The organism is Neobacillus niacini NBRC 15566 (assembly GCF_001591505.1).
In the GTDB taxonomy this organism is placed as follows: domain Bacteria; phylum Bacillota; class Bacilli; order Bacillales; family Cytobacillaceae; genus Neobacillus; species Neobacillus niacini.
This window is the reverse complement of record NZ_BCVA01000030.1, coordinates 1-57,671: the sequence shown is the minus strand read 5'-3', so window position 1 is coordinate 57,671 and position 57,671 is coordinate 1. Positions and strand designations below refer to the sequence as shown.

Here is a 57,671-nt window from a genome sequence, read left to right as displayed (position 1 = left end):
CAAAGATATCCGGGTGTTCGACCACTTTGACTGCAGGTAAACGCATAATTTCACGTACGAGCTGCCAATGTCGTTCACTAGCACGTTTGGTTGAAACAATTCCATCAAGAATAAATAAATTATTCTCGTTGTATTCATCTTGAATCAGCTGGTTCCGTATTGTTTGTTTTAGAAGAGTGGAGGATACGAACAGCCATCGCTTGTTAGCACATACGCTCGCAGCCACTACTGACTCTGTTTTACCTACCCTTGGCATTCCGCGGATACCTATCAGTTTGTGTCCTTCCTGCTTAAATAACTCTGCCATAAAATCAACCAATACACCAAGTTCACTCCGAACAAACCGGAATGTTTTTTTATCATCCGCATCACGTTGTATGTATCGGCCATGGCGGACAGCCAGGCGGTCACGCAGTTTTGGTTCTCTAATCTTTATTACTTTTATTGTGTCCATTGTATTTAAAATTGACTCTAACCGTTTAATTTGGTTATCATCTTTTGCTAAGATTAATAAACCGCGTCGCCCTTCATCTACACCGTTAATGGTTACAATATTAATTGATAGCATTCCGAGCAATGATGAAATGTCGCCCAATAAACCAGGACGGTTTTTTTGAATCTCATATTCTAAATACCACTCTTTCTTTTCCATAAAAACCTCCTTAGGCGTATACGACAAATTTTTCATTTCCTCATCTATCCAATATAATATATGATTTTGATACAAGATGAAAGCAAAAACAAGTTCAATCTTTAATTAAGTATGTAATACTCATAAAAAGCAAAAAAAGAGAGGTTGCCCTCTCTCTTAACGACTTCCGTTATTTTGAACTAATTTTACCATAATGTTTGCAATGGCTTGCTGCTCTTCTTTATCGGCAACAGACCATAGGTCAGCAAGAATTCTTTCTTGCTCGTTTTTCGGTTCTACCTGCTCAGCTAGGTAATCACCAATTTGTAATGCAAGCGCACTTATTGCACCCTCGCTCATCCCTTCATTTTGTGCCTGGTGAAGGCGGTCAGCAAGAAAATCCTCCCATTGCTTCCAGTTATCTAAAACAGACATATTAAACCCTCCTTTATAGTTGTACATTGTTATTTTGCAATGATAGGGAGGAATTTATTCATCAAAAAAAATATGTATAATTTATGTATACCAACCGCCATTTATCGATAGAACTTGTCCTGTAATATAGGAAGATTCATCAGATAGTAAAAATTTAACACCATTGGCAATTTCCTCTGGAACACCTAACCTGCCCATAGGAATTTCGTATTGAAGATGTTGTTTATCCTCTAGAGAGAACTGGCTCATCATTGGTGTTTCAACTGCTCCAGGAGCAATGGCATTCACCCGCACCCCATTTAAGGCTACTTCTTTACTTAATGCTTTTACAAACGAAATTTGTGCTCCCTTCGCAGTCGAATAAACGACCTCGCATGCAGCACCAGTTTGACCCCAGATGGAGGAAATAAGAATGACATTTCCTGACCTTTTTTGAATTAGTTTCGGCAGCAGTTCTTTCGTAATCATTAAAGGATTCATTACATGAACTCTCATTAAAGACTCCATGTCTTCCTGTTTTACATCCACAAGGAGACCATAATGAGTATTGCCGCTGCAATGAACAATGGCGTCGAGGGAGAAGATTTGTGAACATATCTTTTTATAGCCATTCGGCTCTTCTAAGTTGGCTTGAATGGCAGTATATTCACCGCCAAATGGTTCGAGTTGATGGAGTAAATCCCTTATTGATGTTTCATTTTGATTAAAGTGCAGATACAGATTATAGCCAAGAGAAGCTAATTTTAATGCCACCGCTTGTCCTATCCCGCCGCTTGCTCCTGTAATTAGTGCATGCTTGTCCACGTGCTTCACTCTTTCTATTTTTAGCTGACTTAATTTTAATCGAAAAGAGAAGCGCCGGCAGCGGCGCTTCTTGTTATTTCTTAGGTATCACTTGGCAGACTGAGAAACGTTCTTCTGAAATAACTTCTGAGGCCATTGTTTTAATATCATCCATCGTTATTTTCTCTAATGTCGGAACGACATCGAATAAATTCATGTCATTGAAGGCATATCTTGTGAATTGGTTTGCAATATACTCTGGTGAGTTTACTGCACGTAAAAATGCACCGATTTTTTTCTTTTTAGCCCTTTCTAATTGCTCTTCAGTAAATGTTGTACCATTCTTAGCTTGAAAAAGCATATTTTTTAGCTGATCCGCAAGTTTATCAGGGTTTTCTGTATCTCCGCCAACCATCGCAAAACCGAAGCCTTGTTCTTGTGTATAATCATAAGAGAAGGTTTCATCAATCAGACCTTCATTATAAAGTTGATTATAATTTTCTGAGCTTTTTCCAAACAATAAATCCAAGAGGACATTCATGGTTAATTCATTCTTTAATAACTCTGGTCCCGTTTGATCTACATGAAGTGCTTTCATCCCAATTAGGCATTTAGAGGTTTGCACATTCATTTCAAGCACTTGTTTTGGCTGGGCTGTTTGAACTGGCTCATCTTCAAATTTTCGTTGAATCTCTGGCATTTCTTTGTATTGCTTTTTCGCTTGGTTTTCCCGCACTTGATCCATGAATTTATTTGGGTCAACTGGCCCTACAATAAACAATAGCATATTGCTCGGATGATAGAAGGTATTGTAGCACTCATACAGCAAGTCTTTTGTAATATGGGAAATCGATTCAATCGTACCGGCGATATCAATTTTTACTGGATGGTTTTGATACAAATTTTGAATCAGCCCAAAATACAGACGCCAATCAGGATTATCATCATACATAGTTATTTCTTGACCAATAATCCCTTTTTCCTTTTCAACCGTTTTTTCCGAAAAGTACGGATCCTGTACGAAATCAACTAAAGTTTCTAAGTTTTTTTCTACATCTGAAGTACTTGAGAACAAATATGCTGTACGAGTAAAAGAAGTAAAGGCATTGGCTGAAGCCCCTTGTTTACTAAACTGTTGAAAAACGTCACCGTCTTCCTTTTCAAAAAGCTTATGCTCAAGAAAATGCGCAATACCATCAGGAACCTTTACATATTCCTCTTTTCCTAATGGTACAAAATGATTATCAATCGATCCATACTTTGTTGTAAAGGTAGCAAACGTTTTGTTAAAACCTTTTTTTGGCAGAATATAGACATTTAATCCATTGGGTAACTTTTCATGATAAAGTTCTTCTTGGAGCTGGTCAAAATTAATCTTTTCCATTATTTTACCGCCTCCGATCCAGTTAAGAAGTAGATGGTATCAAGTTCAATTTTATTCGCAACCGCTACAATTTCTTCCTTTGTTGTCTTTTCCATATCATTAATCCATTGTTCAAGTTTTATATCCTTACTAGCGACAACATTATGATAAAGAATCTCTGTTAATCCTCGGGATGTATCTATGGTTTCAAGAATTTGATTTCGAATCACTGCTTTAGTTTGGATTAATTCTTGATCAGAAAAGTCACCTTTTTTCATCGCTTCCAACTGATCGCGAATAATTCCCACTGCCTGGTCATAGTTCTTTAAATCAATCCCTGACATGACCATCATCAGTCCCTTATGGCTCTCTAGCCGGCTGGAGACATAATAGGCTAAGCTTGCCTTTTCACGGACATTGATAAACAACTTCGAATGTGAAAATCCTCCAAAAATGCCATTGAACAATTGAAGGGCAAAATAATCGGAGTCTCCATAGACAATATTGGTACGGTAACCGATATTTAACTTTCCTTGTTTCACATCCTGTTGTTCTTTTACTTCATTTTCCTTTTCCTTTTTCGGTGTCTCAGTGGAAACTGCTTTTTGTGGTGTACGGTCATCAAATTTCAGTAGGCTTTCTGCAATACTTTTTACTTCGTCTTCATTTACATCACCAATGACATAAAGGTCCATTTCATCTTCAGAAAATGCCTTTTTAAAGTATTCATATAAATTTTCTGGAGTAATGGAGTCAACATCCTCAGCTTCACCATTTACTTGTAGAGCATAGGGTTCACCCTTACACATTTCTTGCAGCAATCGTACATTGGAATAACGCATTTTATCATCATAAACCGATTGTATTCGCTGTTTTAATGTTCTCTTTTCTTTGTTCACTGTCTCTTGATCAAATGCATTGCCTGTAACATTTGGTTTTGTCAAAACCTCTGAAAGAAGCTCGAACCCTTTTTTCAATAGAGGGGTACGATCACTTAAGAAATTCTCATTTGCAATCTCAAGTGTGAAACTGATAATATGATATTCACCTTTTTTCGCTAAATCAATGAATAAGGTGGCACCATATAATTCATCTAAATAAGACCGTAATGCAGTTGTTGTCGGATACTTTGCGGAGCTGCTTTGTAAAACCTGAGGAAGCAGTGCTCTTTTCGTTACATCTTCCTTTGTTAACGGTGCTTTCATTTTCCATACAAATGTATTCGTTTTGTATTTATCTGTTTCAATGACATGGAGTTTGTAGCCCTGCATATTGGTGATTTTTTCAGCAGTTGAATCCATCTCAAAACCTCCTTGGGATTTCAAAATCCTTCTTATTATATATGTAAACATTTAGCCGGTTATTTTACATCTTTTCCATTGTTTTAAACGCTTATTCTTACTATAATTTGCCAGGCTTGGTTTTTACAAGTTAAAACCACTGAATAGTCTACAAAACTAAACAGGGCTGACAAATGTCAGCCCTGTTTACCTTACAATTATCGTTTTCCTGGATCGAATGGTTCTCCGGCTGCTTTAGGTGCTTGTGAAGATTTAGAGAAGATCACTAAAGCAATTAATGTAACCACGTATGGGAAAATTTTAAGAATGATTGGCGGAATAACTGCCAATTCAGGAATAACTTGAGATACGTTAGCGATTGTACTGGCAAATCCGAAGAATAAGGTTGCTCCTAAGATTCCGAGCGGTCTCCACTGACCAAAAATTAAGGAAGCTAGTGCTAAGAAGCCTAGACCTGATACGGAACCAGTAAATTCGCCTGCGTATGTTAAAATAATGATTGCTCCACCTAAGCCTGATAATGCACCAGAAATCATTACACCGATATAACGGATTCTTACAACATTAATCCCTGCTGCTTGAGCCGCCTGTGGAAACTCACCACAAGATTTTAAACGTAAACCGAATTTGGTTTTGTTTAGAATAAACGCACTAACTAGAAGCACGACTAAAATAAACCAAGTTGTTGCATACGTTTTTGTAAACAACAAATCACCAATAATTGGTATTTGAGATAAAATTGGTACATCAAATGGTGTAAAACCGTTGGTGATACGAATATTACCACTACCAGTAATATTTCTAGCTAGGAAAACTGTTAAAGCCATGGCAATCATGTTAATAGCTGTACCACTGATTACTTGGTCTGCACTTAAGTTAATGCTGGCAAACGCGTGTAATAAGGAGAACAACATCCCTACTATGACTGCAACTAATAACCCAATCCATAATACCGCGGATCCAGACATACTATCTTGCAAAAAGTTAACCGTTAGTGCACTCGCAAATGCTCCAGAAATCATTAAACCTTCTAATCCGATATTTACGATACCGCTTCTTTCACTAAAAAGACCACCTAATGCAGTGATAAGAAGAGGAATGGTAAATACAATTGCGTAAGGGAATATTTGTTCAATTATGGTCCACATATTATGCTTCTCCCTTCTTGCCAACAGGTCCATCTACATCATTTGCATTTGAACGAGTCTTACGGAATTTATTTAATAGACGGTGAATCATAACGCTAGTAGCAGCAAAGTAAATAATAATCGCAATGATGGTATTGGCAAGTTCTGGTGGAATCTCAATCATCGCATTCATAAAGCCTGTCCCTGAATAAAGAATACCGAAAAGGAGTGCTGCAAAGAATACGCCAACTGGAGAGTTAGCTCCAAGTAAGGCTACCGCAATGCCATCATAGCCCTGTGATGGTAAAATACCGATTTGCATGCTTGAGGCATTACCAGTGTATAATGCTACTCCGCCAAGACCAGCGAGCGCGCCTGAAATTAACATAGATAAGATAATATTGCGATTAACTTTCATACCTGCATATTCCGCTGCGTGTCGATTGAAACCTACAGCCTTTAATTCAAATCCTAAAGTAGTTTTATTAATGATAAAGGCAATGATGATTACAGCAATAACTGCGAAAAACAAGCCTAAGTTGATATAAGAACCCTGAAACATTTCTGTCAGCCAAGGCGTTCTCAAAGTAGAACCTTCAGCAAGTTTGCGTGATTCAGTTTCTAAGAATTCACCCTTAAAATAACCTGGAACAACATAGTAAACGGTCCAATATGCAATCCAGTTCATCATGATGGTTGATACTACCTCATGTACATTGAATCTTGCTTTAAAATATCCCGGAATAAATGCCCACAAACCTCCGCCAACAATACCTGCTAGTAACATTACAAGAATTAAGATCGGTCTTGCTAAATCAAAAGTTAAACCGACTGCAGTAGCGGCAAGTCCACCAATTAACATCTGACCGGCAGCACCGATATTAAATAGACCTGTACGGAAAGCAAAAGCTACAGCTAGTCCAGTAAAAATCAGTGGTGTTGCAGTTGCAAGAGTATCACCGATACGTGATATATTTTTTAAAGCACCTTGAAATAAATACGTGTATCCTTCAATAGGGCTAGCCCCTATGAAGAGCATTAGCAGACCACCTGCTATTAGTCCTAATATAATTGATATTAGCGATACAATGGTGTTTCTCATACGCTTCCCTCCTTACTCACTCCTGCCATCATCAGACCTACCTCATTCTCGTTTGTCTCAGAAGCATTAACGGTACCAATTAACTCTCCATTATTTACGATGGCAATACGGTCTGATAGCTGTAATACCTCATCCAGCTCTAAGGATACTAGAAGAACAGCCTTTCCTTTATCTCGATGCTCAATTAGTCTTTTGTGAATATATTCAATTGATCCTACATCCAATCCACGTGTAGGCTGTACGGCAATGAGTAAATCAGGATCTAATTCCATTTCACGACCGATAATTGCTTTCTGCTGATTTCCTCCGGATAGAGTCCTTGCAATAGACGCTCCGCCTTCACCGGAACGAACGTCAAAGTTTTCTAAAATACCTTTAGCATATTTCTTAATTGCCGCGCCATTAAGTAATCCTGCCTTTGCAAAAGGGGGTTTATTATAAACTTCTAAAACCATGTTATTTTCTAGTGTGTAATCAAGAACAAGTCCCCGTCTATGTCTATCTTCAGGGATATGGCCAATTCCGCTTTCAATTCTTTGGCGAATTGGAATATTTGTTATTTCTTTACCTTTTAATAAAATTTTGCCTGATTCAACTTTTCTTAGTCCGGTAATCGCTTCAACGATTTCTGATTGTCCATTTCCTTCAACCCCTGCGATACCGACAATTTCTCCTCTTCTTACTTCAACCGAGAAGTTTTTAAGGCCTAATACTTTTCTATTATTTTTTACAGAAAGAGAATCTATTTGAAGTACAACCTCACCAGGTGTACTAGCTTTCTTATCCACTTTAAAGTTAACTTGGCGTCCAACCATCATTTCTGCCATTTGTGCCGTACTTGTTTCTTTTACGTTAACCGTTCCGATTCCTTTTCCACGACGAATAACCGTACAACGGTCTGCAACCGCTTTAATTTCTTTTAACTTATGTGTAATAATGATAATTGATTTACCTTCATTAATAAGATTACGCATAATTTTCATTAACTCTTCAATTTCATGTGGAGTTAATACCGCTGTTGGTTCATCAAAAATAAGCACTTCTGCTTCACGGTAGAGCATTTTCATGATTTCTACTCTTTGCTGCATTCCTACTGAGATATCCTCAATTTTTGAATGTGGATCCACGTTTAATCCGTAGTGTTTTGATAATTCCGCAATTCTTTTAGCTGCCTTATCAATATCTAAAACCATACCTTTTAATGGTTCACTGCCTAAAATAATATTCTCAGTTACAGTAAAATTTTCTACTAATTTGAAATGCTGATGGACCATTCCAATACCAAGTTGATTGGCTACATTAGGATTAGTAATTTTCACTTCTTTTTCCCGAATTTTAATGATTCCTTTTTCAGGTTGATACATACCAAATAATACACCCATTAGTGTTGATTTACCGGCACCGTTTTCCCCTAATAATGCATGGATTTCACCTTTTTTTAATGTTAGGGTAATGTTATCATTTGCTACAATACCAGGGAATTCCTTCCTAATATTCAGCATTTCAACCACATAACTCATAGTAGCACTCACCTTTTATTTAGACTCTGTTTTCTTTGAAAATAGGGAGCCCCTATTACAAAATCAAAAACTGAAGGATATTTAAACAGTTATATATGATTACTCTTGTAATATGCATCCTTGACAATCACTCATGCATAAAGGACATAAAAGAGACGGAAAGGAACCGTCTCTTTATGATTTTTTTACTTGAATAAGCTTCCTTGTTCAGAAGCAACTTTGATTTCGCCAGACTTAATTTTTTCAAATACTTCTTTTACTTTAGTAGTAGTATCATCGCTTAAGTTTGGATTTTTTTCTGGTAAGCCAATACCATCATTTTTAGCATCGAATACTAATGTTTCGCCGCCAGGGAAATCACCATTTAACTCACGCTTAATGATATCAAGTGTAACATTATCTAATTTCTTCATAGCTGAAGTCAGGATAATGGATTTGTCTCCATCATACTTACCATCTTCGTATTGGTCAGAGTCAACACCGACGATCCATACTTTTTCGCCAGCTTTTCCACGTGTTTTCGCTTCGTTGATTGCACCTACACCAACACCGCCTGCAGCTGTGAAAATTACATCTACACCACGGTCATACATTTGTGCAGCAATTTGTCCACCAGCAGCTACGTTATCAAATGAACCTTGATATACTACGTTTTCAGCTTTAAGTGTTAGGTTAGTTCCTAAGTTTTCATTTGCATATTTAACACCTTGCTGGTAGCCCCAGTTAAACTTTTGAACAGCAGGAATTTCCATACCGCCGATAAATCCAGTTTCGCCTTCTTTTAATTCTAATGCAGCAGCAACACCAGCTAGGAAGCCTGACTCTTGCTCAGCAAAGAAAACAGCAACTGTATTGTCTTTAACAACTGGTTTAAAATCACCAGAATGTGGGTTACCATCAAGAATTACAAACTTTGCGTCTTTATATTTATCTTGTGCATGGAAAACGGCAGTTTCAAATTTAAATCCAGGCGTTACGATAAACTTATAACCCGCATCGTATAAATTACCCATTTCTTTTAAATATTCTGCTTCAGTTGTTCCAGCAGGCTTAAGGTATTTTGATTGGATTCCAAGTTCTTTCTCAGCTAGTTTAATACCTTCCCAAGTATTTTGGTTAAAGGATTTGTCATCAATCGTACCTGCGTCAGTAACCATCCCGATTTTTACAGCTTCTTTGCCTTTATCTTCACCAGTACCCTTGTCATCACCGCCGCCACATGCTGCTAACATTGTGCCTGCAGCTAAAATCATTGACATAGCTAAGCCAAATTTACGTTTCGTCAAAGCAATTGACCCCCTATATTTTTGTTTGATTTAGTAGGAACTTTCAGAAAGCAGCTTGATTGCGTTTTCATAACCCGCAAAAAATTAAAATCTTTTTCGCAAAACTTGAAAACTAAATTTATCTGCTTTAAAGTAGTTTACCGAGAAAAGGACTGGTTCATCCATTTCGTCGAAATGCATTTGCTTTAATACAAGCAATGCCGTTTCTGGTTCACATTCTAAAATAGGTGAAATTTTCTCATGATAGCCGATTGGTTCAATTTGGGCAACCGCGTATGTAATCTTTCGGTTGGCCTCTTCTTCCAAAATGGAAAATATGGATTCTTCACCATGAGAAAACGTCTCTGGCAAGATTTTTTCAGGTACTTTGTCGATACAGTAAACGACAGGTTCCCCATTCGCGGTTCTAACCCGCTCCATGACGACAATTCCCTCATTAGGAGAACATGAGAAACGACGAATATCCTCTTCAGTGGCTCCAATAGTTGATGAACTTAAGAAAATGGTGCCTGGTTTCATCCCAGCTTGAAGGATCATGTCCGTTACACTATTCAGTTGTTCAATCCCTGAGGTAAACAAAGGTTTCGCGTTAACAAACGTACCGACACCATGGCGGCGAATGATAACATTCTCCTCTTCAAGTATCCGCAGTGCTTCACGAAGTGTAGCTCTACTTACACCCAGTTGTTTGGCAAGATCGAATTCAGAAGGTAATTTTTCTTTTTCCTTATAAACTCCTAGTTCGATATCTTGTTTCAACCGATCGATAACTTGTAAGTATAAATGTCGGTTATCTAGCTTAATAGACATGCGGGTTCCTCCAACTCTTTCCTAAGACATCAGACATCTGATGTATAATCATTCCTACTAATCGAAAATAATATACCATTTTTTTTAGCTTATGGAAATAGAATTTATAATTTTTGTCGAAAAAAGCGAAATTGTCGAAAGATGTCAAATTTAACAGGACTTTTTTCCTCAGAATCTGTTATAATTTATAGTTGTCTACAATCAATAGGGTTATTATGTAAAAAAAAAGAGCCAAATGGCTCTTTTTTTAATTCACTTCTTCATTTGGTTTCGATTGTAAAACCGTTCTAGGCTTACTGCCTTCATATGCTCCAACAATTCCACGGGCTTCCATTTCGTCAATTAAACGTGCAGCCCTTGTGTATCCTATTCGAAAGCGTCGTTGCAACATTGACACTGAAGCAGTTTGCATTTCTATGACTAAATCAACTGCGTCGGCATATAAATCATCATCCACTTCGCCAACTGCCTCAGGTGTATCATCTGGTATCATCTCTTCTTGATATTGTGCTTTTTGCTGGCCAATTACGAAATTAACGGTATCTTCAACTTCATTGTCCGATAAAAATGCTCCTTGTACACGAACAGGTTTTGAAGCTCCAACAGGCAGAAATAACATATCCCCTCTACCTAACAGTTTCTCAGCACCGCCCATATCCAAAATCGTTCTCGAATCTGTAGCACTTGAGACAGCAAAAGCAATTCTTGAAGGAATATTAGCTTTAATTACTCCTGTTATGACATCCACAGATGGACGCTGAGTTGCGATGATTAAGTGAATACCCGCAGCACGAGCCATTTGTGCAAGTCTGGTAATAGAATCCTCTACATCTGATGAGGCTACCATCATTAAGTCAGCTAGCTCGTCCACAATAACAACAATATATGGCAATAGAGGCTGTTTATCATTTTCCTCCATGTTATGCCTTTTTACATGGTCATTATACCCTTCAATATTACGCGTTCCTGTATGTGAGAACAGGTCATATCGTCTCTCCATCTCACTTACGACCTTTTTCAACGCTTGGGAGGCTTTTTTGGGCTCTGTAACGACTGGCGCTAATAAATGAGGTACACCATTATAAACATTTAACTCAACCATTTTCGGATCAATCATCATTAACTTGACTTCATGGGGCTTGGCTCTCATCAATATGCTCGTAATGATACCATTAATACAAACACTCTTCCCACTTCCGGTTGAACCGGCTACAAGCAGATGAGGCATTTTATTTAATTCAGCAAGTACTGCTTCCCCCGTAATATCTCTGCCTAAACCAATCAGAAGCTTTGCCTCCGGTTTATTATTTTGGGTTGCTTCTAATACCTCCCTTAGGGAAACCATTGCCACCTCAGAATTTGGCACTTCGATCCCAATTGCAGATTTTCCAGGAATAGGAGCTTCAATTCGGATATCTTTAGCAGCAAGTGCTAATGCCAAGTCATCACTCAAACTAACAATTTTACTAACCTTAACCCCTACATCTGGGTGAACCTCATATTTCGTTACAGCAGGTCCGAGATGCACTTGGGTAACACGTGCTTTTACCCCAAAGCTCTGAAAAGTTCGTTCCAGTTTAGCTGCATTCGCATGGATTAATTCGTATTCACCGCTTTGATCTGTCTTCTTCGGAAGCTTAAGGATTCTCAAAGGTGGTAATTCATAGGCTACATTCTCCACTTCCGTAAAGGTAATAGGCGGAGTCGAATCTTCTTCGTCTATCACCTGGTGATTCCCTTTATTTTCCTCTTTTCTTCGTTTAGGTTTTTGTGGATCCTCATCAGAGTAAGCACGGTCTGCAAAACTTGAGATAAGAGGCTCGGGTGTAACCAATTCCTCTTGTGTATTTTGCAGCGGAGGATTAATTTCAGGTTGAGCAGAAGCCGCTCGGTTTTCCCTTTCACGCTGCTGTTGTATCCGTTTTTCTTCACGTCGCTCTTGTTTTTTCTGCTTCCATTCCTCCATATCTAATTGAAAGGCACTCCATTGCCCCTTGGAAAATTCAATCAGAGTATTCCCTATTTTTGCAACAAATTCACCAAATGATTTACCTGTAAGTAGAATAAATCCAATTAGAATAAAGATAAATGCAATAATCTTGGTACCCGTTTCAGCAAACAAATAATGAAACATAGCAAAAAGAACTGCACCAATCATTCCACCACCAAGGTCGATTGTGCTCGTTTCTCCTTTGATTTCCATCATGAAGATTTCCCATGTATTACTAATGACACTTGGGTTTTTAAAATTTCCATCCTTTGTCAGCAAATGAAAAAGCGTAACATGGCTTAAAAGAAGTATGGAGGAAACAATTAAATAAATGCCCACTAATTTAATATGAAAGATAAACGGTATAGTTCGTTTCCACATAAGATATACACTGAGGAACACGAGTCCAATCAGACTGAGCATATACCATTCACCCATCCAAAATCGGAAAAATAAAACTGTTGCCTCCCCCACAGCGCCCAATTTTGCTATCGATATAATAGCTAAAGCCAATAATGCAAGCGCGGAAAGTTCAAATTGAACGGTTTGTTTTAATTGATTATCTCTCTTTTTTGATCTTCTCTTTTTCTTAGCCATCTAATCACCTGTCTATATAAATGTAATACTATCATAATCATCCTAACGCGTAATCAAACATAACTATCCTTCCAATTAGGAGTAAATTACCCGTAAAAGAAGAAAGCAGCCCGAATGGCTGCTTAAGCTTCTAAACCTGATTATACCATAATATCCTAATTGATTGCCGACAATCCTTCAACGCTCGCACAAGAAATTTTAGCACCAGGACATATACGCTCGTCAAGATAGTGCTGCGGATCACTGCTTAAAATGCGAACTACCTGTACATTTTGTGAGTCCGTTTGTTCTACGATTAGTGATACACCTTGAAAGGTTACAGTTTGTTGTTTAGTAAATGTATCTGTTTCAGGAGGATATATAAATTCCTGCGGCATTGTGGTGTATAAAATCATTGAATCAGCCCCTCGGCAGACGATTTCCTTTGATCTATTAATTCGTTAAGCTTCTTCATCGCTTGGCCTAGTCCGCCAACTTCATCAATTAAACCATATTCCACTGCATCTGGACCCACTACATTTGTACCGATGTCACGAGTTAGATTCCCTTTGGCAAACATTAGGTCTTTAAATTTCTCTTCGGTAATATTCGAATGCTTTGTTACAAAATTAACTACTCTATCCTGCATCTTATCTAAATATTCAAAGGTTGCGGGAACTCCAATTACGAGACCTGTTAATCGAATAGGATGGATCGTCATCGTTGCCGTTTCAGCAATAAAACTGTGATCACATGACACTGCTATTGGCACTCCAATGGAATGGCCTCCGCCTAAGACAATTGAAACAGTTGGTTTTGAGAGAGTAGCCATCATTTCAGAGATGGCCAGTCCTGCCTCCACATCTCCTCCTACTGTATTCAATATGATTAGTACACCTTCTATTTTTGGATTTTGTTCAATCGCTACTAATTGAGGAATCAAATGTTCATACTTAGTAGTTTTATTTTGTGGAGGCAGTGCTAAATGACCCTCAATTTGTCCGATAATCGTTAAACAATGAATTCTAGAATCGGAGGACAGCTGTGGTACATTCGTTTGCCCTAGTTGTTGAATTTTTTCCATTAAAGAAGAAGGCTTATCCTCTTTTTGAGGTTCTTGCCCTTCTTGATTTCCGGATTCGTTTTTTTGTAAATCCTTATCCATCATAAGTCTCCCTTCACGCATGATAACGTTAGTATTGACCTATGATACAATTTCATTCTCAGATAGGAATAATCATTTAAACTTGTCTGTTGATTGCTGCTTCAATCATCCTTTTGCCCATTAAGAAAGGCATTGGTTTAACCCAATGCCTCACCACTATTTATACTTCCATAATAATAGGAAGTATCATCGGACGTCTTTTTGTCTTTTCGAATAGATATCGGTTTAATCCATCTCTTATGTCCTGCTTTAGGCTTGACCATTCAAAAGATTCCTTTGAAATATTTTTTTGGACGATGTCTCGAACTAATTTTGTTGATTCATCCATTAACTTTTCAGATTCGCGAACGTAGACAAAACCACGTGAAATAATTTCAGGTCCAGCAGCTATTTTCTTATCTTGGCGTGTTAATGTAACGACTACTATTAATATACCATCTTGGGATAGCAGGCGCCGATCCCGTAATACGATATTTCCAACATCCCCAACACCAATACCGTCAATTAAGACATTTCCAGATGATACCTTACTGCCTATGTTTAACTTACCATCCTTCCATTCAATGACATCACCGCGGTCGGGAATAATGATATTTTCATCCAATATTCCACAATCTAATGCAAGTTTCCTATGGGCCTTTAACATTCGATATTCTCCATGCACCGGGATAAAAAACTTTGGTTTCATTAGATTAATCATAAATTTTAGTTCTTCTTGACTGCCGTGACTAGATACATGAATCGTTCTTTTACCTGAGATTACATTCGCTCCTGCTCTAAAGAGCATGTCCACTGTTCTGGATATTAACAGCTCACTGCCTCTTAGCGGGGAAGCGGCAATTAATACTGTATCACCCGGCTGAATATTTACATGTTTCGCAGATTGCTTTGCCATTTTTTGAAGTGCTTCAATCGGCTCACCTTGACTGCCTGTCATCAATACTACAATCTCTCTATCCTCGAATTTGTTTATTTCATTCACAGGAATAATGAGATCTTCTCCTACTTCTAAATAACCTAAATCTAGCGCGATATGATAAATTCTTTCAAGGCTCTTTCCCACAACGGCTACTTTACGCCCATTATCCCTTGCTGCATCAAAGATATGCTGAATTCTATTGATGTCAGACGCAAAGCAAGCGGCAATTATTCTGCCTTTAGTATTATAGAACGCTGTAGATAATTCTCGTTCAACGATTGCTTCCGACGTGGTGTATCCTGGTTTCTCTGCATTCGTACTGTCAGAGAGTAAACACAGTACACCTTTTTCTCCAATCGCTGCCATTTTTCCTATATCAGGCTTGTAGAGTTTAGTTGCTGCCTGGTCAAATTTAAAATCACCCGTATAAACGATACTGCCCTCTGATGTTTGGACACAAACACCAACTGAGTCGGGAATACTGTGATTGGTTCGGAAGAAGCTTACTTCCACGGAATCCATATTAATAATCGATTCCGATGTTATTTCAATAAAATTAGTCTTCCCGCTATATTCCTGTTCTTTTAGCTTTGCGTTTGCAAGAGCTAAGGTAAGTTTCGTTCCATAAACAGGTACGTCAATTTGGCGGAGAAGATAAGAAAGAGCACCAATATGATCTTCATGACCGTGTGTTAAGAAGACAGCCTTAACCCTTTCTTTGTTTTCTGTTAAATACGTGATGTCTGGAATAACGATATCAATGCCAAGCATTTCATCCTCGGGGAACATTAGCCCAGCATCAATGATATAGATATCCTTGTCCACTTCAACAAGATACATATTTTTCCCGATTTCTCCAATACCACCAAGCGAAATAACCTTAATGGAACTATTTTTTCTATTTATCAATTTCCGTTTCCTCCTATGTTGATTGTCTAGCTCAAGCACTTTTTCACTAGAGGTCTTCGACATTTCAAAATTGCCCGATCGAAATCAGTTATGATTATTATACTTGATAGTTGAAAACCTTTACAACCAAATTTAGTCGATTTTACCATCTGAGCATTTTCATGTGTAAAAAAAACAAAAGCCAATCGAATAAAATTCGATTGGCTTTTGTATGTTTATAATAATAATTTACTTAATACAGCCCGTTCTTGCTCAGTTAATGGTACAAGTGGCAGCCTTACTGAACCCACATCAAGCCCTTTTATTTGAAGCGCCGTTTTAACAGGTGCTGGACTAGGAGCAGCAAATAGCCCCTGCATAATTGGTAACAGCTTTTGGTGGAGTTTTGCCGCTTTTCCATTATCCCCATCAAAAAAAGCTTTCACCATCTCTTGCATTTCATTCCCTATCACATGGGAAGCAACGGAAACTACCCCTGCCCCGCCAATGGATATTACCGGAATGGCCATCGCATCATCACCACTATACAGATTGAAGTCACGATCGGTATTTGCAATAATGTGTGTCATGGCGTTTAAATCGCCGCTTGCTTCCTTAACAGCTACAATATTCGCTATTTTTGACAGCTTTATAATCGTTTCCGGATGAATATTTACGGATGCCCGTGATGGGATGTTGTATACCATTACCGGTAAACTAGTGGCTTCAGCAATCGTTTTAAAGTGCTGATACAAGCCTTCTTGATTCGGTTTATTATAATAGGGTGCTACTAGCATGATACCATCCACGCCAAGCTGTTCTGCCCTTTTTGTAAGTTCCACTGAAGCATAGGTGTTATTACTTCCTGTACCAGCGATTACAGGTATTCTTTTTGCAACTACCTTTACAACATGATTAAATAGTGCCAGCTTCTCTTCCTTTGACAAGGTTGGAGATTCACCCGTTGTTCCTGCAACCACAAGAGAATCCGTTCCATTATCTATTAGATAATTTATTAATTGAGTGGTCTTGGAAAAATCAATATGACCTTTTTTATCAAAAGGTGTGACCATGGCTGTCGAAACTCGACCAAAATGAACCATTTTACTACTCCTTTCAATTACGAAAATCCCGTTGCGACAATGGCATTTTAGGAAATCTAGACGACATTCGTCGTCTAAATATACTAGATATCCGTAAGCTTTATATCCAGGGTTTCTTCTTCTAGATGAAAGGCGTCATGTAATGCATTAACTGATTTAGCCAAGTCGTCTTGCTTCACAAGAACCCAAATCGTAGTGTGGCTATCAGCAGATTGTAAAATGCGAATTCCATTCTCAGAAAGAGCTGTAACTATTTTAGAAGTAATACCCGGAACACCGGCAATACCGGCTCCAACAACAGAAACCTTTGCACAATGACGTTCTACAACAGGTTCATGTTCTATTTCCTTTAAGACCCTAATTGCTCTATCCGTCATTTCATCCGTAACTGTATAGACAACTGCATTGGGTGAAATATTTATGAAGTCTACACTAATTTTTTCATTTGCCATTGCTTTAAAAACTTCGGCTTGTAAGTAGTATTGGTCTTTTTTAGCAAATACCTTAATTTGAGTTACATTTGAAACATGCGCTATTCCAGTAACGGTTCTCTCTTTAATATCACTGCCTCGAGACTCTTTTGAGATCGATGTTACTAATGTTCCTAAATCATCGGAATAAGTAGAGCGAATTCGAATTGGCACTTTTGCCTGCATAGCTATTTCAACTGCTCTTGGATGAATAACCTTCGCACCCTGATAGGCCATGTTACAGAGCTCGGTATAGGTAACAACTGAAAGACGCCTTGCATTATCAGCAATTCTTGGGTCAGCTGTCATAATCCCTTCTACATCAGTAAATATATCAATCCATTCAGCATTAAGAGCAGCCCCTAACGCTGCTGCCGAAGTGTCACTGCCACCTCGTCCAATAGTGGTCGTGTCACCGTTCTTTGCAGCACCTTGAAAACCAGCTACCACAACAACATCATGATGTTCTAAATCTCTCAGCAATCTGTCACATTTCATTTCTACAATCTTTGCCTGTGAATGATCACTATTCGTTCGGAATCCTGCTTGTGCCCCAGTCAGAGCAATCGCATTGATGCCATTTTCTTTTAGCATATTGGCAAAAACAACGCTTGAAATAATTTCACCACATGATACAAGAAGATCCTGCTCACGTTTACTGATTTTATTTTCATTACCTCCAATTAAAGAGAGGAGTGTATCCGTTGCATAAGGATCACCCTTTCTTCCCATTGCAGATACTACAACAACTACCTTATATCCATCCTCTAATGCATTATTGATGTGTCTATTTGCATGTTGTCGGCTTTCTTCATCCTTGACAGATGTCCCGCCAAATTTTTGCACTATGATTTTCATATAACCTTTAAACCTGCCTTTATAATCAAGACTTTATTTTTTTTCTTTGATTAAACCCAGCTTTATTAAGCTCTCAGCGATTTGAACTGAATTCCAGGCAGCACCTTTGAGTAAATTGTCAGAAACAACCCACATATGGAAACCACGACCTTCGTTAAGGTCATTACGAATTCGACCTACAAATACATCATTACTTCCTACACAATTCGCAGGCATTGGATATAATTGATTCTCTGGGTCATCTTGTAACACCACGCCTGGAGCTGTCTTTAATAACTCTTTTATTTCATTTGCACTTACGCCGTCTGCTTCAATTTCAAAATAAACAGATTCAGAGTGCCCGACTGCTACAGGTAAACGAACACATGTCGCAGCAACATGCAGCTCTGGCATATGCATTATTTTCTTTGTCTCGTTAATCATTTTCATTTCTTCAAATGTATATCCGTTATCTTGGAACTTATCAATTTGTGGTATAGCATTAAACGCGATTTGATAATGGTTCTTGTCACCTTTTACCGGTAAAATTTTGGGTTCTACTGTTTCACCATTCAGAAGAGCTTTTGTCTGATTCTGTAATTCTTCAACCGCAACTGCTCCTGCACCTGAAACTGCTTGATAGGTTGAAACAATAACCTTTTTAAGTCCAAATTTTTGCCTAATTGGTTCTAGCGCTACTACCATTTGGATAGTAGAACAATTTGGGTTAGCAATAATCCCATTATGCTGGTGCAAATCATGTTCATTTACCTCAGGTACAACTAACGGTTTATCTTCATCCATTCTGAAAGCACTTGTATTGTCTACTACAATAGCTCCGTGTTTTACTGCTTCAGGAGCAAGCTCTTTTGATATATTTCCTCCAGCTGAAAATAAAGCAATATCCACACCAGCAAAGCTTTCTGGTTTCGCTTCCTGTACCGTATGCTCAACTCCATCAACCGTCACTTTCTTACCTGCAGACCGTGCGGAAGATAATAGAGTTAGTTGTCTAATTGGGAATTTTTGTTTCACTAACGTTTGGATCATTTGCTGACCCACCGCTCCTGTTGCACCTACTACTGCAACATGGTAACCATTTGTTTGATTCATTTTCTAGTACCCCTTTCAATCTTTCATCTACTATTTATGGTCCATTCTGCTTCACGAAAATGAATCAGAAAAGGTTAATATAAATTCTCATCAGTGAGATAAAAGTATCCCACTGATGATTGAATTAATTATAAATATATTAACATATTCCTCGAAAGAAATAACCATATTTGATGAAAGGAGTATGAATTAGTCTGTATCCTTATATCTTTCCACTAACACAGGTTGAATTTGCCGGCCTTCAATAGCTGCTTCCACTGTTTCCATTAGCATAGGCATTCTCGCAACCATGGAGTTTGGCTTCTTGATTGGATCGTCTTGCCCGTACGGGATAAAAAATATATTTTTTGTTGCCATCAATCTCATTAAGTTTACTCCATTTAATCCCAAAGCATCATTGGTTGAGATTCCTAGGACCACCGGTTTTAAATTTCTCAATGTCGCTTTTGCAGCCATTAAAACTGGGCTATCATTCATTGCGTTTGCAAACTTGCTCATTGATACACCTGTCATTGGTGCTATAACCATACAATCTAAGGGGATTTTTGGACCTAATGGCTCTGCTGCAACGATTGAATCTATCGCTCTGTTTCCTGTTAAATCCTCAATCCTCTGAATCCAGTCCTCACCTTTTCCGAACCGAGTTTCGGTATTTTTTACTGTAGCGGTGACGACCGGTAAAACCTCCGCTCCAGCTTGAACTAATTTTTCAATTTCTGGGAATACAGCGTCATACGTACAGTGGGACCCCGTTAATCCAAAGCCTATTTTTTTTCCTTTTAAACTCATTTTATTTTCCCCTTTCGCTTGCTTAAATCATCTTGAAGCAATTGGGCCAGAACATTAGCTAGTATTTGACCAGCTGTTTTTGGCGCGACAATTCCAGGTAATCCTGGTGCAAGAAGTGCTTTTATACCTCTTTTTTCTGCATATCTAAAGTCTGTTCCACCAGGCTTTGAGGCTAAATCAATAATCAGAGTATGAGCAGGCAATTTTGAAATAACAGAAGCACTTACAATCTGTAACGGTATTGTATTGATTAAAATGTCAGTATCTTTAACCTCTTTTCCTAAGTCGTTTAGATGAAAAGGAGTTAAACCCATCTCTGTAATCCTAGCAAGATGTTCACTCTTCCTTGCACCAACCTTTACCTTCGCTCCTAGTGCATGGAAGGTTCTTGCCACACTCATTCCACATCTTCCCAGCCCTAATACGGCAATATTAGAGCCATGAATTGTGAAATCTGTATGCTGAATTGCCATCATAATTGTTCCTTCTACTGTCGGAATAGAATTGTAAATGGCCACATCGTCCCTTTCAAAAAGCTGCACAAGTTGACGATTTGCTTCCTTCGTAATACCATTTAAATAATTATTACTAATTCCGGAGTAAACGGTACAATGATCAGGTGTTTTCTTAAGCATTTCGGCCGTCAAAATGACCTTTTCATTGGAAAAAATCGTTTCCACATATCCTTCTAAATTTGTACCGGGTACCGGTAAGATCACCGCATCCATATTTGAAAAATCGACTTCATCCAACTTTTCCTTAACAGCGCCTGTGAACGCGTGGTCAAGCTGCTCGAAACCAATTAATGATAATCTGGCATCTAACTCGGTTAACTTCCGGATAATTTCCAGCTGCCTTGCATCTCCACCGATCACTGCTATCTGCATCCCTGTCAGCATGAAATCATTCACCTTCTTTTCAAAAAATCCAATCAGGAAGTTTTTTTACTCTTATCACTTCAACATCTTATGTAAGTATGAATAAATCTGTGAGTTTTCCATCAACAGATATATAAAAAAGCCCAAGCAAAATTTTACATTGCTTGGGCTTTTAAGACATTATTCCTATTTTTCTTGTTTCTCTTCTTGTACATCAATAATAATCATATCGGAGCCTATCTTTTTTATATGCTGCCATGGAACTCTAATTTCTCCGCCTTGTTTTCTAAATCCAAACCATTTTAATGAGGATGGAATCAGCAATGCTTGAATCTGGCCAGTATTTTCATTGATTTCAAGATCTGTTTGACCAAGAACCCCCAATCGCTCTGCTTTTTTGACATCCACTATTTCTTTTCCGCTTAATTCACTTAACCTCATGTGAATGAACTCCTCTCTAAGCACTCTTTACTATATGTTTATCGATGGAAGTCCAAATTTAGACTAAAGAAAAAAACAGTTCTGGTATGAACTGTTTTTTCTTTTATCTTAAACCATTCGGTAATTCGCCGTCCGGACTGATCAAGGAAACGGAATACTTGTTTGTAAAGACCGATGTCGCCATTCCATCTACACTTTGTTTTGTTACTTGGTCAATTTGCTCAATAATTTCATCAAGTGAACGATGGCGCTTCAATAATAACTCGTTTTTCCCATTTCGGCTCATCCTGCTATTTGTACTTTCTAAACTTAACATTAAACTTCCTTTTAATTGCTCTTTACTATTAATTAACTCTTTTTCTGTAATTCCATCTTGTTTTAATTTATCGAGAGTTTCTTGAATGGTTTCAAATAACACATCCAGCTGCTTCGCACCTGTTCCTCCATATACGGTTACCACCCCATTATCCTGGTAAGCGGAATGATAGGAAAATACAGAGTATGCTAGCCCTCGTTGTTCACGAACTTCTTGGAACAATCTGCTGCTCATACTGCCGCCTAAAATGTTATTTAAAATAATTAAGCTGTAGACATCTTCATGACCAATCTTTAACCCTTCGAAACCGATACATAAGTGTGCTTGCTCGGTTTCTTTTTTGCGTGATAATCGATTGGAATGGAACGTAGGAATATTCTCAGTGATGGCACTTTTCCCGCCTTCATACGAACCAAAGTACTTTTCAACTTCCTTGATAAAAGACTCAGATACATTTCCAGCAATTGAAATTACCACGTTTTCAGGTGTGTAATGATTGTGAATATATTCTTTAAGAGTATCTCCAGTGAAGGTATTTAGTGTTTCCTCTGTGCCTAAGATTGGATATCCTAGAGGATGGTCGCCATAAATAGCCCTGCTGAGTAAATCGTGGACAATATCATCTGGAGTATCATCATACATCTTAATTTCTTCTAAAACGACATTTCTTTCTTTATTTAATTCTTCTTCAACAAATGTTGAATTGAAGAACATATCAGCTAAAACATCTAAAGCAAATTGGGCATGTGTATCGAGAACTTTTGCGTAGTAACAAGTGTACTCCTTTGAGGTGAAGGCATTTACTTGCCCTCCAATACTATCAAAGGATTCAGCAATTTCTTTCGCGGATCTTGTTGTGGTTCCTTTGAAAAACATATGTTCTAAAAAGTGTGAGATTCCATTTGTTTGGGGATTTTCATTTCTTGAGCCAGTGCCAATCCATACTCCTATTGCTACGGATCTTACTGTTGGAATATTTTCTAATACAATTCTTACTCCATTTTTGCAAGAATATTTGTTTATCATCAAAATCCTCCTATCGATAGAAAAGCGGAAACATTGGTATCTTTCATTATTATCTGGATTCCTGGTTTTTTTATTTCATAATTCTTTCTTCACTCATTAAATCGCTTACAGTACCTATTTTTAATCCCTTATCCTCGATAAGTGAAATTAAACGATCTAATGATTTGGCAGTCGATGCCGTCGGATGCATAAGCACCATAAAACCATTATCAATTTTAGAAATAACACGATTGATTAGTTGGTCAGGTGTAGGCTTTTGCCAATCGATTGTATCAACTGTCCACATAACGGTCTTCATATTTAATTCAGAAGCTATTTTAACGGTTTCGTCCCTGTAACTGCCGCTGGGAGGAGCAAACCAACTACTTTTATTTCCTGTAGCTGCTTCAATTACTTCATTTGTTTTCACCAATTGCTCTCTTGTCTCGGCAGCGGTAATTCTTTTCATGTCAGGGTGTGTATAGGAATGGTTCCCAACTTCGTGACCTGCACTTACAATCATTTTGGCCAAGTCAGGATTATTTTTTACCCATCTTCCCTCGAGGAAAAAACTTGCCCTAACTTGGTGTTGTTTAAGTACCGCAAGCATTTCAGGTAAATATTCATTTCCCCAAGCTACATTTATAATGAAGCTGACCATTGGTTTATCAGGGTGTCCCCGATAAATCGGAGATGGTGACAAATCCTTAAGATGGACGGATGGTTGAGTTTGTTTATATACTAATTTTTTTTCATCAAAAATACCGCTCTTCTTCATATTTTTATATGACGCTTCAATATCGACAGTTAACCCATTATACCCTGGGATAGCTTTCCACACTCGATCAATCTTAGCATTGGAAGGCGGTATTTCATATGTAGAAGCCTTTTTTATTATACTTTGATATAGCGGATTTTCTTGCTTTACTGCGGTTACGAAGTTCCCTTTAAGTGAAGCTATATATGTATCTACAAGTGGATTGTTAACAGAAAACCACGCTACAAGTAATAAGCAAACAATCAATCTTAACTTCTTCATTTACCTTCCCCCTTCATACAGAATATATGAATAAAGGGGACAAGGTAGAACTAAAAGCGGAGGAGCCTTGAACAGGGGCGACAGGCATAAGACGAGCCGGCATGAAGGTTGCTTTTTAACCTTCTTGCCGGATTGGCTTATGACCCGAGCCCCTAGGCGCCGGAGCTAGATAGAACTAAAAGCGGAGGAGCCGTAGCTAAATAGAACTAATATGGAAAAAGTCAGGGTTCCCCCTGACCTTTCTATACATTCCTAGTGAAGCAGCTTTATTGTTTTTCCGCTGCTTTCTCAGCCTTTTCACGTTGTTCCTTTAATATCGCCTTACGTGATAAGTTTACACGTCCTTGTTTATCGATTTCAGTAACTTTCACTAAAATTTCATCACCGATTGCAACGACGTCTTCAACCTTGCCAACTCGTTCCTCGGCCAATTCAGAAATATGGACCAATCCATCTTTCCCTGCAAAGATTTCAACAAATGCTCCGAATTTTTCAACTCGTTTCACCTTACCAAGGTACATTTGGCCAACTTCAACCTCACGTACAATGTCTTCAATTATTTTCTTTGCCTTTTGGTTCATTGCCTGGTCGGTTGAAGCAATAAATACAGTACCATCTTGTTCTATATCAATCTTAACACCAGTTTCTTCAATGATTTTATTGATTTGCTTACCACTTGGTCCAATAACATCACGAATTTTATCTGGGTTAATTTTCATAGTTAAGATTTTTGGCGCGAATTTTGAAAGTTCACTTCTTGGTTCAGAAATAGTCGCCAGCATAGAATCAAGAATATGCATTCTACCCTTTTTAGCCTGCTGAAGTGCTTCTTCAAGAATTTCACGAGAAAGCCCTTTAATTTTAATATCCATTTGAAGTGCAGTTACACCCTTAGCCGTTCCAGCAACTTTGAAATCCATATCGCCTAAGTGGTCTTCCATACCTTGAATATCAGACAAAACAGTATAATGTTCACCAGATTTAACAAGACCCATCGCAATCCCAGCAACCGGGGCCTTAATTGGTACACCAGCATCCATCATCGCAAGGGTACTTGCACAGATACTCGCCTGAGAGGTAGATCCGTTAGATTCAAGGACTTCAGAAACAAGGCGAATCGTATATGGAAAGTCCTTCTCAGAAGGTACAATTGGTTCCAATGCTCGCTCACCAAGAGCACCATGTCCGATTTCACGACGGCCAGGTCCACGGATTGGTCCAGTTTCTCCAACACTAAATTGAGGGAAATTGTAATGATGCATAAAACGCTTTTCTTCCTCAATGCCTAAACCATCTAGTATTTGCACATCACCCATAGCTCCTAATGTACAGATACTTAATGCTTGAGTTTGTCCACGAGTAAACAACCCTGATCCATGTGTCCTTGGTAAAATACCTATCTGTGAAGATAATGGACGTATTTCATCGATTTTCCGACCATCTGGACGAATCTTTTCAACGGTAATTAAACGACGAACTTCACCTTTGACAATTTTATCTAAGATTTGTTTTACCTGTTTCATGTCATCGTCTGTTGCCTCATTCTCCTCGAACTTAGCAATTACACGATTCTTTACTTCTTTAATGGCATCCTCGCGGGCATGCTTTTCTTGAACCTGAATAGCCGTGACCATATCTGCTTCGCACATTTCTCTCACTTCAGCTTCAAGGTCTTTATCAATTTCGTAAAGAACTATTTCCCTTTTTTCCTTACCAGCCTCAGCCATAATCTTCTCTTGGAATTCAATTAAGCGTTTAATCTCTTCATGTCCATACATGATAGCTTCGAGCATTACTTCCTCTGAAACTTCATCAGCACCAGCTTCAACCATGTTAATTGCGTCTTTTGTCCCTGCAACAGTTAAATGAATGTCGCTTTTTTCAGCTTGTTCTACTGTTGGATTGATGACAAACTCTCCACCCACTCTTCCAACGATAACACCAGCAATTGGTCCCTCAAATGGAATGTCAGATGTACATAGAGCTAATGATGACCCAAACATTGCTGCCATTTCAGACGAGCAATCTTGATCCACACTCATAACAATGCTGATTACTTGTACGTCGTTACGGAAGCCATCTGCAAAAAGTGGACGAATAGGGCGATCAATTAAACGACTAGCTAAAATTGCCTTTTCACTCGGACGGCCTTCACGTTTAATAAATCCTCCAGGTATTTTCCCCACCGCATATAATCGCTCTTCATAGTTACATGTTAAAGGAAAAAAGTCTAAGTTTTTGGGTTCTTTTGAAGCAGTAGCAGTACTTAGAACTGCCGTATCTCCATAACGGACCATTACGGCTCCATTTGCTTGTTTGGCTAGTTGTCCAATTTCAACGGTTAATTTACGACCAGCCCATTCCATGGAATATTCATGTTTCGTTTGTTCCATATTGTTACCCCTCTCTATCTAAATCACTTTAGAGAATAATGCGAAATAATATCGCTCTAATCATCTAATATAAAAAAAGCGTTTAAGCTTATATTATCAATACAAATATACTTATAGTATGCTCAAATTTTTGCGACTTAAAATATGTATATATATATTTATCTTGCACTAGGGATTATCTTTTTTAAACCTAACAAAAAAGCGGGAAAAATCCCGCTTCTTTTGATTATCGACGAAGTCCTAGCTTATTGATTAATTCACGGTAACGTTGAACATCTTTATTACGTAGGTACGTTAAAAGATTACGACGCTTACCAACCATTTTCAACAGACCGCGACGTGAGTGGTGGTCCTTCTTATGAGTACGTAAGTGCTCATTCAAATTGTTGATTGATTCAGTAAGGACAGCGATTTGAACCTCTGCAGATCCAGTGTCGTTATCATGAGTTTTATACTCAGCGATTAGTTCGTTTTTACGTTCTTGTGTGATTGCCATCCTATTCACCTCCTAATTTTACTATCCCCTGTTACTGAGCAAGCGTCGGTGACTCGACTTGCCAAGCAAAGGTTATTTTTAATACGTTAATAAGAATACAACGTTTTACGACAAAATGCAAGTTAATCGCTAAAAAAGCTATTTATTAAAGTATTTTATCGCATTCTGTTTATCCTTTTCAATTTGTGTAACTAGTTCTTGGATTCCTGAGAATTTTTGTTCTTTTCTTAGGTATTGATGCCATTCAATGATTACTTCTGAGTCGTAAATGGTTTCTTCAAAGTTGAAGATATGGACTTCTACAGAGATCCTCAGCGCGTCATTATTAAACGTTGGTTTGTAGCCAACGTTGCATACACCTTCGTACCAGTTTTCATCTATTTCAATTTTTACGGCATAGACACCGGTTGGGGGTAATATATATGCATCCTTCGTATCCACATTTGCGGTTGGAAATCCGATTGTCCTGCCTCTTTTATCTCCGTGGACAACGATGCCGGCTGTTGAATAGAATCTTCCGAGTAATTCCGGAAGCTCGACAGTTCTTCCATTTTTTATATATTGACGGATGCGAGTAGAACTTACTTTTTCATCGCCACTGGTGTATTTTTCAACAATGGTGAAGGTGAATTTTTCTCTCGAATGGAAAGGTAAAATTTCCATGGTTCCTTTCCCCATACGGCCATAAGAGAAATCAAATCCGGCTACGACATGTTTTACATTTAAATCTATAACATACTGATCGATAAATTCTTGCGGAAGAAGGTTTGCAAAATCACCAGTGAAATGGACGATAAAAAGGTAATCGATGCCTAATTCCTCAATTAAAGTAATTTTATCGCTTAACGGTGTTATATACTGAACATGCTTTTCATTCTTGCCTAAAACCACCGATGGATGAGGGTCAAAGGTCATAACTGCGGAACTTAGTCCTCTTTGATCGGCTTGTTTTTTTGCTTCAAGGATCACCTTTTGATGACCAAGATGAACACCGTCAAAATATCCAAGTGCCATTGATAGTGGAGGTATTTCAGTTTTATTTATATTTAATGGAAACTCTAGCTTTATTACTTCCAATGAAACTCACCTTTTCTTGACCGTAACCTTTTTAACCTTGTTCATTACGCAAAACTTTAACAGGTTTAAGAAGCCCTGGCTTGTTCGGGTGTACCGAATAGATGGCTAGAGCTCTTCCTTCTTCTGTTTCAGCGATAATAGGTCCGTTACTGTTTTTTAAGTGTTCTGGTATTGGCAAAAGTGCGCCATTTTTCACTTTCTCTGCTACTTTATCATTTATTATGTATTTCGGCAAATGAGAAAGTGCCATTTCTAATGGCCGTAAAGATGAAGAAATTGTCCCCATCTCCATTAACTTTTCAATTTGCTCAAATGTCAGACAATCATCAATGTTAAATGCAGCTGATTGCACTCTGACTAAATTTGACATATGTGCAGGATAACCAAGACTTTCGCCAATCATAACCGCTAATGTCCTGATATAGGTACCTTTACTGCAGCTTACTCTAAATCGAAATGAGATCGTTTCTCCTGAAAACTCTTCTCGATCATCAAGCAGCTCTATTGAATAAATGTTCACCTTTCTAGTCGGGCGTTCTACTTCAATCCCTTTCCGGGCATATTCATAAAGACGAGTGCCTCCTACTTTTACAGCTGAATACATCGGAGGAGTCTGTTCTATTTCACCTGTTAAAGAATCAAGGACCTGAAGAATTTCTTTTCTGCTAATGGTACCTTCAATTTTCTTTTCCTCCACTTTTTCGCCAGAAGCATCCTCGGTTGTTGTGGAATAACCAATCGATACTTCGCCTTCATAACTTTTTCCTGCGTCAGTTATATATTCTGCAACTTTTGTTGCCCTGCCTATACAAATAGGAAGAACTCCGGTTACATCTGGATCCAGTGTTCCAGTATGACCGACTTTTTTCGTTTTTAATATTTTCCTCAGTCTGAATACACAATCATGCGACGTCAGTCCAGCGGGTTTATATAAAGGTAATATTCCCTCCACCTTTGGTCACTCCATTTCTATTTTGTATCGAAAAAAAAGGATAGACAATTGTCTATCCATTTATTCTTCTTCATTTTTTTCCATGCTTCTTTCTTCATGGTGCAATTGGTGAATGAGAGAATTGATTCGATTTCCATAATCCATTGATTCATCCCATTCAAAAAGGATCTCAGGTGTTTTGCGTAAACGAATACGATGTCCGATTTCAGTTCGGATAAAACCTTTCGCCTTTGCAAGACCTTTAAGAGTGTTTTCCTTTTGCTCTTCATCGCCCAAAACAGAAATATATACTTTTGCTTGTTGTAGATCTCCTGATACTTGAACGTCTGTAACTGTCACAAAGCCGATCCGAGGATCTTTAATTTTTCGACCGATGATGTCACTTAGTTCTTTCTTCATTTGTTCTCCAACACGATTTGCTCTGTGGCTCATCACTTCACCTCTTAACTTAAAGCCATTCTACATCGGTGATTGTTCTTTCTATTTCAGGAAAAGAATCAATAAATTTAAGTGCATTTTGCAGTTCCAGTTCAGTCATTACCCGATTGGATGTTACAGCAGCAATGGCTATTTTCGTCCTTTGCCAAACATCCTGATAGTCAACTTCTGAAACCGATACATTAAATTTTTGTTTTAACCTGGTAAGAATTCGCTGCAAAACCGCACGTTTTTCTTTTAAAGAATGCGCATCGTAAATAATACATTCACAAACAGCGATACCTACAATCATTTACGCTCTATTTCTTCCATTACGTATGCTTCAATAATATCTCCTTCTTTAACATCATTGAAGTTCTTAATGGTAATACCACATTCATAACCTTGTGAAACCTCTTTGGCATCATCTTTAAAACGTTTTAATGCATCGATATTTCCTTCAAAGATGACAACACCATTACGAATTAAACGAATTCCGCTATCACGAGTAATTTTACCGTCAGTCACATAAGAACCAGCAATGGTTCCAACCTTTGAAACTTTAAAGGTTTGACGAATTTCCGCTTGACCAATTACTTTTTCTTTAAATTCAGGATCAAGCATACCTTTCATAGCAGCTTCAATTTCTTCGATTACTTTATAGATAATGCTGTGTAGACGAACATCTACCTTTTCCTGTTCAGCTGCACGCTTTGCATTCACATCAGGACGTACGTTAAATCCAATTACAATCGCGTTTGAAGCTGAGGCTAGTGTAATATCCGACTCATTGATGGCACCTGCACCACTATGAATAATTCTGATATTTACACCTTCAACATCAATTTTTTGCAGGGAAGCAGCAACGGCTTCAGCCGAACCTTGAACATCAGCTTTAAGGATGATATTTAAATCCTTCATCTCGCCTTGCTTTAGTTGTTCAAATAAATTATCTAGGCTGACAATTGATTTTTCACCACGTTGAGCTGCCAGTGCTTGTTGCGCACGTGCTTCTCCAACTTGACGAGCTGTTTTCTCATCGTCAAATACGACAAAACGGTCACCAGCTTGTGGAACATCACTTAAACCTGTGATTTCAACAGGTGTAGAAGGTCCAGCTTCTTTCACCCGGCGTCCTAGGTCATTTACCATTGCACGAACACGACCATATGTGTTTCCTACAACAATCGGATCACCGATCTTCAGTGTACCGTTTTGAACGAGCAAAGTAGCAACGGATCCGCGGCCTTTATCTAATTGTGCTTCAATTACGGTTCCAACTGCTTTACGGTTAGGGTTTGCTTTCCATTCTTCCACTTCACTAACAAGAAGAATCATTTCCAACAGATTATCGATTCCTTCTCCTGTTTTTGCGGAAAGTGGAACAAAGATTGTATCTCCGCCCCATGCTTCAGAAACTAATCCATGCTCAGTAAGTTCCTGCATAACACGGTCAGCGTTGGCAGCCTCTTTATCCATTTTATTAACAGCAACGATAATTGGAACTTCTGCAGCTTTGGCATGGTTAATCGCCTCAACTGTTTGCGGCATAACACCGTCATCAGCAGCTACTACAAGGATTGTGATATCTGTAATTTTCGCACCACGTGCACGCATTGTTGTAAAAGCAGCGTGTCCCGGTGTATCAAGGAATGTTATCTTTTTCCCATTTTCAACAACTTGGTAAGCACCAATATGCTGGGTAATTCCACCTGCTTCACCTTCCGTTACCTTTGTGTTACGAATGGAATCAAGCAAAGTTGTTTTACCATGGTCAACGTGACCCATAATGGTTACAACGGATGGTCTTTCCACTAGGTCTTCTGGTGCGTCTTCAGTGAAATAAACTTCAAGATCTGTCGTATCGATCTTAACTTCTTCCTCGACCTCAACACCATATTCACTTGCAATTAATTCAATCGCGTCTTTATCTAAGACCTGGTTAATTGTTGCCATTACGCCAAGTAAAAAGAGCTTCTTAATGATTTCAGAAGGTTCGCGGTAGATTTTTTTTGCAAGTTCGCCTACAGTTAGAGATTCACTAAAAGTAATTTTAGCTGGAAGCTCCTTGACTTTCTTAACCTGAGGCTGTGCTTGCGGAACCGGTGTATGGTTCTTTTTCCGGTTGTTATTATTATTGCGATTTTGATTATTATTATTAAAAGGTTTTTTATTTCCTTTTCCTGCACTAAAAACTTTATTTTCCTTAGATTGGAATTGTTGACTATGTTTTTTACTGTCAACCGCTTTTGGTGGAGATACTACTTTCACCTTGCTAGGAGTTGTCGTCTTAGAGTCGTCATCCTCAAAGGCTTTTGGGCTTGTTTTACTTTGCACTTGTGGTTTAACTCCCTGCTGATGTGGTTTCTGATTCTGGCGATTTTGCTGTTGCGGTCTCGCTTGCTTTTGTTGTGGTTTGCTATCATTTTTATTATAGGTTGCGTCTAGCTTAACAACTGCCGCATCCTCAATCGTTGCCATATGATTTGAAACCTCTATATTCATTTCTTTCAACTTGGTAATTACATCTTTACTTGAAATATTGTGTTTTTTTGCATACTCATAAACACGTATTTTACTCATATTTTCACCCCCGCTAAAATTAATCGAGCAACGTCATCAATTTTTTTGCAAATCCATCATCCAGTACAGCTACAACAACGCGGGCTTCTTTGCCAATCGCTTGGCCCAGAAGGTGGCGATCTTCCACTAGTTTATATGGAACTTGGTATGACTTACATTTATCTGTAATTTTCTTTGTCGTATTTGCAGATGCATCTGCCGATAAAAGTACGAGCTTTGCTTTTCCGCCTCGTATCTCCTTAACAGAAAGCTCCTCACCCGATATGATTTTCCGTGCTCGATTTGCTAAGCCAAGTAACGACATCCATGGATGTGTATTCATATGGATTGCCTGTTATCCTTTTCTATCAATTCCAAAAGTTCCTCGTATAAGGTTTCACTTATCGAAACTTCTAAATGATTAGAAAGGATGTTTTTCTTCTTGGCTAGTAGGACCGCTTCCTTGTCCTTTGAAAGGTATGCACCTCTGCCCGACTTTTTTCCAGTTAAGTCGATAGATACTTCCCCTTCTTTTGAGCGAACGATGCGAACGAGTTCTTTTTTCGGCTTCATTTCGCCGGTTGCGACACACTTCCGCATAGGAACTTTTTTACGATTGTTCACGATCATTCACCTCACTTCTTATTCCTTTTCATCTTCATCATTAAAGTCTACATCAACTTGATCATCAAAAAGTCGAATCATTTCCTCACGTGGATAGATTCCTAATTCACGTGCTTCGGTTTCTGATTTGATATCTATTTTCCAACCGGTCAACTTTGCAGCCAAACGGGCATTTTGTCCGCGCTTCCCAATTGCCAGTGAAAGTTGATAATCTGGTACAACGACTGTGGTAGCTTTTTCAGATTCATTCACCATGACATCTAATACTTTAGAAGGGCTTAAAGAATTCGCAACAAAGACGACAGGATTATCGGACCATTTAACAATATCGATTTTTTCACCCTTCAATTCATTCACAACAGCTTGAACCCTTGTACCTTTTGGACCTACGCAAGATCCGACTGGATCAACTTCATTGTTATCCGAATGAACAGAAATTTTCGAACGGTCTCCTGCTTCACGAGCTACTGATTTGATCTCAACTGTCCCATCATATATTTCTGGAACTTCTATCTCGAACAATCTTTTAAGTAATCCAGGATGAGTACGTGATACGAAAATTTGTGGACCTTTCGTAGTCTTCTCAACCTTCGTAATAAACACCTTTATACGGTCATGTGGCTTATACCGCTCATTTGGCATTTGTTCATTAACAGGGAGCAAAGCTTCAATTTTTCCAAGACTCACATAAATAAACTTTGAATCAAGTCTTTGAACAATTCCGGTCATAATATCTTCTTCACGGTCAATAAATTCAGAATAAATGATGCCTCTTTCAGCTTCCCTCACTCTTTGGGTAACAACTTGCTTGGCTGTTTGGGCTGCAATTCTTCCAAAGTCCTTAGGAGTTACTTCCATTTCAACTACATCTTCAACAGCATAATTAGGGTTAATGTTTCTGGCATCTGTTAATGATATTTCAAGACGAGGGTCAAAAACTTCATCCACTACTTCTTTTCTGGCAAAAACACGCATGGAGCCTGTTCCCAGATTTAAATCAATTCGAACATTTTGGGCTTGATTAAAATTGCGTCGATATGCCGAGATCAGTGCGGCTTCAATCGCATCGATTAAAACATCTCTAGAAATGCCCTTTTCTCTTTCTAGTATTGTAAGAGCATCTAATAATTCGCTGCTCATTTGATCATATCCCCCTATCTTTCATATATATTATCTTTTATTATGAAAAAATAACTGCTAGCCTTGCACTAGCCACTTTTTCAAAAGGAATCTCGATGACTTTTTTACGGGTTTTGATTTTGATTTCAACCTTTACTGTCTGCCCATCATAATCAAGTAACTTTCCTTCAAATCCTTTTTCACCGTCAATAGGTTCGTATGTTTTAATGAACACATTTTTACCAATTGCCTTTTCGAAGTCCTTCGCCTTTTTCAGGGGTCTTTCTGCACCAGGGGACGAAACCTCAAGAAAATAATTTTGGGTTATCGGGTCAAGCTCATCGAGTTTTTCACTAAGCCGTTCACTGACAATGCCACAGTCCTCAATATCAACACCGTTTTCCTTATCAATATATACGCGAAGAAACCAATTTTTCCCTTCTTTAACAAACTCAATTTCCACCAATTCTAATTCTAATTCTTTCAAGATTGGCTGAGTTAGCTCTTCTACTACTTCCGTTACTTTGCTCATGTTTAACCTCCTTTACCGACATTTTCACCCATATTATACGTATTTCACGGAAAGTTTTATCAATAACTCTGTAAAATTGTCCAATACAAAAACGAAAGAGCGGGTTTCCCCACTCTTTAACACGAGAGTATTTCTTAGTATTTCCAATAAAACTATACCATAACCAAATTTTATATGCAAACCGAAAGGCATTAGATCAAGGTTTTTACTATTTAGAATAAGGATAGCTGATTTTGATCTGGTAAAGATCCTAGACAGCCTTGCTTATCTAAATATTCTAGTATAGTTTTTGACACTTTACCACGTTGCTGTAAGTCCTCTTTAGATAGAAATTCTCCATCTTTTCTTGCCTTTACAATGTTATAAGCGGCATTTGTTCCAAGCCCTGGTATTGAATTAAATGGAGGGATTAATGAATTTTCTTCAATAATAAACTCAGATGCATCGGATTTATATAAATCATAGTTTTGGAAAGAAAAACCCCGTTCCACCATTTCAAGGGCCAACTCGAGAACAGTTAATAGGTTTTTTTCCTTATTTGACGCTTCAAGGCCTTTTGCATTTATTTCCTCTATCTTTGCACGAATCGATTCAGAACCTCTTGTCATTACCTCTAAATCAAAATCTTCTGCACGAACCGTAAAATAGGCAGCGTAATATAAAAGCGGCAAATGAACCTTGAAATAGGCAATTCTAACAGCCATCAATACATAGGCCGCTGCGTGGGCCTTAGGGAACATATATTTTATCTTTTTACAAGAATCAATATACCATTCCGGTACTTCGTTACGACGCATTTCTGCTTCCATTTCTTCTGAGAGTCCTTTCCCTTTACGAACTGACTCCATTATTTTAAAAGCAAATGATGGTTCTAGTCCCTGATAAATAAGGTAGACCATGATATCATCACGACAGCCAATAACTTCACTCAGATTACAGATGTTGTTATGGATTAATTCTTGTGCGTTACCGAGCCATACATCCGTTCCATGTGACAGACCGGAAATTTGGACAAGTTCAGAAAAAGTTGTAGGTTTTGTATCTTCTAACATTTGGCGGACAAATCGTGTACCGAATTCAGGAATCCCAAGGGTACCTGTTTTACACATAATTTGCTGTTCCGTAACACCTAATGATTCAGTTCCACTAAAAATTTTCATTACTTCTGGATCATCTGTTGGAATCGTTTTTGGGTCCATTCCACTGAGGTCTTGCAGCATTCTGATTACGGTTGGATCGTCGTGACCAAGTATATCAAGCTTTAAGACATTATCGTGAATGGAATGGAAATCAAAATGTGTTGTCTTCCATTCAGAGTTTCTATCATCTGCAGGGAACTGTATTGGTGAAAAGTCATAGACATCCATATAATCAGGAATAACGATAATACCACCTGGATGCTGACCAGTTGTTCGTTTTACACCTGTACAACCGGAAGCAAGTCTTTCTATTTCCGCTCCGCGTAATTGTAAATTATTGTCCTGCTGATATGCTTTCACATATCCGAAAGCTGTTTTATCTGCTACTGTTCCAATCGTACCAGCTCGAAATACATTGTCTTCTCCAAAAAGAACCTTCGTGTAGTTATGAGCACGCGGCTGATACTCACCGGAGAAGTTCAAGTCGATATCGGGAACCTTGTCCCCTTTAAAACCAAGGAAGGTTTCAAAGGGAATGTCATGTCCGTCTTTTCGGTATTTACCTCCACATTGCGGACAGTCTTTATCTGGTAAATCAAATCCTGATCCAACAGAACCGTCATTGAAGAATTCCGAATGCTTACAGGTTGGACAGACGTAATGAGGGGGCAATGGATTCACTTCGGTAATTTCCGTCATTGTTGCAACAAAAGAAGAACCTACAGATCCACGTGATCCAACAAGATATCCATCATCCAGGGATTTTTTCACTAGTTTATGGGAAATCAAGTAAATAACAGCGAAACCATGGCCGATGATGCTTTTCAATTCTTTTTCAAGGCGTGCTTCTACGATTTCTGGAAGCGGTTCTCCGTAAATCTTCTTTGCCATCGAATAACTCATTTCGCGCATTTCTTCATCTGCGCCTTCAATCCTTGGCGTGTATAAGTCATCTTTAATCGGCTTAATGACATCAATCATATCTGCTATCTTGTTTGTATTGGTAATAACAATTTCCTTCGCCTTTTCTCCTCCAAGGAAAGAAAACGCTGCAAGCATTTCATTGGTTGTTCTAAAATGGACATCAGGTAATTTGTGACGATTTAACGGGTTTGCTCCACCTTGTGAATTAACTAATATTTTTCGGTAGATCTTATCATTCTCATTTAAATAATGTACATTACCCGTTGCAACGACCGGAATACCTAATTTATCGCCAAGTTTTACTATATTCCCAATGATATCTTCAAGTGCCTTTTCATCACGAACTAGTTCCATTTCAATCAATGGAGCATTTACTTCCTTCGGCATAACTTCAAGGTAATCATAGAATTGCGCCGCCGCTTCCACTTCATCAGGGGATTTTTGCATCATTCCTTCAAAAACTTCCCCTTTATTACAGCCGGAACCAACAATAATCCCTTCTCTGTATTTTTGTAGGACCGACCGTGGCAGTCTTGGTACTCTATAAAAGTATTCAATATGTGAAATGGATACGAGTTTAAATAAGTTCTTTAAACCAACTTCCGTTTGCGCAAGTAACGTACAATGATACGGACGTGCACGTTGATAGGCATTTCCTTTCCCCATGTTATCGTTAAATTGATCGTGGTATTCAATCCCTTTTTCTAATGAGTCCTTAAGCATTTTTAAGAGTAAATACCCGGTAGCTTCTGCGTCGTATATAGCTCTATGGTGCTGTGTTAATTCGATATCAAACTTTTTGGCTAATGTATTTAAACGATGATTTTTCAGTTCTGGATACAGGAATCTACCTAGCTCTAGGGTATCAATAACAGGATTTTTTGCCTTTTCTAGTCCTATATTTTTATACCCAACATTAAGGAAACCCATATCGAAAGAAGCATTATGAGCAACAAGGATTCCGTCTCCTACCCACTCATGAAATCTTTGTATTACTTCTCCGACTTCAGGAGCATTTTGCACCATATCATCAGTAATTCCTGTAAGGTTTATCGTGGTTGCCGATAAACGATGATGCGGATTCGCGAATGATTCAAAGCGATCAATTATTTCCCCGTTTTGAATTTTAACGGCAGCTAATTCAATGATCGTATCGTACACTGCTGATAGACCCGTGGTTTCAACGTCAAAAACAATAAATGTATCTTCTGCTAATAACCGATGGACATCATTATAGGCAATCGGCACACCATCATCCACAAGATTTACTTCTACACCATAAAGAATTTTAATATCATTTTTCTTTCCTGCACCATAAGCTTCAGGGAAGGATTGGGCAACAGCATGGTCAGTAACAGCAATCGCTTTATGTCCCCACTTTTTTGCCTGAGCTATCAGCGTCCCTACAGGAGTAACTGCATCCATTGAACTCATAGGAGTATGAAGATGGAGCTCTACACGTTTTTGATCCTCTGGAGCTGTATCTTTACGACCCTCTGGTTTGATTTCGTTTATATCATTTCCAATCATGACTAAATCACGTACAAAGGTATCATTTTGAATGCTGCCTCGTACCCTTACCCACATACCTTTTTTGACGAGCTGGTAAAGGGCTGCGTCTTCTTTATCCCGTGAAAACATTTTAACCATGAGAGAACTTGTGTAATCCGTAACCTTAAAGGTTAAGAGCGTACGGCCACTTCTTAACTCTCTTGTCTCTGCGTCAAAAATAAACCCTTCTACTGTGACTCTTCTTTCTTCATCCACTATATCAATCATGTTTCGCAGGTCTGAATCATCCTTAATTGTAAGACCAATTGAGAGTGGACCTTCAGAAACTGCCCCTCCTGCATCCTTCTCCGCTTCTTTCTTTTGTAAATCAGCTAAGGCCATGAGTCCGCGTTCTTGATCTTCTTTTTGTTTTGCTAATAAAAATTGTTGGTATTCGTCATTTTTCTCTACATTATTAATGTCCGTTTCAACTGTTAAACTCGGAAATCCGAACGATTGGTAGAGGTCGGTAATCATCGTGCCATATTTCTTCTTTAAGGCCATACCTTCCGTCTCATTGCGTACTGAAATGGTTACCTTATTACCACTAACAGTCGGCACTTGTTCATTCAATAATTTTAGCATTGGCGGAGAGATACCATCGATTTGTTGAATACTATGATTCCAATACTCTAGAAGTAATTCTGGATGAAAGCTTTGATCTTCAACTTTTAAATCATAGGTAATATTAGCTATATTTGAGAATTTTCTTTCAAGTTGAGTAGTAAAACGAAGATACAAACTATAAGGAAGAATTTTTTCTAGTAAAAATTGAAAATGCCATTTTCTTGCCTTCTTTTCTACAATAAATCTCTCAATTTGTGCATTTTGAAATTGTGCTACAACAGCGTCCTCTATTAATTCTAGTTGCTGGAGCAAGAGTAAGAATCGCTCTTTTTTGCCAGAGGCATGTTCGCTCATCATTCCCTCTCCCATCTATATAAATCTTTTAATGTAACTATTATCAAAAAGTAATTATATCATATGATACATAATCATTCGGCGTATTTCGACAGAAAAATAAAACCAAAAAAGTAAATAAAATTTACAGCCATTCCGCTTTCTATTCAAGATGGGCATTCAGGCAAATTCTATTTGACCGAAAGATTTCTTTATTGTCTTTTTGGGCATGGGGCTCCTCTATCCTACCGAACAATCTCTTTTTTACTTTTTCGGGCACCTGGGGCTTCTCTTTCCTACCGAAAAGTCTCCCTATTTCTTTTTCGGGCAATAAAAAAGGGGTTCACTGAGGAACCCCTTTAAAATAGTTATCTTATAAGAAAAACCTCTGAATATCATTCCAGGTAACAACCAGCATAAGGAGCATTAGCAATGCAAATCCAATAAAGTGGACCATGCCTTCCTTGTGACGATCAATCGGCTTTCCTCTTACAGCTTCTACTGCAAAAAACATTAGCCTTCCTCCATCAAGTGCAGGAATAGGCAAGAGGTTCATAATCCCTAGGTTTATGCTTAGAATAGCTGCCCACTTCATGACATAGTAAATACCAGACTGGACAACTGTATCAGTTGAAGCGTATATTCCAACCGGACCTGAGAGCATATCGATGGAGAATTGACCAGTGACTAACTGACCGAGCATCACAAAAATTTGTTTTGTCCAAAAGTATGTCTCAGTAAAACCAGAGGTAATCGCTTTTAAAGGTGATTTCTCAATTGGACTATAAACACCAATTAGACCAATCTTTTCACCCTCGACCGTTTGCTCTTTTGGAGTAACTGTTATTTCTTGTTCTTGCCCATCACGTGTAATCGAAAAATCAAGTTCCTCATTCGGATTTTCCCTGATAATTTCAACAACATCGGACCAGCTTGAAATTTCAGCACCGTTTATACTGTTGACAACGTCACCTTGCAGGAGACCAGCAGCATTTGCAGCACCATCCGTTGTAATTTCCCCTAATTTAGGTTCGTTTGTTGGAACACCTTGTAAGAACGCAATGATAATAAACAAAAAGAAAGCGAGGACAAAATTCATCATCGGGCCAGCAAAAATGGCCATGGTTCTTTGTGGCAGGGTTTTGGACGCAAATTGACGGTTATATGGAGCTAATTGTGTTTCGATTCCATTTTCAATCGTAACTGCAGTCGGGCTTACAGTGAAAGTCTGCAAGCTTTCTTCGTCATCATCCGGATAGCCCTTAATAAATAACTTGTGTTCAATATCTGCATATTCCACTTCAACAATCCGGCAATCAGGATACTTTTCTTTATTGTTTAATATGATTTTATTAACGGTATTATCTTTGTCGAATAAAAGCCCGATTCTATAACCTGGTTTTATTTCGACAACTTCTGGGTCTTCACCTGCCATTCGGACAAAACCACCTATTGGCAGCAACCTAATGGTATACGTTGTTTCCCCTTTTTTATGAGAGAAAACCTTAGGTCCAAATCCAATCGCAAATTCGCGGCATAAAATACCTGCCCGTTTTGCAAAAATTAAATGGCCTAATTCATGGAAAAAGACTAGCGCTCCAAAGATAACAATAAAGGCAATAACTGTACTCAAACTAAAAAACCACCTTTTTTATAGAGGCTCTTTTCTTAAACTATGTTCGTTTTAGAACAAAATTTATTAAGAAAAGAGCCTGCAAAATAAATTCAAAAGCGAAAAATAGTTATTTCAAAGTAAAAATCGGATTTATGATTTTTACAACTATTTTTACGATAACAGCCTTTATAGAAGTGAAGATACATATTGTCTTGTTTCTTTGTCCACCTCATGAATAATGGATAAGTCAGGATTTATAATTATATCATGCTTGGTTAATGCCTTTTCGATCATATCCTCAATTTGTAAGAATGTAATCTTTTCATTTAAAAATGCAGCTACTGCCACTTCATTTGCAGCATTTAAGACAGTTGGAAGTGTCCCGCCTTTTTTCCCTGCCTCATAAGCAAATTTCATACAGCGAAAACGGTCATCGTCCATTTCTTGAAAGTGCAATTTACCTATTTGCGCTAAATTTAATCGTTGAGATGAAGCTAACGGTAAGCGGTTAGGGTATGAAAGCGCATATTGGATCGGTACTCGCATATCAGGTGTTCCCAGCTGTGCGATAATACTGCTGTCATGAAATTCTACCATTGAATGAATAATACTTTCTTTATGAAGAAGGACATCAATTTTTTCATACGGCATATTGTATAGCCAATGTGCTTCAATCACTTCAAGCCCTTTGTTCATCATTGTAGCTGAATCTATGGTTATTTTTGCTCCCATTGACCAATTAGGGTGATTTAAGGCTTCTTTTACTGTAACACCTTCAAGGTCGTTTCGGGTCCGATCACGGAAACTTCCACCGGAGGCAGTCAAAATCAATCTTTCTATGGTCTTATCTTGTTCACCCTGCAGGCATTGAAAAATAGCCGAATGTTCACTATCCACTGGAAGTAATGCTACTCCATTCCTTTCGGCAGCTTCCATGACAAGGTGCCCAGCTGTTACCAATGTCTCTTTATTCGCAATTGCGATGGTCTTGCCACTTTCAATTGCTTGTAAGGTTGGATTTAAGCCAACACTACCAAGAACCGCATTTACGAGGATATCAGCCGAAGGGTAGACAGCAACTTCTACAAGCCCCTCATCGCCAAAGGTAAATTTAGTTTTGGGGAATTCTAGTTTTAATGTATTACAATCATGGTACTCTTGTACAGAAACAAGCTCTGGTTGAAATTCAGCAATCATTTTTCTTGCTAATTCTAGATTCTTCCCTAAAGAGATTGCCACTAATTTAAATTCTGTTGGATGTTCACGCAAAATATCTAAAGTTTGGGTTCCAATTGAGCCCGTAGCACCCAAAATACTAATCCTCTTCAACGATCATTCAACTCCCAAATTCTACCATAAGTGAAAAAAATGTAATAATGGCAGAACGAATAAAAGACTATCAAAACGGTCAAGAATTCCACCATGTCCCGGAAGAATATTTCCCGAATCCTTTACGCCAAAGTGACGCTTAAACGCAGATTGGACTAAGTCCCCTATTTGTCCAAAGATTGAAAGTACAGCGGTTATTACAAGTAAAGATAGTAAGTTTGCATTTATGTCTGTCAATAAAGAAAAGAGGACAGCGACAATTAATGCACAAACTACACCGCCAAGCGAACCTTCCACCGTTTTGTTGGGACTAATTTCTGGCCATAGTTTTGTTCTGCCTGTAGCTTTTCCAACAAAGTAGGCACCTGAATCAGTGGCCCAAATCATAAACAAAGAGTAAAAAATATACACTAGACCGGCATCACGCGTTTCAATAAAGAAATAAAAACCGATGCCAACATAAATGGCCGATAATATCGAAAAACCGACATCTTCAAAGGTAAATCGATTTTTCGTTATGACAGTATAGGCCAATAACAATAGTATAAAGGCAATTCCAAGTTCCGTTTTTGTATAGTAAAAGGAATCTACTATGTCACTGTACTGCTCTGGATATAAAATAACCCAGAGAAATAAAACTGTTAACAGTCCATGAACTGAAAAAATACTAAGTTTTTTCATTTTTAATAATTCAAACAATCCCACTGTTGCTAGGAAGTACGTTAATAATACAAAAGGTAGTCCACCGTAAAAAACAATAGGTAGAAATAAAGCAGCTGCTACGACTCCTGTAATGATTCTTTGCTTCATCTAAGATTTCAACACCTTTATAGGACTTGAGAAAGTACTTAAATACCGCCAAATCGACGTTGACGATTTTGATATGCTTCAATTGCTTCAATTAGATGTTTTTCTCTAAAATCTGGCCATAATACATCCGTAAACCAAAACTCGGTATAGGCTAATTGCCAAAGCATAAAATTGCTTAGACGTATTTCCCCGCTAGTTCGGATCAATAGATCCGGATCTTTATGGTCGGATGTCATTAGATATGAAGAGAATACTTCTTCATTTAATTCGCTCTCTTTCAGTATTCCACTTTTATAATCATTTAAGACTTTTTTGGTCGCATCAATAATTTCAGACCTGCTTCCATAGTTAAGGGCAAAGTTTAATACAAGACCATCATTGTCCTTTGTGTCTTCCATGGCTTTTTCAATTGCATGTAATGTATGTACCGGCAGTTGGTCTTTATAGCCCATCATTTCTACTTTAACATTTTCATCAATTAGCTCAGGCAGGAAGGTCCCTAAAAATTCTTCTGGAAGCTTCATTAAGTAATCTACTTCATTTTTTGGCCGTTTCCAATTTTCCGTTGAAAAAGCATATAACGTCAGCGTTTTTATTCCAAGTGCGTTTGCTAACTTCGTTATTTTCCGCACGACCTTCATACCTTCATGATGACCTGCAATTCGCGGCAACGCTCTTTTCTTTGCCCAACGCCCATTGCCATCCATAATAATCGCTACATGTTCCGGTACCGGCAATTTTTTAACCTCTTCTATATGTTCTCGGAGTGTGGAAGAGTTATTATTTTGATTCTTCCAAAGCCTAATTTTATTAAACATAACATTGCTCCTCCAAATTAAGATAATCATTTCCTCCGATAATAGATCATGCCCACAGAGCCTGTGTTGATATATATGAAGAATGCTGATTTTTGCATGCTTTTATCATACCAAAAAAGTAAAAATATATCTTCTTCTAATTAATTTATGTATTAGTACAAGAAATAAGAATGATGTTTTACTTTCCACTTTAAAAATTATTTTAAGGAGAAAATAGTGAAAAAACCCCCTGAAAAGAGGGTTCTTCAAAATAATTAAACTTCCAAGATTTCTTTTTCTTTGTCTTTTGTTATTTGGTCAATCTTGCTGATATGCTCATCTGTTAGCTTTTGAATATCATCAGAATAACCGCGAAGGGCATCTTCGGTAATTTCTCCGTTTTTCTCCAACTTTTTCAAGTCATCGTTACCGTCACGGCGAATATTACGGATGGCTACTTTAGCCTCTTCAGATTCTTTCTTAACCAATTTAACAAGCTCTTTACGGCGCTCTTCTGTCAATTGAGGAATAGCAAGGCGAATCACCTGACCATCATTTGAAGGATTCAAACCTAAATCGGATTTAAGAATGGCTTTTTCAATATCACCTAGAATCGATTTATCATAAGGCTGAATAACAAGAAGTCTAGCTTCTGGAGTTGAAATTCCTGCCATTTGATTTACTGGTGTTGGTGCTCCATAATAGTCAATTGTAATTCTATCGAGTAAAGAAGCACTCGCTCTCCCTGCACGAATACTCGCAAGCTCACGAGTGTAAGCTTGGATAGCTTTTGACATTCTATCTTTTACAGTTGAAATCACTTGTTTTGGCATTAAATTTTCCCCCTAACAATCGTTCCAATTTTTTCACCCATAACAGCACGTTTAATATTGCCCTGTTCCATAATAGAGAAAACAATAAGTGGAATATCATTATCCATACATAATGAAGAAGCAGTTGAATCCATAACAGCTAATCCTTCTTTAATAACATCCAAGAAAGTGAGGTCATCGTATTTTGTTGCATTCGGGTCAAGACGAGGATCAGCAGAATATACACCGTCCACATTATTCTTTGCCATTAATATCACTTCGGCATCGATTTCAGCAGCACGAAGTGCAGCAGTTGTATCGGTTGAAAAATATGGATTACCTGTACCCGCAGCAAAAATAACTACTCGCTTCTTTTCTAAATGTCTCATTGCACGACGTCTAATATATGGTTCTGCAACTTGACGCATTTCAATGGAGGTTTGAACGCGTGATTCAATCCCCAAATGTTCTAAGCTATCTTGAAGTGCTAATGAGTTCATGACTGTGGCAAGCATACCCATGTAATCCGCAGTTGCTCTGTCCATTCCCATCTCACTGCCTATTTTACCACGCCAAATATTACCACCGCCAACAACAACTGCCACCTCAACACCAAGTTCTGCAATTTCCTTTACTTGTCCAGCGATTGATTTAATAACGGATGGTTTAATACCGAAGCTAGATTCTCCAGCAAGTGCTTCCCCGCTTAGTTTTAGAACGACACGTTTGTACTTAGGACCGCTCATATGAACCTCCTTATTATGTATATTATTATTATTATTAAAAAAAACTTTAAAAATAGGGAACACAACGTGTTCCCTATTCAAAACATATTTTGCGTACCTTGATTAGAACCAATTACTTTTTATTAACTTGATTCATAACTTCTTCAGCGAAGTTGTCTTCACGCTTTTCAATACCTTCGCCTACTTCGTAGCGAATAAATTCACGTACAGTAGCGCCTTTTGACTCTACGAACTGACGGATTTTTTGATCAGGGTTTTTAACGAAAGTTTGATCAAGTAAGCAAACATCTTCGAAATATTTGCCAAGGCGGCCTTCAACCATTTTTTCAACGATTTTTTCAGGTTTGCCTTCGTTAAGAGCTTGTGTAGTTAACACTTGACGCTCACGCTCAACTTCTTCTTGAGAAACTTGGTCACGTGAAACATATAATGGTCTTAGGGCAGCAATGTGCATAGAAACATCTTTCGCTGCATCTGCATCAGTTGTACCTTCAAGAACTGTTAAAACACTAATACGGCCACCCATGTGAAGGTATGCACCAAAAGCATCATTGTCAGTTTTAGATACTACAGTAAAGCGACGAAGAGATAACTTTTCACCAATTTTAGCAATAGCTGCATTGATGTAGTCTGCAACCGTTACGCCATTAATAGTTTGTGCAGAAGCTTCCTCAACAGTTGCCGGTTTGTTAGCAAGCAAGTGCGCAGCTAATTCTTTTACAAGGTTTTGGAATGCTTCGTTCTTTGCAACGAAATCTGTCTCAGAGTTTACTTCTAAAATAACTGCATTGTTTCCTTCAGCAACAACATATGTTAAACCTTCTGCTGCAATACGGTCACCTTTTTTCGCAGCTGACGCAATTCCTTTTTCGCGTAAGAAGTCAATTGCTTTTTCCATATCACCATTTGTTTCTGTTAACGCCTTTTTACAATCCATCATTCCAGCGCCAGTTTTTTCACGTAATTCTTTTACCATTTGAGCAGTAACTGCCATTAGTAATTCCTCCTTAAACTATGTACTATAATATCTTAGCCATTCCTGCATAAGATAAACATTTCTTAAAAAAAGGTGATAAAGGGTCTCCCTCTTATCACCTTTTTGAATAAGTCACTATCTTACGCTTCTTGTGCTACTTCTTCACCTTGTTTAGCTTCTAGAATCGCATCCGCCATTTTACCAGTTAATAGTTTAACGGCACGGATTGCATCATCGTTAGCTGGAATTACAACATCGATTTCATCTGGATCACAGTTAGTATCAACAATACCTACGATAGGAATGTTTAACTTTTTAGCTTCTGCTACTGCGATACGCTCTTTACGAGGGTCGATGATGAATAGTGCATCAGGAAGTTGCTTCATATCTTTGATTCCGCCTAAGAATTTTTCAAGGCGTTCTTGTTCTTTCTTAAGTTGAACAACTTCTTTTTTAGGTAATACTTCGAAAGTACCGTCTTCTGACATTCTTTCGATATCTTTTAAGCGACCAATACGCTTTTGGATTGTTTCAAAGTTAGTTAAAGTACCACCCAACCAACGTTGGTTAACAAAGTACATACCTGAACGAGCTGCTTCTTCTTTAACAGAATCTTGAGCTTGTTTCTTCGTACCAACAAAAAGGATTGTTCCGCCGTTTGCAGCAAGATCTTTCACCCAGTTATAAGCTTCTTCAACTTTCTTAACTGTTTTTTGTAGGTCGATGATGTAGATACCGTTACGCTCTGTGAAGATATATTTCTTCATCTTAGGGTTCCAACGGCGAGTTTGGTGTCCAAAGTGTACACCAGCTTCAAGCAATTGCTTCATTGAAATTACTGACATGTTATTTTCCTCCTATGGTTTCGTTTTCCTCCGCTTGTCTCATTTTTAAACAGCAACTGTAAAATTTACAGCACCGGCTGTTAAATCAACAAGCGTGTGTAATAACACCGTTAAATAATATAGCATATGTGCGAATAACAATCAAGTTTTACTTTCAAAAAAAATCCCCAGTTATACTGGGGACTACTGCTATCATTAATTAGATCTTAATTTATCAAGCTCTACTAGGAATTTATCGTTTAGAACTTTGATATATGTTCCTTTCATACCAAGGGAACGAGATTCGATTACTCCAGCACTTTCTAGCTTTCTTAAAGCATTAACAATAACAGAACGTGTAATACCAACACGATCTGCAATTTTTGAAGCTACAAGTAAGCCTTCATGGCCATTTAATTCTTCAAAAATATGTTCGATAGCTTCAAGCTCACTATATGATAATGAACTGATAGCCATTTGAACAACCGCCTTGCTTCTTGCTTCTTCTTCAATTTCTTCTGACTTTTCACGTAAAATTTCCATACCAACTACCGTTGCACCGTACTCAGCAAGAATAAGATCATCATCATGGAATTTTTCTTGCAATCTTGCAAGGATTAATGTCCCTAGACGTTCCCCGCCGCCAATAATTGGCACAATGGTAGTTAATCCTTCACGGAATAAATCTCTGTTTTCAACAGGAAATGCAGTATATGCACTATCAACGTCAAGGTTTGAAGATGTTTCTTGAATGCTAAAAAGACCATTAGTATATTCCTCTGGGAATTGTCTATCTTCCAACATTTTCTTCATACGTTCATTTTCAATTTGTTGATTTATTGCAAAGCCTAAAAGCTTACCTCTGCGGCTGACAACGAAAATATTCGCTTCAATCACTTCGCTTAGGGTTTCAGACATTTCTTTAAAGTTTACTGGTTTTCCTGCTGCTTTTTGTAATAACACATTAATTTTTCTCGTTTTAGTAAGTAAATCCATCTGTTTCTTCCTCCTAATTAACTCAGAACCATTATTAAGTTTAATTGTTATATAATTACAAGATAAATTGGCTTAAATCTTTGTTTTTTGATATTGCTCCAAGCTTATCATCAACATATTGTGGAGTAATCGTAATCTTCTCCATTAAAATATCAGGTGCCTCAAACGACAAATCTTCGAGTAGTTTTTCTAAAATGGTGTGAAGTCTTCTAGCCCCAATATTATCTGTATTTTGATTCACTTCAAAAGCAACTTCAGCTATTCTACGAATAGCATCGTCAGAAAATTCAATTTGTATACCTTCTGTTTCTAATAATGCCTGATATTGTTTAATTAATGCATTATCCGGTTCAATTAAAATTCTGAAGAAATCGTCAACGGTTAACTTAGTTAGTTCAACCCTAATCGGTAACCGCCCTTGTAATTCCGGGATCAAATCTGATGGCTTTGACATATGAAAAGCACCAGCAGCAATAAATAAAATATAATCCGTTCTAATGGATCCATATTTCGTTACAATGGTTGAACCTTCAACGATTGGTAAAATATCACGCTGTACGCCTTCACGAGACACATCAGCAGAAGATCCGCCTGAGTTTCTGCTTGCAATTTTATCAATTTCATCGATAAAGATGATACCTGTTTGTTCAGCACGATAAACGGCTTCCGTAGTAACCTCATCCATATCAATCAATCTTGCAGCTTCTTCATTGGTTAAAACTTTTCTTGCCTCACGGACAGTTAACTTTCTTTTCTTCCGTTTTTTCGGCATAAAGCTGCTTAGTGCGTCCTGCATATTCATACCCATTTGTTCCATCCCTGAACCTTGAAGCATATCAAACATGGACGGTGTTTGCTCTTCAACTTCTACAGTAACGATTTCTTCTTCTAGTTGACCAAGTGCTAGCTTTTCCCTGACAATTTTACGTTTTTCAGTTATTGAGTAATCTTCTTGATGGGTATCCTGCTCAGGAGTTGTATTGCCGCCGCCAAATAACATTTCAAGCGGATTTTTATAATTTTGTGCTTTCTTTGCCGATGGAACTAGTAAATCAACCAGCCTGGCATTTGCATTTTCCTCAGCACGTTCCTTCACTGCTAACATTCTATCTTCTTTAACCAATCTGACAGATGTTTCAACGAGGTCCCGAACCATCGATTCAACATCACGGCCCACATAACCGACTTCTGTAAATTTCGTAGCCTCTACTTTAACGAATGGGGCACCAACTAGCTTAGCAATTCTCCTGGCAATTTCGGTTTTACCAACACCTGTTGGACCAATCATTAAAATGTTTTTAGGAATAATTTCTTCGCGTAGTTTTTCGTTTAACAAACCTCGTCTATATCGATTTCTCAACGCAACTGCAACTGCTTTTTTTGCGTCCTTCTGACCTATTATATATTGATCCAGTCTCTCAACAATTTGACGCGGTGTTAGGTTATCTGTTTTAGCCATTGTAGGTTCCCTCCCGTTAGAGCTCTTCCACGATAATGTTGTGGTTTGTATATACACAAATTTCAGCAGCTATTTCTAAAGAAGCCTTTGCAATTTCTTTTGCAGTAAGATGGTCACCTGCATATTTCTTTAGAGATCGTCCAGCTGCAAGTGCATAATTCCCACCTGATCCAATTGCTAGAATTCCATCGTCAGGTTCAATAACTTCTCCTGTACCTGATACGAGAAGTAAATCCTCTTTATTCATGACGATTAACATCGCTTCTAACTTTCTAAGAACCTTATCACTTCTCCATTGTTTCGCTAGCTCCACTGCAGCTCGTTGGAGGTTACCATTGTATTCTTCTAATTTGCCTTCAAACATTTCAAAAAGAGTGAAAGCGTCGGCTACAGATCCGGCAAACCCAGCTAATACTCTTCCATTAAATATTTTTCTAACCTTTTTTGCTGTGTGCTTCATCACTACTGCATTACCAAATGTGACTTGACCATCACCAGACATTGAACATTGACCATTATGATGGATTGCAAATATCGTCGTGGCATGAAATTCGTTCATCATTTTTCCTCCTCTTGCAAATTCATTAGCAAACCTATGTAACAAGAGATTGTCTTAAGTAGACAAGTGCATTACACTAGAAATAGTATGAAAACTTTATTCATTTATTCCCTTTTATAAATGGGTATATACGTTCAATTGCTTCCACTAGTCCTCACTTGTTCACCCATGAACAAAAGAATTTTACACTGAGCATATTGGGGTTGTCCAATTGTTTATTGTGATTAAGTTTGTTTCCATTGTAAATGGTAGTTAACGAAAGTTAATAAAACAGTCACATTTATTAATATGTCAACCTCACAAAGGCTACTAAAGCGTAACATACTTCTTAATCCCTTGCAATAAATTTTACAAAACTTTCACAAAGTTCTGAATTGTTTCCAACGCTCTGTTTGCATGTTGCATATTACGTTCCTGTTTTCCCTTAATTTTTTCAGGTAAATCTGGAAACAGTCCAAAATTAGCATTCATTGGCTGAAAATTCTTTGCGTTTGCAGTGGTAATATAGCGTGCCATACTTCCAATTGCTGTTTCAACAGGAAACTCAACAGGATCTTCTCCCATAGCTAATCTAGCAGCATTTATTCCGGCAGCTAGTCCACTTGCAGCAGATTCAACATATCCTTCTACACCCGTCATTTGGCCAGCAAAAAATAAATTTTCACGCTCCCTAAATTGATAAGAAGCTTTAAGTACCTTTGGTGAATTGATAAAAGTATTACGGTGCATAACCCCGTAACGGACAATTTCTACATTTTCAAGTCCAGGTATTAACTGAATTACCTCTTTTTGCGGACCCCATTTTAAATGTGTCTGGAATCCTACGATATTATAAAGAGTTCCTGCTGCGTCGTCTTGACGTAATTGTACCACCGCAAAAGGTCTTTTCCCTGTTTTCGGATCTTCTAAACCAACTGGCTTTAACGGACCAAATAACATGGTTTTCTTTCCTCTTTGGGCCATAACTTCAATTGGCATACAGCCTTCAAAAAAGATTTCCTTTTCAAATTCCTTTAATGGAACTGTTTCCGCTGCAACTAGTGCTTCATAAAACGTGTTAAACTCTTCTTCCGTCATTGGACAATTTAAATAGGCAGCTTCGCCTTTATCATATCTTGATTTTAAATAAACCTTATCCATATTAATGCTATCTTTTTCAAGGATAGGTGCTGCGGCATCATAAAAATATAGATAATCCTCACCAGTTAAAGATTTTAATTTATTCGATAACTCAGGACTTGTTAATGGTCCTGTTGCAATAATCGTTATTCCCTCAGGAATTTCTGTTACTTCTTCATTTATGACCGTAACATTTTCATGGTTTTTAACCATTTCTGTCACTTTAGCTGCAAACTCATGACGATCTACTGCTAAAGCACCTCCTGCAGGGACCGAGCATGCATCAGCGGCAGCAATGATAACAGAGTCAAGTAATCTCATTTCTTCCTTCAATACACCGACTGCATTTGTTAAGGTATTTGCTCGTAAGGAATTGCTGCATACTAGTTCTGCAAATTTATCAGTATGATGGGCAGGTGTCTGTTTAACTGGTCTCATTTCATAAAGACGAACCTTTACACCACGTTTGGCAATTTGCCAAGCAGCTTCACTTCCAGCTAAACCAGCACCAATTACATTTATTGTTACATCGTTCATGTATTTACCTCCTGATTTTTCAAAGCTTAAGCACCATGAATCTAGCTTTACTTTTTACTATGTTTACTTTTCCCTCTTTTTAGCCCATCTTGCATTGTACTATACGAATCAAAAACAAAAAAGTTTTATGTTTCAATAAAAAGTGATGGGGTCATTAAAAAAAAGTGAAAAGGGAGAGCTTGTGCTCACCCTTAACTTTGTGGTTCTTCTTTGTAATCACATTCAATACATTGCACTTGAACGCCTTTTTTCAATTTCTTTTCAACCAGTGGACCTTCGCACTTTGGACAATTTCGTGGTAATGGTTTATCCCATGAGATAAAGTCACATTCTGGAAATCTGTTACACCCGTAAAAGATTCTCTTTTTCTTGCTCTTACGTTCAATTATACTGCCTTCTTTACATTTAGGACATGTAACGCCTATTTCCTTTACAATTGCTTTTGTATTTCTGCAATCCGGAAAATTACTACATGCCATGAATTTACCGTATCTGCCCATTTTGAAAACCATTGGGTTAGAGCATAGTTCACAATCCTCACCAGCAGGCTCATCTTTTATCTCAACAGATTGCATTTCCTCTTCGGCTTTGGCCAAATGCTTTTCAAAATCTTGATAAAATTCATCAATGATTTCAACCCAGCGGACTTTACCTTCTTCCACATTATCTAAATCCTGTTCCATTTTGGCAGTAAAGTCAACATTAAGAATATCAGGGAAGAATTCGAGCATTAATTCATTACAGATTTCCCCTAGCTCAGTGGGAACAAAACGTTTATTATCTAATGCCACATACCCTCGTTTTTGTATCGTATCCAATGTTGGCGCATAGGTAGATGGTCTGCCAATCCCTAATTCCTCAAGTGTTCTAACTAACCTAGCTTCAGTATAGCGCGGCGGCGGCTGAGTAAAATGCTGTTTCGGTTCTATATCCTTTTTGAAGACCTCGTCGCCCTCTTTAAGATCCGGCAGCATTTTATTCTTTTCTTCCACTTGATCGTCTGTTCCCTCTACATAGATTTTCATAAAACCAGGAAACTTTATCTTTGAACCATTTGCCCGGAAAAGTACATTCCCATTTTGAAGATCTACACTCATTGTATCCATAACAGCCTGTGCCATTTGACTTGCCAAGAATCTTTCCCAAATTAGCTTATAAAGCCGCAATTGGTCTCTTGATAAGTATTGTTTCACACTATTTGGATCACGGAAAGTACTTGTTGGACGAATCGCTTCGTGAGCATCTTGAGTATTGGCGTTTTGTTTTTTTTCTTTTCGCTCATCTTCTTTTAAAAAGTTCTCACCGAATTCTTTTTGAATATATTCTGCTGCTTCTTTCTGTGCTACCTCTGAAATCCTGGTTGAGTCCGTTCTCATATAAGTAATAAGACCAACTGTTCCTTCTGCCCCTAGCTCAATTCCTTCATATAATTGCTGAGCTAACATCATGGTTTTTTTAGCACGGAAATTAAGTTTCCTTGCAGCTTCCTGCTGCAAGGAAGAGGTAATAAAAGCTGGTGATGGGTTTCTTTTTCGTTCCTTTTTGGTAACAGCAACGACTTTAAACTTATCACCCTTCATTTGCTTCAAAATAGCCTCAACATCTTGTTCCGATTTAAGTTCTACTTTTTCTTTATTCGCCAGTGCATGGAAAGAGGCACTAAAATGATCCTTCCCCTTAAGCAATTCACTCTCGATTGTCCAATATTCTTCAGGCACAAAAGCCTTAATTTCTTTTTCCCGATCAATAATTAATCGGACCGCAATGGATTGAACTCGTCCAGCACTTAATCCTTTTTTTACTTTTTTCCAAAGTAGCGGACTAATGTTATAACCAACAAGACGATCCAGAACCCTTCTGGCTTGCTGCGCATCAACCAAATCCATGTTGATTGGGCGGGGGTGCTTAAAGGACTCTTTAATTGCGTCCTTTGTTATCTCATTAAAGACCACCCGGCAATCGGATTTTATATCAACATCCAAGCTATGTGCCAAATGCCAAGCAATTGCTTCCCCTTCGCGATCCGGGTCGGCCGCGAGAAAGACTTTCTTGGCTTTTTTTGCTGCTGTCTTTAATTCTTTTAATACTGGCCCTTTTCCGCGAATCGTAATGTATTTGGGTTCAAAGTTCGTTTCTTTAGAGACTCCCATTTGGCTTCGCGGCAAATCACGTATATGTCCCATGGATGCCTTAACTTTATATTTATTACCTAAATAACGTTCGATCGTTTTCGCTTTTGCTGGTGATTCTACAATTACCAGAAACTCTGCCATGCAAATAATCCTCCTCAAGGGGATATAAGAAATGTGAAAGCACTCTGAAAAATAATCAGCCTGCTTACAATTTGAGAAGTTTTCCTAAATTCCAAATTTCTCAATTCGGATCTGTGAAAATACTTTACAAAAATGCCTTATCCCTAAATTTATCAATTTATATAATCATTCCTAAGAAAAGTGGATAGTATATCTTCATGAATACCTCTTATTTTTAAACAAATAACTGTTGATGTCAATGATATCGAAACCGTTTACAACTAGTTAATGATAATAATACGCCAAAATATTCCTATTTACACATTCTTTTTTTCGAATATCTGTTGGAAAATGTATAACATATTAGAAATAATTTCAAGCTTTTTAAGCATTATTCTCCAAGAATATAGAAAAAACCTTTAAAAAACTACTGATTCATCGATATTGTTTTTGACAATTATGGTTATAAGTGAAGTTCTTCTAGTATATCCTCACTGCTCATGACTAGCTTTGCTCCCTGCTTGATGAGGTCATTTGTACCTAGTGAATGTTGACTAAATATGCTCCCAGGTAGTGAAAATACCTCTCTCCCTTCATGTACAGCATAGTTAGCGGTAATGAGGGATCCGCTTTTTCTTTTTGCTTCTATTATAAATGTACCATTTGATAATCCGCTGATGATTCTATTGCGTGCTGGGAAATGCCATCGCAATGGTTTCGTATCCGGTGGATACTCGGAAATTACCAGCTGTGATTTCATCATTTCCTTTGCTAATTCAGCATTCTCCTTTGGATAGATATGATACAATCCTCCTGCTATAACTGCAATGGTTTTGCCTCCATTTTTCATTGCACATTCATGTGCAAGTGTATCTATACCTCTGGCTAAACCACTTACAATCGCTACACCCTTTTCGATTAATGGAGGAAACAAAACAGATATGGCATTCTTGCCATATTGAGTTGCTTCTCTGGAGCCAACCACTGCCAGCTTTGGCTGTTTTTCTAGTAATGTTAGATCTCCTTTTATAAATAATACCCATGGCGGCTGATATATTTCTTTTAACAGACTAGGATAATTTTCATCAAAGATTGTAATTACCTTAATGTTATTTTTTTCGTATTCCTCGATTTGTTGGGAAATGTACTGAAGTTGATTCGATGTTATGGAAGGGGAACTTTTTATGATAGTGTTTGTTGAGGGTGGGAATAGATTATATTGGAAGAATCGTTGTTCATCATGTATAGCTGTTTGAAGAGAAGGGTCTTTTTTTATGAATTGCAAAACTGTATTCCAGGTCATTCCTGAATGGTGGAGCAGAGCAACAAGTCTTTCTCTAAAATCATCCATTAATAAGCCTCCATTATTAAAAAAATAAATAAGAAATAGTCCCTCTGTAAAAAGGGACTATTTCTACTATTCTTAGTGTGTTTTACACTTATCGTATATACCTTGTTCTTTTAGAACTTCAATTAACGTTTCACCCATAACAGATGGTGTATCTGCCACTTTAATTCCGCATTCATTCATAACACGGATCTTTTCATCAGCAGTTCCTTTACCACCTGAAATAATCGCACCAGCATGGCCCATACGCTTTCCTGGAGGAGCAGTGCGACCACCGATAAATCCAACAACAGGTTTAGTCATATTTGCTTTAACCCATTCAGCTGCTTCTTCTTCAGCCGTTCCGCCGATTTCACCAATCATGATAACAGCATATGTCTCTGGATCTTCATTAAATGCTTTTAATACATCGATGAAGTTTGTACCATTTACAGGGTCTCCGCCAATTCCAACAGCAGTAGTCTGACCGATTCCTGCTTGTGTTAACTGGTGAACAGCTTCATAGGTTAATGTTCCAGAACGAGAAACAACCCCAACATGACCTTTTGTATGAATGTAGCCTGGCATGATACCAATCTTACATTCGTCAGCTGTAATAACACCTGGGCAGTTTGGACCAACTAAACGGGTCTTCTTGCCTTCCATATAACGCTTTACTTTTACCATATCCAAAACTGGGATATGCTCCGTAATACAGATCGCTAAATCTAATTCAGCATCAACAGCTTCGATGATAGCATCCGCAGCAAATGGCGCTGGAACGTAGATAACAGAAGCAGTAGCGCCTGTAGCTGCAACAGCTTCACTCACTGTATTAAATACCGGTACACCTTCAACTTCCATGCCGCCTTTACCTGGAGTGGTTCCAGCTACAATTTGTGTTCCGTATTCTAACATTTGTTTTGTATGAAAAAGGGCAGTTGAACCTGTAATCCCTTGAACAATAACCTTCGTATCTTTATTAATAAAAACGCTCACGTTAATTCCCCTTTCTTTCGATCCTATTTCACAAGTGAAACGATTTTTTGTGCACCGTCAGCCATTGATTCTGCAGGAGTGATGGCTAAACCAGACTCAGCAAGAATTTTCTTACCTAAATCAACGTTTGTTCCCTCAAGTCTAACAACAAGAGGTACGCTTAGTTGAACCTGCTTAGCAGCCTCGACTACACCCTCAGCAATGACATCACATTTCATGATTCCGCCAAAGATATTAACAAAAATACCTTTTACGTTTGGATCAGAAAGGATAATTTTGAATGCTTCTGTAACCTTCTCAGCTGTAGCGCCGCCCCCAACATCAAGGAAGTTCGCTGGGTCTCCGCCATAATGCTTAACGATATCCATTGTTGCCATAGCAAGTCCGGCACCATTTACCATACAGCCGATATTTCCATCTAAAGAAATATAGCTTAAATCATATTTAGAAGCTTCGATTTCCTTTGGATCTTCTTCCTCAAGGTCACGGTAAGCGAGCACGTCTTTTTGACGATATAAAGCATTTGAATCAAAGTTTAACTTTGCGTCAAGCGCCATTACTTTACCATCGCCTGTAACAACCAATGGGTTGATTTCAGCAATCGAGCAATCCTTTTCGATATAAGCATTATATAAGCCCATCATAAATTTAACTGCTTGATTCACAAGCTCTTTTGGAATGTTGATATTGAATGCAATTCGGCGCGCCTGATAAGGCATTAAGCCTAGAACCGGATCAATTTCTTCTTTGAAGATTTTCTCCGGAGTTTTTTCAGCTACTTCTTCAATTTCTGTTCCGCCTTCTTCAGAAGCCATGAGTACAACTTTTGAAGTAGCACGATCTAATACAAGACCAACGTAATATTCTTTTTTGATGTCGCAGCCTTCTTCAATTAAAAGACGCTTTACTTCTTTACCTTCTGGGCCTGTTTGGTGTGTAACCAACGTTTTCCCTAGGATTTCACTCGCATATGTACGAACTTCATCAAGGTTTTTAGCAACTTTAACACCGCCGGCTTTCCCCCTGCCGCCAGCATGAATTTGCGCCTTAACCACACATACTTGTGTGCCTAATTCCTTTGCAGCTTCAACAGCTTCTTCAACAGTGAAAGCCACTTTTCCATTAGGAACACTTACCCCGTATTTTCTGAGGATTTCTTTCCCCTGATACTCATGGATATTCATTTCCCATCCTCCTATCAAACTCTTCAAAAAATTGACTCCGTTTTCATTTTATATAATGACTGAAACCTTGTCCACAGTTATGCACAAAAAAATTATATTCCTCATAATATTATGAATTGTTAAATCCAGCAATTAAAGCGCTTTCATAAATAAAAAAACCAAATAATGACAACTTAATGTTTTCTAACAATAACAAAACAAGCATAAAAAGCTTGTCTTGTTATTTATCCATCACCCATTCTTTTACAGGTGCAAAGCTCTTTCGATGATAAGGGGTAATGCCATGACTTTGAATAGCGTGTATATGTTCCTTTGTACCATACCCCATGTTTTGTTGAAAACCATATTCAGGAAATTGCGTTGATAATTCCACCATTAATCGATCTCTAGCAACTTTTGCTACTATCGAAGCAGCTGCTATAGACACACTTTTTGCGTCCCCTTTAATGATAGAATCCACCATAAAAGGTGTTTCAAGTTTCATTGCGTCTATAAGCAAAACCTCTGGTTGGGGGCTTAAAGAAGCAATTGCAGCAAGCATAGCTTTTTTTGTTGCCTCATAAATATTGACACGATCAATTTCAGCAGCGTCAATCTTTGCCACACTAACTGCTAACGCTTCACGTCTAATGATTTCATCATATTCATTGCGCTTTTTTTCGGAAATTTTTTTTGAATCATCAATACCTGGCAAATAAAAATCCTCAGGCAAAATAACGGCGGCTGCCACAACTGGTCCGGCTAGCGGACCCCTGCC

At 38.1% G+C, this 57,671-nt stretch carries 51 protein-coding genes (1 of these 51 running past the window's edge); all 51 read right to left on the bottom strand.

From position 1 onward, the window contains the following. Positions 1-652, bottom strand: partial view of a DUF3388 domain-containing protein gene (locus BANA01_RS19490; RefSeq protein ID WP_034676716.1) — the 5' portion only. It extends 140 nt beyond the left edge of the window; 652 of the gene's 792 nt are visible here — the first part of the coding sequence; its start codon is at positions 650-652; its stop codon lies beyond the left edge, outside the window. Between the two features lie 156 nt (positions 653-808). Next, a complete protein-coding gene (locus tag BANA01_RS19485) occupies positions 809-1,066 on the bottom strand; it encodes a DUF3243 domain-containing protein (RefSeq protein ID WP_034676717.1) in 258 nt (85 codons plus the stop codon). Positions 1,067-1,147: 81 nt separating this feature from the next. Beyond that, positions 1,148-1,870 (bottom strand): elongation factor P 5-aminopentanone reductase, encoded by a 723-nt coding sequence (ymfI, locus tag BANA01_RS19480; RefSeq protein ID WP_034676719.1) that lies wholly within the window; start codon positions 1,868-1,870, stop codon positions 1,148-1,150. A gap of 73 nt (positions 1,871-1,943) precedes the next feature. Then, entirely contained in the window at positions 1,944-3,233 is a 1,290-nt protein-coding gene (yfmH, locus tag BANA01_RS19475) for an EF-P 5-aminopentanol modification-associated protein YfmH (protein WP_034676721.1), read from the bottom strand. Beyond that, entirely contained in the window at positions 3,233-4,513 is a 1,281-nt protein-coding gene (yfmF, locus tag BANA01_RS19470; protein ID WP_034676723.1) for an EF-P 5-aminopentanol modification-associated protein YfmF, read from the bottom strand. The genes yfmH and yfmF overlap by 1 nt, the downstream gene beginning before the upstream one ends. 197 nt (positions 4,514-4,710) lie before the next feature. After that, entirely contained in the window at positions 4,711-5,661 is a 951-nt protein-coding gene (locus BANA01_RS19465; protein ID WP_034676725.1) for an ABC transporter permease, read from the bottom strand. A 1-nt stretch (position 5,662) separates the two neighbouring features. Beyond that, positions 5,663-6,742, bottom strand: a complete 1,080-nt coding sequence (locus BANA01_RS19460; RefSeq protein WP_034676726.1) for an ABC transporter permease — start codon at positions 6,740-6,742, stop codon at positions 5,663-5,665. Beyond that, positions 6,739-8,262, bottom strand: coding sequence for an ABC transporter ATP-binding protein (locus BANA01_RS19455; protein WP_063254332.1), 1,524 nt, complete (start codon positions 8,260-8,262; stop codon positions 6,739-6,741). Before BANA01_RS19455 ends, BANA01_RS19460 begins: the two co-directional genes overlap by 4 nt. Positions 8,263-8,447: 185 nt before the next feature. After that, positions 8,448-9,548 (bottom strand): BMP family lipoprotein, encoded by a 1,101-nt coding sequence (locus tag BANA01_RS19450; protein WP_235847183.1) that lies wholly within the window; start codon positions 9,546-9,548, stop codon positions 8,448-8,450. 84 nt (positions 9,549-9,632) lie between these two features. Next, positions 9,633-10,358: a GntR family transcriptional regulator gene (locus tag BANA01_RS19445; RefSeq protein WP_063254331.1), complete on the bottom strand. Its 726-nt coding sequence runs from the start codon at positions 10,356-10,358 to the stop codon at positions 9,633-9,635. A 247-nt stretch (positions 10,359-10,605) separates the two neighbouring features. After that, positions 10,606-12,945: a DNA translocase FtsK gene (locus BANA01_RS19440; protein ID WP_063254330.1), complete on the bottom strand. Its 2,340-nt coding sequence runs from the start codon at positions 12,943-12,945 to the stop codon at positions 10,606-10,608. Between the two features lie 155 nt (positions 12,946-13,100). Continuing rightward, positions 13,101-13,340, bottom strand: a complete 240-nt coding sequence (locus BANA01_RS19435) for a YlzJ-like family protein (RefSeq protein ID WP_063254329.1) — start codon at positions 13,338-13,340, stop codon at positions 13,101-13,103. Next, the gene (locus BANA01_RS19430) at positions 13,337-14,089 is read right to left on the bottom strand and encodes a ClpP family protease (protein ID WP_063254328.1); all 753 of its coding nucleotides are present in this window, start codon (positions 14,087-14,089) and stop codon (positions 13,337-13,339) included. The genes BANA01_RS19435 and BANA01_RS19430 overlap by 4 nt, the downstream gene beginning before the upstream one ends. A gap of 160 nt (positions 14,090-14,249) precedes the next feature. After that, a complete protein-coding gene (locus BANA01_RS19425; RefSeq protein ID WP_063254327.1) occupies positions 14,250-15,917 on the bottom strand; it encodes a ribonuclease J in 1,668 nt (555 codons plus the stop codon). 215 nt (positions 15,918-16,132) lie between these two features. After that, positions 16,133-16,999 carry a 4-hydroxy-tetrahydrodipicolinate synthase gene (gene dapA, locus BANA01_RS19420; RefSeq protein ID WP_063254326.1) on the bottom strand — a complete coding sequence of 289 codons (867 nt, stop codon included), beginning with the start codon at positions 16,997-16,999 and terminating at the stop codon, positions 16,133-16,135. Positions 17,000-17,082: 83 nt separating this feature from the next. Beyond that, positions 17,083-18,327: an aspartate kinase gene (gene dapG, locus BANA01_RS19415; protein ID WP_063254325.1), complete on the bottom strand. Its 1,245-nt coding sequence runs from the start codon at positions 18,325-18,327 to the stop codon at positions 17,083-17,085. A 33-nt stretch (positions 18,328-18,360) separates the two neighbouring features. Then, positions 18,361-19,419: an aspartate-semialdehyde dehydrogenase gene (gene asd, locus BANA01_RS19410; RefSeq protein ID WP_063254324.1), complete on the bottom strand. Its 1,059-nt coding sequence runs from the start codon at positions 19,417-19,419 to the stop codon at positions 18,361-18,363. Positions 19,420-19,608: 189 nt separating this feature from the next. After that, positions 19,609-20,208, bottom strand: a complete 600-nt coding sequence (gene dpaB / locus BANA01_RS19405) for a dipicolinate synthase subunit B (protein ID WP_063254323.1) — start codon at positions 20,206-20,208, stop codon at positions 19,609-19,611. Next, entirely contained in the window at positions 20,205-21,107 is a 903-nt protein-coding gene (gene dpaA, locus BANA01_RS19400; RefSeq protein ID WP_063254322.1) for a dipicolinic acid synthetase subunit A, read from the bottom strand. Before dpaA ends, dpaB begins: the two co-directional genes overlap by 4 nt. Positions 21,108-21,272: 165 nt before the next feature. Beyond that, positions 21,273-21,527 (bottom strand): YlmC/YmxH family sporulation protein, encoded by a 255-nt coding sequence (locus BANA01_RS19395; protein ID WP_063254321.1) that lies wholly within the window; start codon positions 21,525-21,527, stop codon positions 21,273-21,275. 103 nt (positions 21,528-21,630) lie between these two features. After that, a complete protein-coding gene (locus BANA01_RS19390; protein ID WP_063254320.1) occupies positions 21,631-22,869 on the bottom strand; it encodes a M16 family metallopeptidase in 1,239 nt (412 codons plus the stop codon). A 70-nt stretch (positions 22,870-22,939) separates the two neighbouring features. After that, complete coding sequence (locus BANA01_RS19385; protein ID WP_063254319.1) at positions 22,940-23,887, bottom strand: polysaccharide deacetylase family protein; 948 nt, start codon at positions 23,885-23,887, stop codon at positions 22,940-22,942. A 266-nt stretch (positions 23,888-24,153) separates the two neighbouring features. Then, positions 24,154-26,280 (bottom strand): polyribonucleotide nucleotidyltransferase, encoded by a 2,127-nt coding sequence (gene pnp / locus BANA01_RS19380; protein WP_063254318.1) that lies wholly within the window; start codon positions 26,278-26,280, stop codon positions 24,154-24,156. A 226-nt stretch (positions 26,281-26,506) separates the two neighbouring features. Further along, positions 26,507-26,776 (bottom strand): 30S ribosomal protein S15, encoded by a 270-nt coding sequence (rpsO, locus tag BANA01_RS19375; protein ID WP_063254317.1) that lies wholly within the window; start codon positions 26,774-26,776, stop codon positions 26,507-26,509. Between the two features lie 138 nt (positions 26,777-26,914). After that, positions 26,915-27,853: a bifunctional riboflavin kinase/FAD synthetase gene (ribF, locus tag BANA01_RS19370; protein ID WP_063254316.1), complete on the bottom strand. Its 939-nt coding sequence runs from the start codon at positions 27,851-27,853 to the stop codon at positions 26,915-26,917. A 31-nt stretch (positions 27,854-27,884) separates the two neighbouring features. Next, complete coding sequence (truB, locus tag BANA01_RS19365) at positions 27,885-28,805, bottom strand: tRNA pseudouridine(55) synthase TruB (protein ID WP_063254315.1); 921 nt, start codon at positions 28,803-28,805, stop codon at positions 27,885-27,887. A 60-nt stretch (positions 28,806-28,865) separates the two neighbouring features. Beyond that, complete coding sequence (rbfA, locus tag BANA01_RS19360) at positions 28,866-29,237, bottom strand: 30S ribosome-binding factor RbfA (protein ID WP_063254314.1); 372 nt, start codon at positions 29,235-29,237, stop codon at positions 28,866-28,868. A 16-nt stretch (positions 29,238-29,253) separates the two neighbouring features. Then, on the bottom strand, positions 29,254-29,535 hold the full coding sequence (locus BANA01_RS19355) for a DUF503 domain-containing protein (RefSeq protein WP_063254313.1): 282 nt from the start codon (positions 29,533-29,535) through the stop codon (positions 29,254-29,256). Beyond that, on the bottom strand, positions 29,532-31,805 hold the full coding sequence (gene infB / locus BANA01_RS19350) for a translation initiation factor IF-2 (protein ID WP_063254312.1): 2,274 nt from the start codon (positions 31,803-31,805) through the stop codon (positions 29,532-29,534). The genes BANA01_RS19355 and infB overlap by 4 nt, the downstream gene beginning before the upstream one ends. A 19-nt stretch (positions 31,806-31,824) precedes the next feature. Further along, positions 31,825-32,127: a YlxQ family RNA-binding protein gene (locus BANA01_RS19345; RefSeq protein ID WP_063254311.1), complete on the bottom strand. Its 303-nt coding sequence runs from the start codon at positions 32,125-32,127 to the stop codon at positions 31,825-31,827. Beyond that, complete coding sequence (rnpM, locus tag BANA01_RS19340) at positions 32,124-32,408, bottom strand: RNase P modulator RnpM (protein ID WP_063254333.1); 285 nt, start codon at positions 32,406-32,408, stop codon at positions 32,124-32,126. Before rnpM ends, BANA01_RS19345 begins: the two co-directional genes overlap by 4 nt. 18 nt (positions 32,409-32,426) lie before the next feature. Then, entirely contained in the window at positions 32,427-33,548 is a 1,122-nt protein-coding gene (nusA, locus tag BANA01_RS19335) for a transcription termination factor NusA (RefSeq protein ID WP_063254310.1), read from the bottom strand. Positions 33,549-33,588: 40 nt separating this feature from the next. Beyond that, complete coding sequence (gene rimP / locus BANA01_RS19330) at positions 33,589-34,059, bottom strand: ribosome maturation factor RimP (RefSeq protein ID WP_063254309.1); 471 nt, start codon at positions 34,057-34,059, stop codon at positions 33,589-33,591. 212 nt (positions 34,060-34,271) lie between these two features. Continuing rightward, a complete protein-coding gene (locus BANA01_RS19325) occupies positions 34,272-38,594 on the bottom strand; it encodes a PolC-type DNA polymerase III (protein WP_063254308.1) in 4,323 nt (1,440 codons plus the stop codon). A 352-nt stretch (positions 38,595-38,946) separates the two neighbouring features. Beyond that, positions 38,947-40,206, bottom strand: a complete 1,260-nt coding sequence (gene rseP / locus BANA01_RS19320) for an RIP metalloprotease RseP (protein ID WP_034677047.1) — start codon at positions 40,204-40,206, stop codon at positions 38,947-38,949. A 168-nt stretch (positions 40,207-40,374) separates the two neighbouring features. Further along, positions 40,375-41,517 carry a 1-deoxy-D-xylulose-5-phosphate reductoisomerase gene (gene dxr, locus BANA01_RS19315; protein WP_034677045.1) on the bottom strand — a complete coding sequence of 381 codons (1,143 nt, stop codon included), beginning with the start codon at positions 41,515-41,517 and terminating at the stop codon, positions 40,375-40,377. A gap of 21 nt (positions 41,518-41,538) precedes the next feature. Next, entirely contained in the window at positions 41,539-42,327 is a 789-nt protein-coding gene (locus BANA01_RS19310) for a phosphatidate cytidylyltransferase (protein WP_063254307.1), read from the bottom strand. 38 nt (positions 42,328-42,365) lie between these two features. Next, positions 42,366-43,145: an isoprenyl transferase gene (locus BANA01_RS19305; RefSeq protein ID WP_034677034.1), complete on the bottom strand. Its 780-nt coding sequence runs from the start codon at positions 43,143-43,145 to the stop codon at positions 42,366-42,368. A gap of 254 nt (positions 43,146-43,399) precedes the next feature. Further along, entirely contained in the window at positions 43,400-43,957 is a 558-nt protein-coding gene (frr, locus tag BANA01_RS19300; RefSeq protein ID WP_034677036.1) for a ribosome recycling factor, read from the bottom strand. Further along, positions 43,957-44,682 carry a UMP kinase gene (gene pyrH / locus BANA01_RS19295; RefSeq protein WP_034677039.1) on the bottom strand — a complete coding sequence of 242 codons (726 nt, stop codon included), beginning with the start codon at positions 44,680-44,682 and terminating at the stop codon, positions 43,957-43,959. The genes frr and pyrH overlap by 1 nt, the downstream gene beginning before the upstream one ends. Before the next feature lie 112 nt (positions 44,683-44,794). Then, positions 44,795-45,676, bottom strand: a complete 882-nt coding sequence (gene tsf, locus BANA01_RS19290; protein WP_034677041.1) for a translation elongation factor Ts — start codon at positions 45,674-45,676, stop codon at positions 44,795-44,797. Between the two features lie 122 nt (positions 45,677-45,798). Then, on the bottom strand, positions 45,799-46,503 hold the full coding sequence (gene rpsB, locus BANA01_RS19285) for a 30S ribosomal protein S2 (RefSeq protein ID WP_034677043.1): 705 nt from the start codon (positions 46,501-46,503) through the stop codon (positions 45,799-45,801). A 195-nt stretch (positions 46,504-46,698) separates the two neighbouring features. Further along, on the bottom strand, positions 46,699-47,478 hold the full coding sequence (gene codY, locus BANA01_RS19280) for a GTP-sensing pleiotropic transcriptional regulator CodY (RefSeq protein WP_063254306.1): 780 nt from the start codon (positions 47,476-47,478) through the stop codon (positions 46,699-46,701). Between the two features lie 55 nt (positions 47,479-47,533). Then, complete coding sequence (gene hslU / locus BANA01_RS19275; RefSeq protein WP_034675687.1) at positions 47,534-48,937, bottom strand: HslU--HslV peptidase ATPase subunit; 1,404 nt, start codon at positions 48,935-48,937, stop codon at positions 47,534-47,536. A 16-nt stretch (positions 48,938-48,953) separates the two neighbouring features. Beyond that, positions 48,954-49,496, bottom strand: a complete 543-nt coding sequence (hslV, locus tag BANA01_RS19270) for an ATP-dependent protease subunit HslV (protein WP_034675689.1) — start codon at positions 49,494-49,496, stop codon at positions 48,954-48,956. A gap of 348 nt (positions 49,497-49,844) precedes the next feature. Further along, on the bottom strand, positions 49,845-51,152 hold the full coding sequence (trmFO, locus tag BANA01_RS19265) for an FADH(2)-oxidizing methylenetetrahydrofolate--tRNA-(uracil(54)-C(5))-methyltransferase TrmFO (RefSeq protein ID WP_034675692.1): 1,308 nt from the start codon (positions 51,150-51,152) through the stop codon (positions 49,845-49,847). A gap of 191 nt (positions 51,153-51,343) precedes the next feature. Then, positions 51,344-53,425: a type I DNA topoisomerase gene (gene topA, locus BANA01_RS19260; RefSeq protein ID WP_034675695.1), complete on the bottom strand. Its 2,082-nt coding sequence runs from the start codon at positions 53,423-53,425 to the stop codon at positions 51,344-51,346. Positions 53,426-53,867: 442 nt separating this feature from the next. Further along, positions 53,868-54,755 (bottom strand): DNA-processing protein DprA, encoded by an 888-nt coding sequence (gene dprA, locus BANA01_RS19255; RefSeq protein WP_034675697.1) that lies wholly within the window; start codon positions 54,753-54,755, stop codon positions 53,868-53,870. 72 nt (positions 54,756-54,827) lie between these two features. Continuing rightward, entirely contained in the window at positions 54,828-55,730 is a 903-nt protein-coding gene (gene sucD / locus BANA01_RS19250; protein WP_034675699.1) for a succinate--CoA ligase subunit alpha, read from the bottom strand. A 23-nt stretch (positions 55,731-55,753) separates the two neighbouring features. After that, the gene (gene sucC, locus BANA01_RS19245) at positions 55,754-56,914 is read right to left on the bottom strand and encodes an ADP-forming succinate--CoA ligase subunit beta (protein ID WP_034675701.1); all 1,161 of its coding nucleotides are present in this window, start codon (positions 56,912-56,914) and stop codon (positions 55,754-55,756) included. Between the two features lie 220 nt (positions 56,915-57,134). Continuing rightward, positions 57,135-57,671, bottom strand: a 537-nt coding sequence (locus BANA01_RS19240) for a ribonuclease HII (RefSeq protein WP_063254305.1), incomplete at its 5' end; no start/stop codon positions are given.

What these genes read in the sequence shown, in the direction of transcription:
- rbfA (WP_063254314.1), bottom strand. Translation starts at nt 29,237, where the DNA reads ATGAGCCACAGAGCAAATCGTGTTGGAGAACAAATGAAGAAAGAACTA.
- BANA01_RS19355 (WP_063254313.1), bottom strand. Translation starts at nt 29,535, where the DNA reads ATGATTGTAGGTATCGCTGTTTGTGAATGTATTATTTACGATGCGCAT.
- frr (WP_034677036.1), bottom strand. Translation starts at nt 43,957, where the DNA reads ATGCCAAAACAAGTGATTTCAACTGTAAAAGATAGAATGTCAAAAGCT.
- topA (WP_034675695.1), bottom strand. Translation starts at nt 53,425, where the DNA reads ATGGCAGAGTTTCTGGTAATTGTAGAATCACCAGCAAAAGCGAAAACG.
- rpsB (WP_034677043.1), bottom strand. Translation starts at nt 46,503, where the DNA reads ATGTCAGTAATTTCAATGAAGCAATTGCTTGAAGCTGGTGTACACTTT.
- nusA (WP_063254310.1), bottom strand. Translation starts at nt 33,548, where the DNA reads ATGAGCAGCGAATTATTAGATGCTCTTACAATACTAGAAAGAGAAAAG.
- pyrH (WP_034677039.1), bottom strand. Translation starts at nt 44,682, where the DNA reads ATGAGCGGTCCTAAGTACAAACGTGTCGTTCTAAAACTAAGCGGGGAA.
- BANA01_RS19485 (WP_034676717.1), bottom strand. Translation starts at nt 1,066, where the DNA reads ATGTCTGTTTTAGATAACTGGAAGCAATGGGAGGATTTTCTTGCTGAC.
- BANA01_RS19390 (WP_063254320.1), bottom strand. Translation starts at nt 22,869, where the DNA reads ATGATAAACAAATATTCTTGCAAAAATGGAGTAAGAATTGTATTAGAA.
- BANA01_RS19460 (WP_034676726.1), bottom strand. Translation starts at nt 6,742, where the DNA reads ATGAGAAACACCATTGTATCGCTAATATCAATTATATTAGGACTAATA.
- trmFO (WP_034675692.1), bottom strand. Translation starts at nt 51,152, where the DNA reads ATGAACGATGTAACAATAAATGTAATTGGTGCTGGTTTAGCTGGAAGT.
- dpaB (WP_063254323.1), bottom strand. Translation starts at nt 20,208, where the DNA reads ATGAGTTTAAAAGGAAAAAAAATAGGCTTTGGATTAACGGGGTCCCAC.
- pnp (WP_063254318.1), bottom strand. Translation starts at nt 26,280, where the DNA reads ATGGAACAAACGAAACATGAATATTCCATGGAATGGGCTGGTCGTAAA.
- sucC (WP_034675701.1), bottom strand. Translation starts at nt 56,914, where the DNA reads ATGAATATCCATGAGTATCAGGGGAAAGAAATCCTCAGAAAATACGGG.
- BANA01_RS19325 (WP_063254308.1), bottom strand. Translation starts at nt 38,594, where the DNA reads ATGAGCGAACATGCCTCTGGCAAAAAAGAGCGATTCTTACTCTTGCTC.
- dpaA (WP_063254322.1), bottom strand. Translation starts at nt 21,107, where the DNA reads ATGCTGACAGGGATGCAGATAGCAGTGATCGGTGGAGATGCAAGGCAG.
- dapG (WP_063254325.1), bottom strand. Translation starts at nt 18,327, where the DNA reads ATGAAAATCATAGTGCAAAAATTTGGCGGGACATCTGTCAAGGATGAA.
- BANA01_RS19310 (WP_063254307.1), bottom strand. Translation starts at nt 42,327, where the DNA reads ATGAAGCAAAGAATCATTACAGGAGTCGTAGCAGCTGCTTTATTTCTA.
- dapA (WP_063254326.1), bottom strand. Translation starts at nt 16,999, where the DNA reads ATGGTTCATTTTGGTCGAGTTTCGACAGCCATGGTCACACCTTTTGAT.
- BANA01_RS19465 (WP_034676725.1), bottom strand. Translation starts at nt 5,661, where the DNA reads ATGTGGACCATAATTGAACAAATATTCCCTTACGCAATTGTATTTACC.
- BANA01_RS19445 (WP_063254331.1), bottom strand. Translation starts at nt 10,358, where the DNA reads ATGTCTATTAAGCTAGATAACCGACATTTATACTTACAAGTTATCGAT.
- codY (WP_063254306.1), bottom strand. Translation starts at nt 47,478, where the DNA reads ATGGATTTACTTACTAAAACGAGAAAAATTAATGTGTTATTACAAAAA.
- BANA01_RS19455 (WP_063254332.1), bottom strand. Translation starts at nt 8,262, where the DNA reads ATGAGTTATGTGGTTGAAATGCTGAATATTAGGAAGGAATTCCCTGGT.
- hslU (WP_034675687.1), bottom strand. Translation starts at nt 48,937, where the DNA reads ATGGCTAAAACAGATAACCTAACACCGCGTCAAATTGTTGAGAGACTG.
- tsf (WP_034677041.1), bottom strand. Translation starts at nt 45,676, where the DNA reads ATGGCAGTTACTGCTCAAATGGTAAAAGAATTACGTGAAAAAACTGGC.
- rimP (WP_063254309.1), bottom strand. Translation starts at nt 34,059, where the DNA reads ATGAGCAAAGTAACGGAAGTAGTAGAAGAGCTAACTCAGCCAATCTTG.
- BANA01_RS19345 (WP_063254311.1), bottom strand. Translation starts at nt 32,127, where the DNA reads ATGAATACACATCCATGGATGTCGTTACTTGGCTTAGCAAATCGAGCA.
- rpsO (WP_063254317.1), bottom strand. Translation starts at nt 26,776, where the DNA reads ATGGCAATCACACAAGAACGTAAAAACGAACTAATCGCTGAGTATAAA.
- BANA01_RS19395 (WP_063254321.1), bottom strand. Translation starts at nt 21,527, where the DNA reads ATGAGGTTAAGTGAATTAAGCGGAAAAGAAATAGTGGATGTCAAAAAA.
- hslV (WP_034675689.1), bottom strand. Translation starts at nt 49,496, where the DNA reads ATGAACGAATTTCATGCCACGACGATATTTGCAATCCATCATAATGGT.
- asd (WP_063254324.1), bottom strand. Translation starts at nt 19,419, where the DNA reads ATGAATCAAACAAATGGTTACCATGTTGCAGTAGTAGGTGCAACAGGA.
- yfmF (WP_034676723.1), bottom strand. Translation starts at nt 4,513, where the DNA reads ATGGATTCAACTGCTGAAAAAATCACCAATATGCAGGGCTACAAACTC.
- yfmH (WP_034676721.1), bottom strand. Translation starts at nt 3,233, where the DNA reads ATGGAAAAGATTAATTTTGACCAGCTCCAAGAAGAACTTTATCATGAA.
- BANA01_RS19435 (WP_063254329.1), bottom strand. Translation starts at nt 13,340, where the DNA reads ATGATTTTATACACCACAATGCCGCAGGAATTTATATATCCTCCTGAA.
- BANA01_RS19385 (WP_063254319.1), bottom strand. Translation starts at nt 23,887, where the DNA reads ATGAAGAAGTTAAGATTGATTGTTTGCTTATTACTTGTAGCGTGGTTT.
- infB (WP_063254312.1), bottom strand. Translation starts at nt 31,805, where the DNA reads ATGAGTAAAATACGTGTTTATGAGTATGCAAAAAAACACAATATTTCA.
- BANA01_RS19430 (WP_063254328.1), bottom strand. Translation starts at nt 14,089, where the DNA reads ATGGATAAGGATTTACAAAAAAACGAATCCGGAAATCAAGAAGGGCAA.
- dprA (WP_034675697.1), bottom strand. Translation starts at nt 54,755, where the DNA reads ATGGATGATTTTAGAGAAAGACTTGTTGCTCTGCTCCACCATTCAGGA.
- BANA01_RS19440 (WP_063254330.1), bottom strand. Translation starts at nt 12,945, where the DNA reads ATGGCTAAGAAAAAGAGAAGATCAAAAAAGAGAGATAATCAATTAAAA.
- BANA01_RS19305 (WP_034677034.1), bottom strand. Translation starts at nt 43,145, where the DNA reads ATGTTTAATAAAATTAGGCTTTGGAAGAATCAAAATAATAACTCTTCC.